Here is a 57,671-nt window from a genome sequence, read left to right as displayed (position 1 = left end):
TGCTTTTCCGGTGGTATTTGCGATTTGGTCCTGAAGGATTTCTCCGGTTTCCAGATTTTTAAACTGAATGGTATAGATCCTTCTTCCCATATTGTCGCTGGAAAAGGTCATCAGTTTGTTGTCCATAGAAACGGCCACACTTCCGACTTCGAAAAACTTTTGTCCTTCAGCCAAAATATTGACATCTAGCAAAATTTCCTCTTCATTTTCTAAGGTTTCAAACTTTCTACTGAAAACAGGATATTCTTTCCCTATTTCAAACCTCACGATGTACCAATACTTGTTGAAAAAATACGGCAAAGATTGGTCATCTTCCTTGTATCTGGACTTCATTTCGTCAAAAAGTTCCTGCTGAAAACTTTCGGTATCCTTCATCATGAAATCGCAATATGCATTTTCTTCCTCCAAATATTTGGTGACTTCGGGGTTTTCCCTTTCATTCATCCAGAAATAGTTGTCGGTGCGCCGGTCACCGTGGATTTCAAGAATTTTCTCTATTTTTTTTGCTTTTGGAGCGTTCATGGGATTATTTGATTATTCTTTTGAGATAAAATCGGGTAAAGTTAACATTTAATTAAAATAAAAAACCGTTCTTCAAATTGAAAAAACGGTTTTCAGTTTATTTTTTTGGAAGAAACTACTTGTTCATGTTTCTGACGTATTTCTCAATTGCCATCGTCATTGAGGGAGTTTCTTTTGTGGGAGCCATCACATCCACCCTTAAACCTGCGTCTTTTGCAGCCTGTTCGGTTGTTGCACCAAAAACCGCAATTTTGGTGTCATTTTGTTTAAAATCCTTGAAGTTTTCACCCAATGAACTAATTCCTTGTCGCGAAAAGAAAACCAGCATGTCGTAATCAGAGATTTTGATATCGCTCAAATCGCTGCTTACAGTTCTGTACATCGTGGCTTTAGTCCATTCAATCGGGGAAGCTTCCAATACTTTCACAATGTCTGCACTTAAAGTATCTGATGCGGGAATTACATATTTTTCATTCGGGAATTTCTTGAAAAGCGGCATCATATCGGCGAAAGTCTTTTCGCCAAACGCGATCTTTCTTTTTCTGTAGATGATGTGCTTCTGCAGATAATTTGCAATCGCTTCAGACTGGCAAAGATATCTCATGGAATCCGGCACCGCGAAACGCATTTCCTCCGCTAAACGGAAATAGTGATCTACTGCATTTTTGCTGGTCAGAATCACACCTGTAAATTGGGAAAGGTCGATTTTTTGGGTTCGAAGTTCTTTCGCATCCACTCCTTCCACATGAATAAAAGGCCTGAAATCAATCTTGATTTTTTCCTTTTTGGCCATTTCTAGATAGGGCGAAGTTTCACTTGGAGCAGGTTGAGAAACCAGTATAGATTTAATTTTCATCATCAAACTCAATTAAAAGAATAAGATTTTCCATAACACCAATACAGGTGTGATTTGGAGGGTGCAAATATACAAAATTTTATAATACCACTTTTGAGGCAATATGTCGTTTCTATGGAAGAAATAGAATATCAGCTTAAAGCCGAACAGCAATAGAAACCCGCCCACAAGCATATCGAAAGCCACTGATAATGCTATGTCATAAAAATATTTCACCACACATGCCACCATTAAAATAATAGAAAAAACAAAATAAATCTTGGAAGCCGCGAAATAGAAAACTTTCCATTTTTTGCTGTTACCGGTTCCTGCATAATAAAGGTAGCTCAGGATATTTTTACTGAAATAAATTCCAGAAACCGATAAAAAGGTGAATCCGAATTTATTCAATTCATAACCCATGATTTGGACTTCCGAAATCTTTCGAGGCACTATCGGAATAAACTGCGAAACCAAGGTTGAAAAGAGCAGTACAAATACAAAACTAATGATCACCCAACTTGGGAAATTATTGGAGGAATCAGGGAATTTCTGCAGCAAAAACTCTCTCACAGAAGATTCACGCTGCAAAGAAAGCAGCATGAAAATATAAAGAAAAATAGAGCCGACCAAAATGAAAACCACCCAGTCGTTTTGCTGTGCAATCCGGACCAATTTGTAATTTTCTGCAAAAGTAAGATTAATTTGGCGAATGTCAATTGCCTCGCTACATCGACCGGAATGACTTTTGGCGAATTACGAATACTTTTTGGCGTTTGGCATTATGTTTTCAGCAATCAGCCCAAAGCCAAAAAAGATTATCTTTGCAACTTAATTTCGCGCGTGAAGAAACTCGTCATCATTCCGACCTACAATGAAAAGGAAAATATTGAAAATATTATTTCCGCAGTGTTCGCATTGAAGGAGGATTTCCATATTTTAGTAGTGGATGATTCTTCTCCGGACGGAACCAGTGAAATCGTGAAAAAGCTTCAGCGAATTTATCCGGACGAACTTTTCCTGACGGTGCGAAAAACAAAAGACGGATTGGGAAAAGCTTATCTCCACGGTTTCAAATGGTCTTTAGAAAACGGCTACGACTATATTTTCGAAATGGATGCAGATTTCTCGCACAACCCAAAAGACCTGAGCCGACTTTTTGAAGCCTGCAAAAATGCCGACATGAGCATCGGCTCCAGATATTCCAAAGGAGTAAACGTTGTGAATTGGCCGATGGGACGGGTTTTGCTTTCCTACTGTGCATCGATTTACACCAGAACCATTTTGGGATTTCCGATACAGGATACCACTGCAGGATTCGTATGTTTTTCAAGAAAAGTCTTGGAAGAAATCGGTTTGGACAAAATCAAACTGAAAGGTTACGGTTTCCAAATCGAGATGAAATTCCGAGCCTTTAAAAAAGGGTTCAAAATCGTGGAAGTCCCGATTATTTTCACCAACCGCGAACTGGGCGAAAGCAAAATGAACGGCGGGATTATTCACGAAGCCGTTTTCGGAGTTTTAAGGCTAAAATGGAAATCGCTGATCGGAAAATTATGAAGAAGCTTCTTTTTGTTTGCATTTCTTTTTTAATGGTGAATTGTTCGCATTTGATTGACGAGCCGAAAAACCTCATTCCAAAAGACCAAATGTCCGAAATCATCGCCGAGTTTGCCATGAATGACCAACTCAGGATAATAGACCCGGAAGCCAACCTGGAAAATGCAACCCGCTATACCTTGAATAAATACCATGTCAAGGGAAACCAATTCACAGAAAGTTATAAGTTCTATATCGCGACCGGAAAACTAGAGAAAATTTTGGATAATGCCCAGAAAATAATCCTGGAGAAACATCCGGAAGCAAAATCCTATATCGACCAAAAAATCAAAGAAAACCCAAACGTACCCGCATTTGCCAGATAAAAATATGTCCCCATTTTTCAAAATCAATAAAACATCTACCGGAAAAGCCAGAGCAGGAACCATTTCCACCGACCACGGAACCATTCAAACACCGATCTTCATGCCGGTGGGAACAGTGGCCTCGGTGAAAACCGTGCACCAGCACGAGCTTAAAGAAGATATCAAAGCACAGATTATTTTAGGAAACACTTACCATCTTTATCTTCGTCCGAAAATGGAGATTATGCAGCAAGCGGGCGGACTCCACAAGTTCATGAACTGGGATTTGCCCATACTTACGGATTCCGGTGGTTATCAGGTTTTTTCCCTTTCTGCCAGTAGAAAAATGAGCGAAGAAGGTGTGAAATTCAAATCTCATATTGACGGAAGCTACCATTTTATTTCACCCGAAAAATCAATGGAAATCCAGCGGCAAATCGGGGGCGATATTTTCATGGCTTTTGATGAATGTACTCCATATCCTTGCGAATACAACCTGGCGAAAACCTCCATGGAAATGACCCATCGCTGGTTAAAAAGATGTATTGACTGGACGAATGAAAATCAGGAAATCTACGGACACCAACAGCGGCTTTTCCCAATTGTTCAGGGCTCTACCTACTCTGATTTAAGGAAAATCTCTGCAGAATTTATCTCCGAACAAAATGCTGAAGGAAACGCTATTGGCGGTCTTTCCGTGGGAGAACCCGAAGAAGAAATGTACCGGATCACCAATGAAGTTACAGATATTTTGCCAAAAGATAAACCAAGATACCTGATGGGAGTCGGAACTCCGTGGAATATTCTGGAGTCTATCGGCTTGGGAATCGATATGATGGACTGCGTGATGCCGACAAGAAACGCCAGAAACGCGATGCTTTTCACCTGGAACGGTGTGATGAACATGAAAAACGAAAAATGGAAAAACGATTTTTCACCGCTGGATGAATTCGGGACAAGCTATGTGGACCGAGAATATTCAAAGGCGTATGTTCGGCATTTATTCGTTTCAAAAGAATATTTGGCGAAACAGATTGCATCTATTCACAACCTGGCCTTTTATTTGGATTTGGTCAAAGTCGCCAGAGAACATATTTTTGCAGGTGATTTCTATGAATGGAAAGATTCCGTGGTTCCGGTTTTAAAACAAAGATTGTAAAGGGGGAAGAAGATTGCCTCACCAAAAAAATCAGTTAATTACTGAGCATACCAATTCGGCATTTCCTACCCATTGTTAATTATTATTTAGCCAATGTTCACCATCATCGACCGCTATATCATCAAAAAATACCTCGGAACCTTCGGGTTCATGCTGGGTTTGTTGACGATTATCGTTTTGGTCATCGATGTTCAGGCAAAAGCACCCCGAATTGAATCCAACGGATTTACGGTAAGTGAGTTTCTGGTGAATTTTTATCCTTATTGGATTCTCAATCTGATTATCACCTTCATGTCGATTTTGGTTTTCATCTCGGTGATTTTCTTTACCTCCAGAATTGCGAATAACACAGAAATTGTGGCCATCATCAGTTCCGGTGCGAGTTTTCACCGTTTCGCCAGACCTTACCTCATTACTTCCGGCTTCATTGCCATCATGGCATTGCTTTTAAATCATTTGGTTTTGCCTCTTGCTAACACCAAAAAAAACGCACTGGAACCCTATACTTACACTGCAGTGAGTCGCGACGAGTTCACCGGAAGTTCAGAAGTTTCCACCCAACTTTCAAAAACGGAATACATTTTCCTGAAAAGTTATAACAAAAAGGAAAAGCGCGGTTCCGGATTTCTTTATCAAAAATTCGACAAAAACCACCGCCTGATTTATCAACTCAATGCAAGTGAATTTTACTGGGACAAAACCAAAAACCAGTTCGTACTAAGCAATTATCTTGAAAAAACCATCAAAGGTGATGGTACCGAAAAATTGGGAAATGGGAATTCCATGGACAAAAGTTTCGGGCATCCTCCGGAAGAACTGTTCCCGGATGTTTTGCTGGGTCAAAATAAAACCACTCCGGAACTCCTTCAATTCATCAATCGTGAAAGAGAAAAAGGAAACGCCAATTTGAACACCTATTTGAACGAGCTCTACCAAAGAACTTCCATGCCGGTTTCGGTGATCATTCTGACTTTTCTCGGGCTTTCACTTTCGTCGCAGAAAAAACGGGGCGGATTGGGTCTGAATCTCGCGTTGGGAATTGCTTTGGCGTTTGTTTTCGTGTTTTCTTTTGAGGTGTTGAAGGTAGTTTCAGAAAACAAAACTTTGACTCCGCTTCTGGCGATGTGGTTGCCGGATATCGTTTTCGGACCTTTGGCTTTGATACTCTATTTTAAGCGTGCGAATCAGTAAAGCATCTCAATCTCTTTATGGAAAAACCTCCTTAATCCGTCATTTTCCAGTTCTACCCAAAGAAAACCTTCCTCATCCACATTTTTTATAATGCCATTTTGTCTGATTCCTTTAATTTCGAATACAGAAACTTCATCTTTCCGGAAAAGGTCTTTATTGATTTTATTCCATATTTCGGGACCCGGAGCATTTTGAAAAATTCTTTCGGAAAAAAATTCATGAAACCGCTCCACCATCTCCTTAAGTTCAAATCGAATTCCGGTTTGAGTAAGTAACGAACCTGCTTTTGGAATGTGTCTAAAATCTTCCTGCAAAACATTCAATCCAATTCCAATAATAAAATACGGGATTTCATTAATGTTTTTTTTTTCGATTAAGATGCCGGAAATCTTTTTATTTCTAATGATTAAATCATTCGGCCATTTAATTTCCACCGGAAAAGTTGACAGATTGGCAAGAAAATCACGCAAGATAATTGCGGTATAAAAATTGAGGGATGGTGTTGGAACGCGGATTCTGTTGGCCGGAACCGCAAAAGAATAAGCGATATTCCTGTTTACCGAAGATTCCCAAGAATTGCCGTATTGCCCTTTCCCATTCGTTTGTTTAAAAGTGTAAACCGCAAAAGTTTCAGAATCGCCGTAAAGTAAAAACCGGACTGATTCGTCTTGAGTTGAAGCACATTCATCCAGGTAAAAAACAGGTATCATGGAATCTGACTATTATAGATTAGAAACCGTAAATTTGAGGATAAATTAGATAAAAAAACAATAAATTTGCAGATTAGCAAAAATTTTTAATGAATAAATCGACAGAAAAACAACTCCTAATCGACAAAATCGTAGATGCCATTCAAGACACAAAAGGTGAAGACATCATGATTTTTGACCTTTCCAACATAGAAAACTCTGTTGCAGAAACCTTTATCATCTGCAGCGGAAATTCAAACACGCAGGTTTCGGCCATTGCTGGAAATATTGAAAAAAAAGTACGGAACGATCTTCACGACAGACCATGGCATGTGGAAGGAACCGAAAATGCAATGTGGGTTCTGATGGATTACGTTTCCGTGGTAGTGCATGTTTTCCAAAGGGCAACCCGTGAATATTATGAAATTGAAGAACTTTGGGGCGATGCAAAAATCACCAAAATAGAAGATTTAACAAATTGATATTTGACTGACCTGTTTTCGTCAAAATTTTTATAAAAAAGATATGAATAACAATAAAGGATTTAACTGGTTTTTTCCCATAGCGATCGCTGCTATACTGCTTTTCTTCTTTTCGAACATGAATGGCGATTCCCAACAGAACACCATTGACGAAGAAGGATTCTACAAATTAATGGCAGAAGGGAAAGTCCAGGACATACTCATCTACAAAGACACCGAAAAAGCAGACGTTTTCCTGACTAAAGAGGCAAAAGCTGAAGCTGCTGCAAAAACTACCGCACCTGCGAAAAATCCAATGTCGGCTTTTGACTTTAATCTGGGTCCAAAACCAGACTATACCTTAAGCTATGGCGACCTTCAACTTTTCCTAGAAAAGTTCGATAAGATCAAAGCAGACAATCCGCAAATCGCGACTAAAAAAGATTACGGAATGGGGAAAAACCCAATGACGGAACTTCTATTCAACGCCTTATTCTGGATTGGTTTGATGGCTTTATTCTATTTCGTTATTTTTAGAAGAATGATGAGCGGAAGCGGCGGTCCCGGCGGACAAATTTTTTCCATCGGAAAATCCAGGGCAAAGCTTTTTGACGAAAAAGAAAAAATACAGACCACTTTTAAAGATGTTGCCGGTTTGGAAGGCGCAAAAGAGGAAGTGCAGGAAGTGGTAGACTTCTTGAAAAACTCAGAAAAATACACCAAACTGGGAGGTAAAATCCCGAAAGGAGTTCTGCTAGTGGGTCCTCCGGGAACAGGGAAAACATTATTGGCAAAAGCTGTTGCAGGCGAAGCCAAAGTACCGTTCTTCTCACTTTCAGGTTCAGATTTCGTGGAAATGTTCGTGGGAGTGGGAGCTTCCAGAGTTCGCGATTTGTTTGCACAGGCAAAAGCAAAATCTCCAGCAATCATTTTTATCGATGAAATTGATGCAATAGGTAGAGCAAGAGGAAAAGGAAACTTCACCGGAGGAAATGACGAGAGAGAAAACACGCTGAACCAGCTCCTTACTGAAATGGACGGCTTCGGAACCGATACGAACGTCATCGTGATGGCGGCTACCAACCGTGCAGATATTTTGGATAAGGCATTGATGAGAGCAGGAAGATTCGACCGATCAATTTATGTGGATTTGCCGGAACTTCATGAAAGAAAACAAATCTTCGATGTGCATTTGGCAAAAATCAAGCTCGACCCCAATATCGACCGGGAATTTTTGGCAAAGCAAACTCCAGGATTTTCAGGAGCAGATATTGCAAACGTTTGCAACGAAGCGGCTTTAATCGCAGCTAGAAACGGACATGAAGCCGTGAACAAACAGGATTTCCTTGATGCGGTGGACCGAATCATCGGCGGACTGGAAAAGAAAAACAAAGCCATCAAACCTTCAGAAAAAAGAAGAGTCGCCTATCATGAAGCAGGACACGCAACCATTTCTTGGCTCGTTGAACATGCTGCTCCACTTCTGAAAGTCACTATTGTTCCTAGAGGAAGATCACTTGGCGCAGCTTGGTATCTACCGGAGGAAAGACAGCTGACCACCACCGAACAAATGAACGACGAACTGTGCGCTACTTTGGGAGGAAGGGCAGCCGAAGAAACCATTTTTGGAAACATTTCTACTGGAGCACTTTCGGATCTGGAACGTGTGACCAAACAAGCACAGGCGATGGTGACAATTTATGGTCTGAATGACAAAGTAGGAAATATCTCTTACTACGACAGCTCCGGACAATCCGAATACAGCTTTGGAAAACCGTATTCTGAGCAAACCGCAAAAATGATCGACGAAGAAATTTCGAAAATCATCGAAACTCAATATCAGAGAGCATTGCAGATTCTGCGTGACAATAAGGAAAAACTGGACGCTTTAGCAACCAAACTCCTGGAAAAAGAGGTGATTTTCCGAGAAGACTTGGAAGATGTTTTCGGGAAAAGAGCATGGGATCCGGAATTGACCGAACACCCGGTTTCCAGCACCCATAATGAAGAATCAGAAACCAAGGACGAAAATCCAGGGGCAGAAGAAGTTCAGGCACCGGAATCGGGGACTCAACTTTAATTAAAAAAATAAATGCTTGACTATTTGCATCCAAATTTTTTGGAAATGTAAATAGTCAGGTTTTTTTTGTTAATTTCACTCCGTAAACAAATATTTTCTATTTTTGTATAAACATTCGCATAAACCGCAGAAATTGAGTTTATTTAAAAAAATTGTCGGAAAAATTTTAAATCAGCCGGAAGAGGACGAAAATCAAGATGTGATTAAACTTGGGGATCAGTTGAAAAACGCTGATTTGGATTACAAGTTTGTGCAGCTTTTTACGCATTCCGGAGGATTCTTCAATTATTGCGGAGACGAAGCAGAAGCACTTCAAACCCTGAATCACATTCTGAAAATTGAAGATGTGAAATCGGTTTTCTGTTGGGACCAGGAACTGAAAAATTTTCTGGATGTGGTGAAAGTTCCCTATACTACAGAGCTCGAACTTTTCAATGACTGCGCCTTTATCACTTGTGAATACCTGATTGCCTATGACGGCAGAATCATGCTTTCACACAACAATATCCTGCATTACCATTCTTCCAGACTGCCGGAAAAAATCATCATCATGGCGAATGTTTCCCAGATTGTCACGAATCTGAACGATGCGATGGCCAAAATCAAGAGAAACGGAAACATCAAAAACCTCACCTCCATCAGCGGAAGCAATTCCAAATTGGATACGCCAAACAAGGACAATACGAAACTTTTCTTACTTTTGCTCGAAGATTAATTTCTAGCATTTTTTTTTAATTTCTCCCTTAACAAACAAAACTTTGGATCGAAATCTAATTCAACGATTATTTGGCGGACTGCTTTATGGGTTCGTGGTCATCTTTTGCACTACACCACTCGGCTCGACAATGCTGGAAAAAATCTCGCCCAACCTCATCCAGCAGCAGCAATTATATTACGGATTGATCACCTTCTTCCTGTTTGTGGGAGCTTGGGAATGCGTGAAAATGATGAAATTCGATCCCAAAAGTTGGGAAAAATATTTGGTTTTCCCACTGATTGCAATAGTTTTCTGGCGATTTTCAACCAGATTTTTCAGACACGGATTTTATTTTGACTTTAATTTTTCGGAAATCCTGGCACTTTTGCTGGTGGTGATTGCCGTAATTACTTTATTCAAATTTTCCAAAGAACTTTATTATGATAACGGAAAACTGATTTTCACCGTGATTTACACTGCGCTGCCATTTGGATTTGCTTTAGGTTTACCAAAATTTTCAGCGGCGGAAGGAACCTTTAGCTTAGAGGTTTTTTTCCTTTTCATCCTGATTTGGAGCAGCGATACGTTCGCATATTTCACCGGGAAATTTTTCGGAAAGCATAAAATGGCGCCAAAAATTTCACCCAAGAAAACCTGGGAAGGATTTGCAGGCGGAGTGATTTTGACCATTATCCTCGGATTTTTTATTGAGAAATTCCATCCGGATTTAAGAGGGAACTGGATCATTGTGGGATTTTTGGTTTCTGTTTTTGCACCGCTCGGAGATTTGGTGGAAAGTCAGCTGAAAAGAACATTCGCAGTGAAAGACTCCGGAAACATCATTCCCGGACATGGCGGAATTCTGGATCGACTGGATAGTTTTATTATCTGCGTTCCGGTTGTATATTTGTACTTTATATTAGAAAGATTAATTTAGCCATTTAAGAATCGGTCATCCGTTTTCTCCATAAAAATAAAAAACTGCTATTCGCCAAAAGCAAGTAGCCAACAGCTATCAAATGAAACTGCACAAAGAATCAAAAGGTACAATTACCGTCGCCACTTTATTATTCATCATCATCGCGGGACTTTCCATTTATTTTCTAAAATTTTGGGCCATCCTACTCCTGATACCGGTTTTGGTCATCTATGGATTGGTATTCTGGTTTTTCAGGGTTCCCGAACGGCATATTTTGGATACAGAAGAAAACATCATCGCACCGGTTGACGGAAAAGTAGTGATGATCAAAGAAGTGGACGAGGACGAGTTTTTAAAGGAAAAAGCCATCCAAATTTCGATTTTCATGTCGCCGCTGAATGTGCATATTTGCAGGTTTCCGGTCTCTGGAAAAGTCGTTTACAAAAAATACCATCCCGGAAGATATTTAGTTGCTTGGCACGAAAAATCTTCCACTGAAAATGAAAGAACCACCGTTGTCGTTGAAGGTTTCAACCATCACAAAGTCGTTTTCCGTCAAATTGCGGGTTATGTGGCCAGAAGGATCGTTTTCTACTGTAATGAAGGCGATGAGGCAAAAGCCGGACACGAATTCGGGTTCATCAAATTTGGTTCCAGAATGGATGTTTTTCTGCCATTAAATACAGAAATCACCTGCAAAATTGGAGATAAAACTACTGGCGGAATAGATGTGATTGCGAAATTGAAGTGATCAATTTTATGATTTATCGCTAATGTTTAAAGCCGGGATTTTTTAGTCTTGGCTTTTTTTGTTAATTTTAAAATCTGTCAAACCAAATCCAATAAAAATAATGCTGAAATACGGTTTTCTACTTATTGCCGCGCTGAGTTGGAGCTCCTGCAACTTTAAAGAAAAAAGCGAAGAGCTAAAGGTCCGCGAACAAAAACTTCTGGAAAAAGAAAAAGCATTCGCGATGAAAGAATCTGATTATCAAAATCTTTTGAAAATGCGCGACAGCCTTTATGCCGCAAAGGACACTATTCAAGCGATTCCGCTTCCGGACAACATTCTAGGCAAATGGTCCGGAAAAATGATCTGCGTGGATTCCAACTGCCCTGAAAACATGATTGGCGACATTAGAAATGACAATTGGGAATTCAGCGAAAATGGCCAGAAAATCTCTGCAAAAGTCACCAACAAAGCCGGAAACATCAGAATCTACACCGGCAGTTTCAATGGTTCAGAAATCCGGCTTTCCTATCAAAGTGATTCCACCGCAGCAAAAAAATCCTATGTGAACATCATCTTGAATGATTTAAAGGATACCAAAATCCGTGGAACCCGCGATGTAATTGGTGACAATAATTGTACTTCTCGTTTTTCCATTGATCTGGATAAATCTAAAAACTAGAACATGCTCAGCATTTTAAGCTTAAATTTTTCAACGCTCACGCTTCCGCTGGAAGATCCAGTTTTGAAATTTCTGGTGGTTTTAATCATCATTCTTTTTGCACCCATTTTACTGAACAAGATTAAGGTTCCACATCTTTTGGGACTGATCATTGCAGGTGCAATCGTGGGTCCAAACGGATTCAATGTACTTGCCAGAGATGCGAGCATTGTGGTGACCGGAACCACAGGATTGCTATACATTATGTTTTTGGCTGGTTTGGAAATCGACCTCAATGAGTTCAAGAAAAACAAGTGGAAAAGCATCACTTTCGGACTATACACTTTCTCCATTCCATTCATATTGGGAATTATGGGCGCTCATTTTCTGTTCAATTTCTCCTGGCTCACCGCCATTGTTTTTGCCAGTATTTTTTCCTCGCATACCCTGATTTCTTATCCGATCGTCAGTAAACTGGGCATTCAGAAAACCCTTCCGGTCAATATAACCGTGGGAGGAACTATGATTACCGATATTTTGGCGCTCCTGGTTTTGGCGATCTGTGTCGGTGTGACTCAAGGTGAGGTCAACGCTGCATTTTGGACCAAAATCTCGGTCTCGATGATTATTTTCTCAGCGGTCGTCTTATTTGGTTTCCCTATTATCGGCAGATGGTTTTTCAAAAAAATCAGTGACAGTATTTCCCAATATATTTTCGTTTTGGTGATGATCTATCTGGCTGCACTCCTCGCCGAATTGGGAGGTGTAGAACCAATTATCGGAGCGTTCTTTGCCGGACTTGCGTTAAACAGGCTTATTCCGCATACTTCTGCTTTGATGAACCGGGTTGAATTTGTGGGAAATGCGATATTTATTCCATTCTTCCTGATCAGTGTAGGAATGATCATCGATTTTTCGGTATTTCTTAAAGATATGAAAACGGTGGAAATCGCATTGTTGATGACGGTTATCGGGATTGCTTCGAAATATTTCGCGGCGGTGGCAACACAGAAAACCTTTAAACTTACAAAAGAACAAGGTGGGATAATTTTCGGATTAAGTGCTTCGCACGCGGCAGCAACATTAGCAATCGTGATGGTGGGCTATAACATTATTTTGGGCGAAACCGATTCAGGCGAACCAATCCGTTTGTTGGATGAGAGTGTTTTGAATGGTAGTATTCTCCTGATCTTGGTTTCATGCACCGTTTCCTCTTTCGTCACGCAGAAAAACGCACACCAATTGGTGAAAGCAGAAAATGAAAACACGATTACGGAAACCGATCCGGACGACGAGAATATTTTGCTCGCCGTAAATCATTTGGCTACTGTGGAACCAATGGCGGATCTTGCATTGATGATTAAATCCAAAAACAATCGCGGAAACCTTTATGTACTCAACATCATCAGTGAAGAGAAAAATGAATCCTCCAAGAAAAACGCCGAAAAGCTGCTTCATTCCGCTCAAAGCATCGGAGCTTCCGCAGACACCGAGATTAAGCCATTGATCCGGTATGATGCAGACATCATCAAAGGAATGAATAATGAGATCAAAGTGAATTCCATTTCGGATTTGGTAATCGGCGTGGATACAGAAAAAGGCTTTTCGCCCACTTTTGTCTATAACCTTTACAACGGTTATCTCAATAATCAGTCGGCAAATGTTTTGGTTTATCATTCGGCGCAACCGGTTTCCACCATCCAGAAATATGTGGTGATTTTCCCGGCGAAAGTGCATCTGGAATCCGGATTCTTCCATTCATTGCTAAAAGTCTGGAACCTTGCCCGAAATTCAGGGTCAAAAATTGAGTTTTATGGAAGTGAAGACACCATCAAAGTAATCGAAAATATCCGTAAGAAAGTGAATATCGATTCTTCGGTAATCATCTTCAACAACTGGTCAGAAATCCGCAAAATTTTTGAGAAAATGAAGGACGACGATGGTTTCATCCTGTTTATGGCGACCCGGGAAATGCAGTCTTATCTGCCCGAAATGCAACATGTGCCAAATTACCTCAACCAGCATTTCCGGAATTGGAATTATTTGCTGATATTCCCGAACCAAACCCGCGAAAGCGAATACAAAAAGCAAACACGCGCCATCGGAAATATGGATGATTTCATGGAAATCGGGAACATTGTGAGCAGAATTTTCAAATAAAAAAAAGGAATCAGCTTGAAGTTGATTCCTTTTTTTTCCGATTTTAAAACGGACTAAATCGGAACAAAAATTACCGCTAAAATTCCAGCTGCACCAATTAGGATGGAAGAAATCCAGTCGGTTTTCTTAATGGTTCGAACGTCACTTTTATTGATGTTAACTTCTTGACCGTCATTTGTTTTGCCATAAATCTTATCGTCGTCCACTTTTAGAACTTCCATTTTCACTACTTTAGGTTCATTGGTGGTAATGGTATATTTTTGGTAAAGTTCCAGAGAATTCTTCTGCATCGGTTTCAATTTATCTACTACTCTGGTTTGGCAGGAAGCCGCGAACACCAATAGCGATAAAGCAATTATAGAACGGAGTTTTTTCATTTTAAGAATAATTTTGTCAAATTTAATAAAATTAATGGTTTTGAAAGCGATTTTGAAAGCTTTTAAAAAACTTTCGAGTTCAAATCCTGGGCAATTAACCAAGCTTCGCTCCAACAAGCCTGAAAATTGAATCCACCTGTTACCGCATCAATATCTAAAACTTCGCCCGCCAAATAGAAGTTTTCCAAAATCTTTGAAGACATATTTTTAAAATTAATTTCCTTTAAATCCACGCCACCTGCAGTAACGAACTCCTCTTTGTACGTCGATTTACCCGAAACCTTCATCGAATTCGCGCAAAGATTAGTTAGAATCTGCTGAAGTTCCTTGGCTGAAATATTCGAAATGTTTTTTTCCAAATCCACTTTTGAAAGCCACAGAATCCGGTGCCAAAACCTGGAAGTGATTTCAAAAATCTTCGAACTTCCAATGGTTTTTTTAGGATGGTTTTGCCTGAATTTTTTGAAGATTTCTTCGGCTGTTTCCAGGTCAATTCCCAAGAAATTCACCACGATTTCAAACTGGTATTTCGCGGCCGCCAGTTCTCTCGCTTTCCATGCAGAAATTTTTAAAATGGCCGGTCCAGAAAGTCCCCAATGCGTAATTAACATAGGACCGGTTTCCAACATTTTAAGTTTTGGAATCGAAACTTCAGCCAGGGCAAAACTTGTCCCCATCAAATCCTTTAACGTTTCATTTTTAATGTTGAAAGTGAAAAGCGACGGCACGGCTTCCACGATTTGATGCCCTAGATTTTGGATGAGCTTCAGCGATTTCGGCGAACTTCCCGTGGCATAAACCACGTGATCCGCGAAGTAATGCTGTTCATTGGTTTTTACCAGATACTGATTTTCTAATCTGTCAATTTCTAAAACTACTGATTTAGTTTTGATTTGAAAATTTTTTCGGGAAACCTCATTTGTCAAAGTATGGATGATCGTCTGCGAGGAATTACTTTCAGGAAAAATCCGGTTGTCTTTCTCGATTTTTAAGGACACATTCCTCTGTTCAAACCACTCCATAGTATCTCCCGGCTGAAACTTGTGGAAAACGCTGAGCAGTTCCTTATTTCCTCTTGGATAGTAGCTAACCAATTCCTTTGGATCGAAACAGGCGTGCGTCACATTGCATCTTCCGCCTCCGGAAATTTTGACCTTCTGCAAAACCTCCGAATTTTGTTCTAAAATAGTGACTTCAAATAGGTTTTCATCAAGATTCGCGGCACAGAAAAATGCTGCCGCTCCACCTCCGATGATGATGACTTGCTTTTTTTTCATAGGTAAAGAGCGTTGTTAGCGCTTAAAGCGCTAACAACGCTCGCGCAAAAATACGATTTTTTCAAACCATCATTAATCCGTAATTTTGACACGGCAAATGGCACCAATTTCCGATAAATATCGGGTCGGCTTTTGGCGAGTAACTTTAGAAAAAATCTCAGAAGAAATTTTGAAGCAAGTTGCTTGTGGTCCATTCTTCTTAATCTAAAACAATAGAATGTCAGAATACCTACATAAATTCGAAGTGCGCTGGAGCGACATTGACGCCAATAAACACTTGGCAAACTCTTCATACATCGCCTACTGCGCACAAACCAGGATGGCCTTCATGAACGCCCACAAAATGGGTTTGAAAGAACTTTCAAGATGGGGAATTGGACCAGTGATTTTGCACGAGAGACTCTCCTTCTTTAAAGAGATTTATGCAGATCAAATCGTGTATGTTTCTGCAGAGATTTCCGGAATGTCTGAAGATGCGAGCATTTATCAGTTTGTCCATAAATTTTATTTGCCCGACGGAACGCACATGGCAACTGCAGAAGCAACCGGAGTTTGGATCGACATGATGCTTAGAAAATCTACTTCGCCACCGGACGATATTTTAGAAGTCATGGAGGAATTCCGTTCTGAAAACACCAAACTTCTGACCAAACAGGATTTGAAAGACCTGCCTTTCAAACCACAGGATGTAGAACCTTTTCACAAGAGAAATACTTTCACCTGGAGAAAAAATAAAGACGAAAAAACCGAAGAATAAAATTCTGACGGCTATTCAAGTCCCAAATAAATGCATCAATTCCCAAACATTTTTTACATATAAAGTAATGCTCGAAGAAAAATCCCCACAACTGACGCCGATTTCCGCTTACGGAGAATTTGGACTGATCAAGCACCTCACCGAAAACTTTAGTTTTGAAAATCCATCCACAGAAATTTCCATTGGAGACGATGCCGCGGTCATCAATCCAGAAAACCGAAAGGTAGTGGTGACGACCGATATTTTGGCGGAAGGTGTCCATTTTAATCTGGGATATGTCCCGCTGAAACATTTGGGATATAAAGCAGTCGTAGTCAACTTGAGCGATATCGCGGCAATGAATGCAGTGCCTACACAGATTCTGGTGTCGCTGGCTGTTTCAAACCGATTCCCTGTTGAAGCTTTGGAGGAAATCTATGCCGGAATTTCTTTGGCCTGTAAACATTATAAAGTTGATCTGGTGGGAGGCGACACCACGAGTTCCAATTCTGGTTTGGTGATGAGCATTACCGCAATCGGTTTGGAAGATTCCCAGAATTTGGTGGGAAGAAACGGTGCAAAACCAAATGATCTTTTGGTGGTAACCGGGGATTTGGGTGGTGCCTATCTGGGTTTGCAGATCCTGGAAAGAGAACATGCCGTGTTTCTTGCTAATCCCGATATGCAGCCGGAAATGGAAGGATATGACTATATTCTGGAGAAACAATTAAAACCTGAAGCCAGAACCGACATTAAAAATATTCTAAAAGAATTGCACATAAAGCCAACTTCTATGATCGATGTTTCCGATGGTTTATCTTCAGAAACGCTGCACCTTTCGGATCAGAGCAAAGTTGGTTTCAGGATTTATGAGGAAAAAATCCCACTGGATTCGTTAACGATAGCCACAGCCGAAGAACTCAACCTGAATCCCGTGATGTGCGCTCTGAACGGTGGCGAAGATTATGAACTGCTTTTCACCATTTCGCCAAATGATTTTGAAAAAATCAAAAACCATCCGGATTTCACCGTCATTGGTCATGCAGTTGAAATGGAACAGGGAAATTTCCTTGTGGCAAGAGGAAGCAATGAACTCATCGCACTAAATGCGCAAGGTTGGGATGCGTTTTTAAGAAGTAAAAAATCTTAAATTTTCGCACCAACAAACGCGGCAAAAATAGGCGGATGAATAAGTTCCTCCACATTTACGGTGATATCATTGCCTTCAATTTCAGGTTTTTCAAATTTGGTTTCATCAAAATATAGGAGTTCCCACTTTCCTTTTTGGTATTCCAAATAAGATAGATTCTCAATCCAGTCGCCGGAATTCAGATAATGAACCGTCCCTTTTTCATTGGTCACGATCCGATCTGCCGGTTGATGGATGTGCCCACAAACCACATAGTCGTATTTGTTTTCAATGGCTAGAGCAATTGCTTTCTCCTCAAAATCCGCAATAAACTTCACCGCATTTTTGACAGAGTTTTTGATTTTTTTCGAAAGTGAAATCTTTTTTTGGCCGATATTTTCCAATAAAAAATTAATTGCACGGTTGATTAGAATAAGCCAGTCGTAGCCGATTCCGCCAATTTTTGCGATAAATTTCGCACCGCCTTTCGTGGTATGGTCAAAAATATCGCCGTGGAAAAACCAGGTTTTCTTGCCGTCGATTTCTACCAGATATTTATCAGTGAGGAAAAGGTTTCCCATCGTCAAATCAGAATATTTCCTTAAGAATTCATCATGATTTCCGGTGATGTAGATGATCTCGGTTCCGTTCTTCATCATTTTGAAAAATTCACTGAGGACCGCCATGTGGGAGTTCGGGAAATACTTCTTAGAAAAAGCCCATCCGTCGATAATGTCGCCGTTCAGGATCAGCAGTTTTGGATTAATACTTTTCAAATACGCCACAAGCTGTGTTGCATGGCAACCATAAGTCGCCAAATGAATATCTGAAAGCACTACAATCGGGATATTACGCTTTTCCATTGAAGTTTTTTCAAAGTTAAGGTTTCAATATGAAATGAACTTAAATTGAAAATTAAATTTCGGCGCATTGACCCTCAACACTTTTTACAAAAAAAACTCCCAATCTTTTCGATTGGGAATTCTATTTCTTGCAATTCTTAGAAAATAAACGGACCGGCCCACGCACTGCTTCCGGTACTTCCGCTGCAGTTGGATCTCACGTAGAATCCTTTCCACAGGCAATACATATTCGAAATCGCAATGGAGGTGTTCGAGGTGGTAAATTCCTGCCCACCTGGAGGATCATTCACATTCTGGATCAGAGAGACCGTGTAACTTTGAGGCGACCCGTAACTGCTCCAGGAAAAACCTCTGGTTGCTCCCATTCCCACATTGCACTGTCCTGAAATCACATAACTGTTGAGGTTGAAAGGTTTCGGACAAGTTGGTACCGCGTTGTAGCTGTATTTCTTAAAAGCTGTTGGATCTCCCGCGCTGCAAAATGTGCGCACATAGAAATCATAAGTCTGGTTTTGTGGCAGGTTATTAAAATACAGATTGTTCGCGTAATTTTCACCTTTTATTCGTGTTCCTGAACCTAAGGCGAAGCCGGCAGGACCAAATTCCACTTCGTGGTAATAAAAACTTCCGCCGGAATAACCGACCTGAAGAATAATCTGGTTAGGATCATACTGATAAAACTCTGCGGAAACAGTTCCGTTACAGCTGCTTTGCTGCGTAGTTACACTCGTAAGTTTGTATGGCTCACTGTTTTCCGTACTGCTGCAAATTCCGGTGATATAGAAATCGTAAGTGGTGGAAGGAAGCAAATCCGTAATTTCCGCATAAGTATTGGAAGTGGTTATTTTTTTCCCGCTCCCTTGTGCAAATCCCGTCAATCCATATTCGATTTTGAAAGAATTAGCATTGTTTCCTGAAACATAATTTAAGGTAACGCTGCTTGGCGAGGTTTGAAAAATAACCGACGATACTTTTCCACATTTGTTTTCGGGTGTGGCAGCGGATCCTCCTTCATCTCTGGAACAGCCCATCAATGCGATAACTGAGAATAGAATGCCTAAAAAAGTTGATTTAAAATTCATATATTTTTTTATTTTTTGCGGGGGTAAAAATAAATAAAAAATCCCGACTGCAATGCAATCAGGATTAATTCTTATGAAACGCTCAAAATTATGCGTTGGGCTCTACAGATACGAAAGATCTGTTGTTTGCTTTCTTGGTGAAAATTACTTTTCCGTCAACCAATGCATGCAAAGTGTGATCTTTACCCATTCCCACGTTTTCACCTGGGTGGTGCTGAGTACCTCTTTGTCTCACGATGATATTTCCAGCAATAGCTGATTGTCCACCGAAAATCTTCACTCCTAATCTTTTAGAATGAGATTCTCTACCGTTTTTGGAACTACCAACTCCTTTCTTATGTGCCATTTTATTTTAAGGTTTTTTGGTTTAGATTATTCAGCGGTTTCGCTGTCCGATTTTTTCGTTGTTTTTTTTGCTACAGGAGCGTCTTCTGAAGCTGCTGCTTTTTTAGCTTTCGGTGCTGCTTTCTTTTCTTCTTTCTTATTATCGAAACCAGTGATTCCGGTAATTTGAATTTGAGTTAAAGATTGACGGTGACCGTTTTTCTTTTCGTAACCTTTTCTTCTTTTCTTTTTGAAGACGATTACTTTATCCGCTTTCACGTGGTCAAGGATTTCAGCATCTACAGTGATACCTTTTACAGCCGGGGCGCCGATTGTTGTAGTACCGTTCACAGTAAGAAGAACTTTGTCAAAAGAAACTTTCGCTCCTTTGTCTCCTTTCAAACGGTTTACAAACAATTTTTGGTCTTGTTCAACTTTGTATTGAAGCCCTGCTATTTCTACAATTGCAAACATTGTCTATAAATTTTGTTAGTTAATTCGAGGTGCAAAAGTACAAAATTTTTCTGAAACACAAACAGTTGGAATGAAATTTTTGACAGATCCATGCCAACTTATTTACAATTCCAAAAGAAGCCAAGTACGATTGGGAACAAATCAAATGGTGGTCAACCTCAAAGTATTGGTTTTTCCGCTTTCGTTTGCCGGCATCGCGTTCAGGTTGATCACGAAATCGCCATATTCCACATATCCGTATTGGAGCGTCAATTTATTTACCTCAACAATCGTTTCATCAGTGGATTTTTTGGAGGTGTAATAATACGCTCTTACTCCCCAAAGAAGGTTTAGCATGGTAATCACCCGCTTGTTCGAACTATAGATGATGATGTTGGAATTCGGGCGGTGTGCCGAAATTTGAAACGCCGTGTATCCCGAATAAGTCAGCGTGACGATTGCTTCCACATTGGTGGTTTTTGCAATCCGCACTGCGGCAAGACAGATCCTGTTCGTGATGAATCGCTCATCGATACAGTTGAACTCCCGTTCAATAGGAGTGTTTTCATTTTGGTAAAAATGCGTCTGCTCGATGTTTTTCACAATCTTCGCCATATTTTTCACCACATCCACGGGATATTTCCCCACAGAAGTTTCGCCGGAAAGCATCACCGCATCTGCACCATCTAGAACGGAATTCGCCACGTCATTTACCTCAGCTCTTGTAGGCGTCAAACTGTTAATCATCGTTTCCATCATTTGAGTTGCGATGATGACAGGTTTTGCAAATTTTCTGGCTTTTTCTACCAGGTTTTTCTGGATGGCGGGAACTTCCTCCATCGGAACTTCCACACCCAAATCTCCACGTGCAACCATTAAACCGTCACATTCCTGCAATATTTGCTCGATATTTTTGACGCCTTCAGGTTTTTCGATTTTAGCAATAATGGGTGTTCTGAACTTTTTCCCTTTCGGGTGTTTCGCAATGAGTTCTTTTAGATCAATGATATCTTGCGCATGCCGAACAAAAGAAAGCGCGATCCAGTCCAACTCCAAATCAAGGATGAAATTCGCATCTTCGATGTCTTTTTCCGTCAAAGCTGGAAGTGAAACATTCGTATTGGGAAGATTAACACCCTTTTTTGAACTCAGCGGTCCACCTTGAATGGTTTTTGCTTTTACGGTATCCTTTTCGTTGGTCTCGATAACTTCCAGAACCAGTTTCCCATCATCGATCAGGATTCTTTCGCCCACTTTCACATCCTGAGGGAATTGCTGATAGGTCATATAGACTCTTTTGGAATCGCCTTCGATTTTTTCATTCGTGAAGGTTAGAACATCTCCGGGATTCAGGTAGGATCCTTCCTTCACCATGCCTACTCTTAATTTGGGACCTTGCAAATCGCCGAGAATACTGGTCGAGCGACCAAGTTCTTTGTTGATTTCACGTATGGTTTCCACATTTTTACGAACCAAGTCGTAATCTGCATGGGAAAAATTTATTCTAAAAACATCTACACCTGCATTAATGAGGTCGATCATGGTCTCCTTGTCTGAAGAAGCCGGACCCAATGTGGCGATGATTTTTGTTTTTTTGAGGTATTTATTCATAATATTGAATGAGCTGATAAAACTCTTCTTCTGGGCTTAACTGAAAGCACTGGGTTTTGAACGTTAAATGTTCCGGCAGCAAAATTAATGAAAAATCGTCAAACGGCTCGGAAGTCCAGATGATATAATCCACATCCGGATATTGTTCCAGCAAATATTTGGTGTCGGTTTCTGCTGAAAACAATTCCATTGAAGTTTTTTTTTGGAAACTTCGGGAGGATTTATTTGCGATAAAATGCAGGCATATTTTGGAATCACAGTGAAATGCCTGAAACCGCGGAAATTCATAATCAAAATAATATCCTTGAAAGATTAAATCTGTAATCCGTGAAAACTGAAAAGAGTTCAGCGCATTGACATGGTAGAAAAACTCGAAATCCGGAACCTGTTTTGCAAGCCGCACCAATCCTAATGTGATTTCTTCATCTTCACATTCAATGTCAAGTAATAGCTTTGGGGATTTCAAGGATATTTTCTTTTTTATTTAAGATGTAAAAGGCACGCTGTGCTGCTTTTTCTTCGGCCTTTTTCTTAGATGTTTCTGTGGCGTTTGTGATTCTTTCCTCTTCCAGCCAAACATGGCACCTGAAGACCAGATTCTTGTTGGGTTGCACTTCCTCGCAGGTTTCGTATCTGATGATGGTTTTCTTTTTTTGGCTCCATTCCAACAGCAGACCTTTGTAGCTCACAATTTTCTTTTCAAGCTTATTGATGGAACTTGGTGTTAAAAGCCGGTCTAGAACCACACTTCTGCACATGTCGTAATCCAGGTCCAAATATACTGCACCGATCAACGCCTCAAAAAGATTTCCGGCGATGTTTTCACTAAGCGCGCATGGATGGTCATTCTGAATAAATTTGGGAAGGCCGAGTTCTTCACCCAGTTTATTGAGGTTTTTCCGGTTCACAATCTTGGATTTCATCTGGGTGAGAAATCCCTCATTTTCGTTTGGATAAATGGTGAACAGATGACTTGCGATGATTGCCCCCAAAACAGAGTCGCCCAAAAATTCGAGTCTTTCGTAATTTTTGTTTTTTTTGTTTTTCGATGAAGTTTTTAAGGAAAATGCTTCCCGGTAAAGATTGATGTTCTGAACGGCGACACCGGTTATTTTACTGATTTCGTTGCTAAGATTGTAATCTTTTTCCGATAGTGTCTTTTTTCTTTGGGTCAGGAATCTAGAAAAGTACTTCTTTAACTCCATGTAATTTGGGTCTTAAATTTTTGTAAAAAGTACGCAGGCATTATGTCCGCCAAAACCGAACGTGTTGCTCATTGCAATATTTACATCTTTCTTCACAGCGTGATTAAAGGTGAAATTCAACCTGCTGTCAATTCTTTCATCATCGGTGAAATGGTTGATGGTAGGAGGAACGATTTTGTGAAGAATCGTATTCAATGCCGCGATTGCTTCTATTACTCCCGCCGCTCCCAATAAATGCCCGGTCATGGATTTGGTGGAATTGATCTGAATGTCGAAAGCGTGTTCCCCCAATAATTTGGAAATTGCGTTGGATTCTGCAATATCACCCAATGGCGTAGAAGTACCGTGCATATTGATATGATCTACTTCATTGGCTGTTATGTTTGCATCTTCCAGACAATTCTTCATTACCAGATATGCTCCCAAACCTTCGGGGTGTGGCGCAGTCATGTGATAAGCATCTGCACTCATTCCGCCGCCTTTCAGCTCGGCATAGATCGTGGCGCCGCGTTTTACCGCATGTTCATATTCTTCCAAAATAATGCAGCCCGCTCCTTCACCAAGCACGAATCCGTCTCGGTCTTTATCAAAAGGTCTGGATGCCGTTTTCGGACTGTCGTTTCTGGTGGAAAGTGCCATCATTGCATTAAAGCCGCCCACTCCACTTGCGGTGACCGCCGCTTCGGAACCACCGCAAACAATCACGTCTGCTTTTCCGAGCTGAATCAGCATTTTGGAATCGATAATGGCGTTTGCCGATGAAGCACAGGCAGAAACGGTGGTGTAATTTGGACCATGGAAACCGTATTCAATCGAGATATGACCCGGTGTGATATCGGCGATCATTTTCGGAATGAAGAATGGGTTGAAACGCGGGATATCCGTATTTGCCCAACCCAAAACTTCGGTCTCGAAGGTTTCCAAACCACCAATTCCGGAACCCCAGATGACACCGACCCTGTTCTTGTCTACTTGGCCTTCCATAATTCTGGAATGTTGCACCGCTTCACGTGCGGCAACAAGTCCGAACTGGGTGTTTCGGTCCATTTTCTTCGCCTCTTTCTTGTCGAAATGATTTAAGGGGTCGAATCCTTTCACTTCGCAGGCAAATTTGGTTTTGAAGTTGGAGGCATCAAAAAGAGTAATCGGAGCCGCTCCGCTCTCACCTTTCACAAGGTTTTCCCAGTATTCATTCGCATTGTTTCCAATGGGCGTGATGGCGCCAAAACCGGTTACAACTACTCTTTTTAATTCCATAAATTTTTGCTTCTGTTGATAGAATATTATTTGTTCACTACTTCTTCGATGTAAGCAATAGCGTGCCCTACAGTAGTAATTTTTTCTGCTTGGTCATCTGGAATCTGGATATTGAATTCTTTTTCAAACTCCATGATTAATTCTACAGTATCCAACGAATCAGCTCCTAAATCATTAGTGAAGCTAGCTTCTGGAGTTACTTCTGTTTCCTCAACGTCGAGTTTATCAGCAATGATAGCTTTTACTCTTGATGCAATGTCTGACATAATATTTATTTTTAATTATTTGTTAATTGGTGCAAATATATAAAATTCTTTATGATTTGAACTTTTTTTGATCACAATTGGATAATTTTCCAGATGGCAAATCTACAAAATATCGCATAAAATAACCCTATTTTAAATGATGAACTAAGTTACGATTTTTTCAGATAAAATCTCACAGATGCAAAAAAATTAAGAAAAATCGTTCTTGCCTCTAGAACTAGTTCACAAAAAAAAATGACCCGAAAAATTTCGGGCCATATTTACTTCTTAGGTTTACTCTTATTGTTTCACTACTTTGAAAGATTCATTTCTTCCTCCTTCCAAGATCGTGCTCACAATATAAACTCCAGGAGCCAATCTGCTCATGTCGATTTTTCCGTCAACCAATTGAGTTGAAACCGGCATTTTTTGACCAGCTACGTTATAAACGTGTACCATCTCCACTTTTTGTTTAGAGTCGATATTCAGATATCCCTTCACTGGGTTCGGATAATAATTGAATCCTGATTTAGCGATATCGCTAACTGCTAAAGGACTGCAAACCAAATTGAAAACCAGATTGTTGGTACCTGTAGTCCAAACTCCGGAAGTACTGGTATTTGAAAAAGCATCTAATGAACCAAGGGTTCCTCCAGTTCTTGCTTCCCAAGCAACTGCATCGGTAGTTACTTCAATCCAATATTTGGTATTGGCGCTGAAATCTACAGGTGTATTGAACATTACTTTGTATTTGATAAATTCATATCCGAAGTTGGTTCCTGTCACTGTACTTTCAGTAATAGTACCGGTACGGGTGAATAATTGTGCTCCTGGCAATCCTGCATTGTCACTATAGAAAGTGAAACTAAATGTAGTTGCCGTTCCTACCACAGTTGGTTCCAAACCGTAAACCGTAACATTGCTCGCCGCAACCGGAACGTCAATTGCTAATTTTTGAGAAGTTGATCCCCCGAAGAACAATCCATTTTCCAGGTTGTTTGAAAGCACTTTGAAATCAGCACAGTTTGTTGGAGGGGTTCCGCACATCACAGCTCTGGTGTGGCTAGTGTTCGCAAAATCGCAATTACTGCTTAAGTGCGTGTAAAATCTCACTATCCTAGAGGTAGATGGAGTATAAACAACCGGTCCAGTTCCTGCTGCCAAAGTAGTAGTTCCCGCTTCATCACTGATGGTGATGAAATGTGAAGCCACAGACGATGAGAAAGTATAGGCCACTCCACCCGTCAAGCTCACTTTTGAGTATTCACCAGTCCAGCCAAGGGTGGTAACATTTTCAGTAGTTCCATTACATGCCGGAGTAAACGTGGCTGAAGGATACTGCCCATTTGGTGAGGTTAGACAGCCAGTTGCAGGAACAGTTAAAGTGTAATCTTCAACTTCACCGAACTGTATATCAAGACATGGATCGGAAGGCGCAGGATTTCCAGATCCTGTTGCGATCACCATTACTCTCATTTTGTAGGAACCAGCAGCAGTCCCTGCAGGGATTGTAATATTCCCGGTCAAAGCACCACCTGTTCCTATTCCTCCACCTAGTCCCATATCTCCATTGTTTCCTGATGTTCCTAGAGGTCCTACATTATTCGAAAGCCTTTCACTATCTTCAAAAATTTGGTTGTTGTTAAGGTCTACCCAAACAGAAACTCTCTCGAACCAACCACTTCCAACCGTCACAGACATCGGCATTGCCGTTCCCGGAGTCACATTAGTAGCCATTGCTGAAAAGTCGTTGTAACCATTTGTACCACAAGTAGTGGTATTGTTGATTGTTCCGAAAGTAACATTCGTCATCACGTCTCCATCCGTACAATCAAGCGCAGTCGGAATACAATAAGCATTTGGGGCATAAGAAGTACCACCAAGTGATGCTGCAACCTTTGATGATTTTTGCTTAAGAGGATGGATTGAATTTTTGGCCGCTGACTGGCCAAAGCCTAAAAATGGTAGCGCTACCATCATTAGAAAAGGTAATTTTGTCTTCATAAAAAATTAATTTGGTTAATAAAATATTGAACTCCCTAAAATACAAATATTTCGGATATGGCAAAATCAAATCCGCAACTTTCGTGCTGGGAAAGGTAAATATCTATATTTTTAAACTACATTTAACTTCGTATTCATCAAGGTTTCCATCATTTATTCGAATAATTACATTTTTGATAAAAAATTATTATTCATCACATAAAACGGAAATAATTGGGCAAAAATCCACAAAATTGAAATGATGAATTTATCCAAAAACAGCGTGCTGGACGGTAAATACAAGTTGAATGAAAAAAAATATGAGGAAAAATAGGCTTTTCTGAGCCTACATCAAAAACCATTCATTCACCAAAGAAGCCGCCAATCTCGCGGTCCTTTCCTGAATGTCAAAAGTGGGATTTACTTCTGCCACATCCATCGCCACCAATTTCTGGGACTTCAAGATATGTTTGTAGAAATGCATAAAAGTGGAATCGGCAAAAATCCCGTTGTAAGCCAGTGCAGAGACCCCCGGCGAAATAGCGGCATTGAGCACATCCATGCAAATGGTCAGGTAAAGCACGTCCACTTTTTCCGAAAGCAAATCGATGTGTTCATATACATAAGGAAGCCGGTCGAAAAAAAGTTCGTCTGCTAATATATATTTCATCCCGAACTGGTGCGCGGTATCAAATAGCTTCAGCGTATTGGAGTTCCTCTGAATCCCAATATGGAGCGAGTGGATTTCTTGTTCCTGAGCGATCTGCCAAAATCCGGTCCCGGAACTTCCCAAACCGTTTTCCGGTTCGCGGTTGTCAAAATGCGCATCTATATTGATGATTCCGATCTTTTTATCTGGAAATGCTTTTCGAATTCCAGAATAGTGTGCAAAGGTAACTTCGTGACCACCTCCCAAAACGATAGATTTTGCATTTTGGGCTAAAACCTCGCCCACTTTTTCAGCCAATTCGTTTTGTGATTTTTCCAGATCGCCGTCTTCACAGTAAACGTTTCCAAAATCTTTTAAAACAAATTCCGGATTCGTAACCGGAAAATTGGACATGTTTTTTCGGATGATATCCGGAGCATCTTTTGCACCTACCCTCCCTTTATTCCTTCGCACGCCTTCATCGACGGCAAATCCATGCAAAACGAAATCTTTCGGTGAGATCGCATGATAATTGCTTTCCAAAGAAACTTTCTGGAAAATCCTTTGAGCCAGGATGTCTGTTCCGTCATTGCGGCCGTTCCAAATCATAAGGGATTCAAGTTACAAGTTGCGAGTTCTAAGTTCAAGGATTTGCGAAAGTTACTAATTATTAAACATTCTTTCTTAATTATCATTTGCTTTCGCAAACGCTATCGCCGCTTCTTTCACCCACGAATGTTCTTCCTGCGCTTTCCGTTTTGTTTCCAAACGTTTTTTATTGCAGGGACCATTTCCTTTTAGTACTTCCATGAATTCGTCCCAAGGCAAATCTCCAAAATCATAGTGCCCTCGCTCCTCATTCCATTTTAATTGTTCATCTGGAATTTTCAAGCCGAGAAATTCAGCCTGCGGAACGGTCACATCTACAAATCTTTGCCTTAATGAATCATTGCTTTCCCTTTTTACCCGATAGTTCATGGATTTTTGGGAATTTGGGGAGTGGTCGTCATTGGGTCCAAACATCATCAAAGCCGGCCACCAAAAACGATTCAAAGCTTCCTGCGCCAAATCTTTCTGTTCTTTGGTTCCTCTGCAAAGCGTCATCAGAATTTCATATCCTTGTCTTTGATGGAAAGATTCCTCCTTGCAAATCCTCACCATGGCTCTGGAATAAGGACCGTAAGAATTTCCCATCAACATGACCTGATTCATGATCGCAGCTCCATCAACCAACCAACCGATCGCACCGATATCCGCCCAGGAAAGTGCGGGATAATTGAAAATGCTGGAGTATTTTGCCTTTCCGGAAAGCATATCGTTATAGGTGGAATCCCGATCTGCGGTGATTTCACCATTCCCCAATGTTTCGGTGGCGGCATAAAGATAAAGTCCATGTCCTGCTTCATCCTGGATTTTTGCCAAAAGTGCCATTTTTCTCCTCAAAGAGGGCGCTCTGGAAATCCAGTTCGCTTCCGGAAGCATTCCAACCACTTCGGAATGGGCATGCTGAGAAATCTGACGGACCAATAATTTTCGGTAATCATCGGGCATCATGTCTTTCGGCTCGACTTTGTTTTCAGCCTGTACGTATTCAATAAACTTTTCTAAATGTTCCATCTTATCGAGGGTTGTTTCTATATTTTTTAGATTTTATAGCTTCTGATCGCTTAATTCGTCTTTTGTATAAATCCCGATTTGTCCATTGCTGAACTCACCTGCCACGAAATTCACTTTTTTCTCCGGAGTTTGGATTTCGTATTCATTAAAAAAATAAACATGTCCTTCAAACGGATCGCGAACTTCAATTTTGCGGTCACTGCAATGCCAGTAGTGGTTCCAGATATTCAATCCTTCCAGCCGGTATTCTTTGTCTTCCTCGATGAGCGAGGCAAATTTCCAATTCGCCATAGGTTGCGTTGCTTTTAGTTTTATTTTCTTTAAACGTAATTTCATAATACCTTATTTAAGAAAACCAAAAATGTCAAACAGGCAAAATAGGTTTCCCGGTTAAACGTCGTAATTCAGCATCACCACATTTGTAGTCGGGTGACACTGACAGGTAAGTACATATCCTTTTGCAACCTCATCATCGGTGAGCGCAAAATTCTTCTCCATGAAAACCTCACCTTCCAGCACTTGCGCTTTGCAGGTGCAGCAAACGCCACCTTTGCAAGCAAACGGAACAGGGAGTTTTTCTTTGATCGCTTGGTCTAAGATACTGTTTTTCTTTGAATTCAAATGAAACGAGTACTCATCATCGTCTATAATAACCGTCACCATACTTTCCAGGTTCGGTATCGCTTTGAACTCGTCACTCATTTCGGCATTTTCTTCATCATCCGGAGCGGCGTAATATTCATACATAATCTGAAGTGACGGCACTTTCTTGTCGTTTTTCAGGTAATCCGAAATACCTTTGATCATTTCCGTGGGACCACAGATAAAATACGTGGCGCCCTGGATCGGAATTTCTTCAAACCTCGCAAATAAAAGCTCCAGTTTCCCGGCGGTGATTCTGCCTTCGAAAAGTTCGTCTTCAAAGTGTTTTTCGCGGGACAAGATGTAAACCACTTTCAGTCTTCCATTAAACTTTTCAGCAAGTTCATCGATTTCCTTTCTGAAAATAATTTGGTCAAAACTCTTATTGCTGAAGAAAAGATACGCCTTGCTTTTGGGTTCCAGATAAAGCGCTTCCTTCAAGTTGGAAAGCACCGGCGAAATCCCGCTTCCTGCAGCAAGTCCCACATAAGTTTTCTCGTTGGACGGATGGTAGTTCGTATAGAAATGTCCCATTGGCGCCATTACTTCAATGAAGTCTCCTGCTTTCAGCTCATTATTCAGGTAGGTAGAAACTTTTCCACCATCCAGGTGTTTTACCAGAATTTCCAGTTCAGCGTTTCCCTCCGTTGGAGCATTGACGATCGAATAGGATCTTCGTAAATCCTCATCACCAAAGACAAATCTTAAATTTAAATATTGCCCCTGTTTGAATGAAAATTCATTTTTGAGGTTTGGTGGGATTTCAAACGCAATATTGATAGAATCGTTCGTTTCTTTCCGAACTTTGATAGCTTTTAATGGATAAAAATGATGCATGTTGTTTTTGGTCAGTCAATCTTAAAATGATTGTTAACAAAGATAATATTTTTTTAGGTTACAGAAAATCCTTGTTTTCAAACAACTGCTTCAAAGCATGTTTTCGGAAATTTTGTCTTGTGAAATCTATGAAATATTTACTAAATCGGAAATTTTGACCGGATTCAACCTCAAATCCGAAATAGAATAATCTTTGTGTTAATGTTTTCAGAATTAAGAAATGATTGATAGGAACATTAAGAATTCATCTGTAAATTTGTGTGGGTTCTTATTGTTTTTTTCTAAACTAAAAAATTACCACAACATATATGAACTTAAACCAATTCACCGTAAAATCGCAGGAAGCCATTCAAAAAGCGCAGCAAATCGCAATGGAATTCGGCAACCAAAGTATTGAACCACAGCATTTGCTTGAAGGCATTTTTCAGGCAGATGACAGTATTTCGGAATTTCTGATGAAAAAATCAGAAGCAGAGGTAAATCTGATAAGAGAACGAAACCGGGAAAGCCTGGATAAACTCCCAAAAGTAGAAGGCGGCAATATTTATTTGTCGCAATCCGCCAACAAAGTGCTGCTTGACGCACCAAATATCGCCAAAAAAATGGGCGATGAATTTGTGACCATCGAACATCTTTGGTTATCTCTTTTTGAGGTGAACTCGGAAGTCTCCCAAATGCTGAAAAATATGGGAGTCACCAAAAAAGGATTGGAAACCGCCATCAAAGAACTGAGAAAAGGCTCGAAAGCAACTTCCGCAAGTTCCGAAGAAACTTACCAAAGCCTTAACAAATATGCAAAAAACTTCAACGAACTCGCTGCTGAAGGAAAACTGGATCCGGTCATCGGCCGCGATGAAGAAATCCGAAGAGTGCTGCAGATTCTTTCCAGACGAACCAAAAACAACCCGATTCTGATTGGTGAACCGGGAGTCGGCAAAACCGCAATCGCAGAGGGAATCGCACACCGAATTATTTCCGGCGACATCCCAGAAAACCTGATGGACAAAACCTTGTATTCACTCGACATGGGAGCATTGATTGCCGGAGCAAAATACAAAGGCGAATTCGAAGAACGATTAAAATCAGTGATCAACGAGGTCATCAAATCAGACGGCCAGATCATCCTTTTCATCGATGAGATCCACACATTGGTGGGTGCAGGCGGCGGCGAAGGTGCTATGGACGCGGCAAACATCTTGAAACCCGCTTTGGCAAGAGGTGAACTCCGAGCAATTGGAGCCACAACTTTAAACGAATATCAAAAATATTTCGAAAAAGACAAAGCGCTGGAAAGACGGTTCCAAAAAGTGATGGTGGAAGAACCCGATATGGAAAGTGCGATTTCTATCCTTCGTGGAATTAAAGATAAGTATGAATCTCACCACAAAGTCAGGATCAAAGATGAGGCGATTATTGCCGCCGTGGAAATGTCTCAAAGATATATTTCGGACCGATTTCTCCCAGACAAAGCCATCGACTTAATCGATGAAGCGTCTGCAAAATTGAGAATGGAAATCAACTCGAAACCTGAAGAACTGGATGTTCTGGACCGAAAACTGATGCAGATGGAGATTGAGTTGGCCGCCATTTCTAGGGAAGGAAATGACTTGAAAGTGCAGCACTTGAAAGAAGACATCGCGAAGGTTTCCGAGCAAAGGAATGAAATTAACGCAAAATGGCTTAAAGAAAAACAAAAATCCGAAGACTTAACGGCTATTAAAAAAGATATTGAAGCCTTAAAACTGGAAGCAGAAAGGGCTTCACGAGCAGGCGATTATGCAAAAGTAGCCGAAATACAGTACGGAAAAATCAAAGAAAAAGAAGCCGATCTGGAAAAACTGGAACTGGAAATGCAGAACCACCAAAATGAACTCATCAAAGAAGAGGTCACCGCGGAAAATATTTCAGAAGTCATTTCAAAATGGACCGGAATCCCAGTCACCAAACTCATCCAGAGCGAAAGAGAAAAACTCCTGCATCTGGAAGACGAACTCCACAAAAGAGTCGTGGGACAAGACGAGGCAATCACTTCGGTGGCAGATGCGATCCGAAGAAACAGGGCTGGTTTGAATGACGAAAAGAGACCGATCGGAAGCTTCCTTTTCTTGGGTACCACCGGCGTAGGAAAAACCGAGTTGGCGAAAGCGCTTGCAGAATTTTTGTTCGATGACGAGAACAACATGACCCGAATCGACATGAGCGAATACCAAGAAAGACATTCCGTTTCGCGATTGGTGGGCGCTCCTCCGGGATATATTGGCTATGAAGAAGGCGGTCAACTGACCGAAGCCGTGAGAAGAAGACCATATTCAGTGGTGCTTTTAGATGAAATTGAAAAAGCTCATCCAGATGTTTTCAACACTTTATTACAAGTTTTGGACGACGGAAGACTTACCGACAATAAAGGCAGGGTGGTGAATTTCAAAAATTCCATCATTATCATGACTTCCAACCTTGGCTCTCTCTTAATCCAGGAAAATTTTGATGAGGCCGCTCGTGATAAGGATGACAATGTTCCCGCAAACGTCATTGAAAAGACAAAAGAAGAGGTATTCGGATTGCTGAAACAGACTTTGCGTCCGGAATTCGTGAACAGGATTGACGAAACCGTTTTATTCCAGCCTTTAAACAAAAAAGAAATTGGCAAGATTGTGCATTACCAGCTGAACAGCTTTAATAAAATGCTCGAGAAGCGTGGAATCTATATGACGGCGACAGAAGATGCCATTGATTATATCACAGAGAAAGGCTATGATCCAAGTTTCGGAGCGAGACCGCTGAAGAGAGTATTGCAGCAGGAAGTTTTGAACAAACTTTCAAAAGAAATCCTGGCAGGAAAAGTGAACGATGGCGACCGCATCATCCTGGATTATTTTGACGAGAGCGGTTTGGTTTTCAGACCCACGGAATAAATAATAACTTATAATAACAAAAGCGGCCGGAAATTTCCGACCGCTTTTTTTAGTTTATTTATTGAATGTTATTTTTTCACTAATTTTTTGGTGACTACTCCATCAGGAGAAGTAATTTTCACCATGTACATTCCAGGTGCAAGTTTAGAAACATTCAGCTTGTTTACTTTGGCAGTAAGATCGTAGCCGGTCACCAATCTGCCATCTGTGGTAAATATTTCCAAAGAACCATTATTCTGGTTGGCCAGATCTACAGACAATTCAGTATTTGCAGGGTTTGGATAAATCTGAACCGCTTTCATACCACTTGCTTCATTTGTTGCCATTGTGGAAACAATATTTACAGTGTAGTCCTCCATTTCTCCAAAAGGATTGTTGGTGGCAATTGGTCCACAAGCATAAGCTTGGCTAACCGGATTTTGCGACGCCAAAACCATCACTCTCATTCTTGTTGGGCCCAAAAGCGCAGTTGTAGGAATGTTAATATTTCCATTAATCGCCTGATTCAGCCCGGTTCCGATTACGGTAAGTTCAGATTCTTCAAACACTCCATTTTGATTATAGTCTATCCATGCACCAACAGATTCATAAAGCCATCCATCTCCCGAAGGTCCCACAGTTACTGAAATTGGAACGGTAGCTCCTTTCATCAGATCGGTAGTTGGTCCACTTGTGGTATAATCTGAATATCCACCAGTAGCAGTACTGCAACCGGAATTATTGTTGATTGTGCCGATGGTCACATTGGTAATCAAATCCCCATCATTACACTGGAATGGAATTGCATTGGTACAATAGCACTGTGCAATAGGTTTTACAGTTACAATCACTTCCGATGAGGTCACTTGCGCACTACTTGGAACACAGGTTACCACAGCTCTAAACTGAGTATTTGCTGTAATTCCGGCAGTAACGGTGTAATTTGCGCCAGTTTGCGGGGTTCCCAAATCGGTCCAGGTGGTTCCTCCGTTTACAGATTGCTGCCATTGCACACTTAAACCAGACTCTATTGGAAGTCCGCTTGCAGTGAGGGTGAATGAAGCGTTTGGACATACCGCTGTAGCACTACTGGTTGCCGAAATCGATGAAGGCAAAGTTGTACATGCCGTAGTAGGAATATAGGTAATTCTGATTTCTGAAACCCGGCTTTCCAGCGCCAAAGCAGAAGCGTCTCCCGGATCGGTAGTATCTGACCTTTTAAAAGCCTGTCTATTCGCATAAGCTGTCGCATTTGACTGATTATAATATTTCGTAGCTCCCGAACCGCCCCATGCATCATAAACCATAACTACCAAATTATCTTGGTTATAATTGAAAGGAGTAGTCAAAGTGAGTTTTTTCCAACCAGGTGTATTTCCCTGATCAGTGTTTCCATCTAAACAAAGCGTAGCTCCTCCAGTGTAAGCTGCGGAATTCCAAGCACCTGCTGCCAATACTGAGCCAGGCGTGGTCTTCATGTAAACTTTGGTAGGTCTGCTTCCTGCTGTTCCCGCGTTTGTGGAATTGTATTCGATATCTGTAATTGTCCCGTACACACCGATTTCAGATTGCAGATAAACATTTGCATGGCGCTGATAACCATACCAATGAGTCAGCGGCCCATAAAATGAACCTGTTGCAGCACTCGGCGTGATGGTAACTTCAGGATCTATCGTGATCGGAAAACTACGGTAATTTGCCTTCAACCATGTTGCAGGAAGAGCCGTGGTTACTTGCATGCCGCCGTTTACAAACTTAATTTGATAGGAAATCATTAAAGCGTGCTGGTCAAGGTCTGTTTTTTCAGTTGGGGTCAATTTCTCGGCCGGAAAGTGAAGTTTCATAGCTTCATCCCTTGAAATTGCATGATCAAATACGATGGTTTTCCCAAAGTAAATGTTGCTGTTTGAATCGGATAACTGAATTGAGAAATTGGAGCTGGAAAAATCAGAAGCCATTTGTTGCCCTTCAGCGTTCATTACCTTCCAATTATCTTGAAGAGGGATGAAATGACTAAACTCCATTGCCGAATTCGCAGAAAGCGCCGCCATTTCTGGAGTCTTTGAATGGAGGATAATATTGTTCTCCATTCCGTTCTCCAAAATCACAAACTCTTCAGAGATCTTATTATAAAGATGGCTATAAGTCAGTTTCTCATTCTTAGCCGTCCCATTTGCGGCGGTTGGTTTATAAATCTGATCTCCCATCTTGATTTGCTGGTTTTTCCACCACACAAACTGATCACCGTTCGGAAGCTGCATTTTTACCCCAGAGGTTGATCCGGCGTTTTTCGGGAAAAAACTTTTGACCTCGTTGGTCAAATTGCTGAAGCCATTAGCATTTGCCTGGATATTCAGGTTAATGTCCTGCCATTTTCCGTTGGAATCTTTGTAATGATAATTCCCGCCAATCTGGGCGGTGAAAGTTCCATCGGCATTTCGGAAATGCTTTACATTTTGAGCTCTTTTCTCCACGAGCTCGGTTTGGGAGAAATTAGAATTGTCGCGGTTTGCGGTTACCACATTTAAGGTCTGATTCGCACGGACCGTTTTCGACTTTACCTGCTGCGCCGCAGTTTCCGCCGTCATTCCTATACCTAACAAGACAAGGAATGAAAAAAGTACTGATTTCTTCATAATCAAATAGATTTGGTTAATATAATTTGTAAACTGTTAAGCCAGATAAATTGTCCAAAGAGCGTAATAATGCTTGCTATCCACAAAAAAAAAGCCACAATACAAACACAGATTAGGAAGCATCTCCATTGACCCCAAAACTTCAAATTATCAAAATCATTATTGTCAAATCAACACAGACTTTCCAAATATAAACAATTTTCCGATACATTAGCCCTAAAAAACTGAACCCTTCTCAAAGAATCGCCTTATTAATTTAATTATTCAGCATTTTTTTTCAAGTTTATTGGTTATTTCTCTTTTTAAAACGAACAGTAAGGCAACCCAGTGGTGGTGTTTAGCCAATCAAATTGAATTTCAACGATTGCGCACATTGTCAATCTGACACTTACATGGATATTTAGATTTAATCTCGAAATATGTTTAAAAAAATTTTGTAGTCTCAAAAAAATGTCCAATCTTTGCTTCGTTCAAAGGCTTTCTATAGCCAAAGAATAAATTTTTTTTCATCATTTGTGTTTTTAGAATCTACCGAATTTATTCGGTAGGTTTTTTTTTACAAATGTGCTTCAAAATACTTTCCGTACTTTTGCACGTCGAAATTCAATCACCTTTCATTAATAATTATTCATGATCTCAGTTCAAGGTTTAGGTCTTCATCACTCCGGAAATTATCTTTTCCAAAATGTTAACTTCACCATTAAAAAAGATGATAAAATCGGTTTAGTCGGGAAAAACGGAGCCGGAAAATCCACTCTTCTGAAAATGCTTTCGGGCGAAATCAATTTCTTCGAAGGAAGCATTGTTCCAGAAGGAAATATCACCATTGGCTTTTTGAAACAGGATCTAGATTTCGTGAAAGGAAGAACGGTTTGGAACGAGACTTTGCAGGCATTTGAACAAATCAATGCAATGAAGCACGAGCTGGACGAAGTCAACCACCAGTTGGCAACCAGAACCGACTACGAAAGCAGTGCCTACGAGAATCTGATCCACCGAATGACAGAATTAAACGATCTGTTGATGCACCATGACGCCTATAATTTGGAAGGCGATGTGGAAAAGGTGCTTTTAGGCTTAGGTTTTAAGGCAGATGATTTCCACAAAATTACCGACGAATTCTCGGGTGGTTGGAGAATGCGGATTGAACTGGCCAAACTTCTTTTGCAGAAAAACGATTTGATGCTGCTGGATGAACCTACAAACCACCTGGATATGGAATCCATCATCTGGCTCGAAGACTTCCTGAAAGATTATCCCGGCTCCATCGTTTTGGTGAGCCACGACAAGCAGTTCATGACCTCCGTTTGCAACAGAACTTTCGACATCAACAATAAAAAAATCGACGATTACAAAGCCAACTATTCCAAATATCTTGAATTAAGCAAAGAAAGAAAAGAAAAACTCACTCAGGCGAAGAAAAATCAGGATGTAGAAATCAAGCAGATGGAAGACAACATCAACCGGTTCCGTGCGTCTGCGACAAAAGCGTCTTTTGCTCAATCCCTAATTAAAAAACTGGAAAAAATCGAAAGAATTGAAATTGATAACGATGATGTCTCCAAATTCAATATCCGTTTCGTGCAGTCCATCGTTCCGGGAAAAGTCATTTTCGAGGCGAAAAACCTTGGGAAAGCCTACGGAAACAAACAGGTTTTCGATAAGGTGGATTTCTTTGTGGAACGTGGAGCCAGAATCGCTTTGCTTGGACAAAACGGTCAGGGAAAAACCACTTTAGCCAAAATTCTAGCGGGCGAAATCAAAGATTATTCCGGCGAATGGAATCTCGGGCACAACGTGAACATCGGGTATTTCGCCCAAAATCAGGAAGAAGTACTCTCACCGAACAAAACCGTTTTGGAAGAAGCCGAAGATGCAGCCACCGAGGAAACCAGACCCAGAGTCCGCGACTTGTTGGGAAGCTTCCTTTTTCAAGGCGATGATGTTTCCAAAAAAACCCGGGTGCTTTCCGGGGGTGAAAGAAACCGACTGGCTTTGTGTAAACTTTTGTTGCGTCCTTTCAACACGCTGATTATGGACGAACCCACCAACCACTTGGATATTCAGTCGAAAGAAATCATCAAACTGGCTCTGCAAAAATTTGAAGGGACCTTAATCGTGATTTCCCACGACCGGGAATTTTTGCAGGGATTATGCGACAAAATTTTCGAGTTCCGGGATGGAAGGATGAAGGAATTTTTAGGTGACATCAACGAATACCTTGAATTCAGACAAAAAGAAAGCATCCGTGAAATCTCGGCAGAGAAATCAAAACTTTCTGAAATGAGGAATGAAGTTCCTTCAGTTGAAGAGAAACCGATCATAAGAGAGGAGATCAAATCCAGCCCAAACCAATTCCAGAGCAAAGAACAAAAAAACATTCAAAACAAGATCAAAAAAGTGGAAGAAAAGATTTCAAATTTGGAATCTGAAATCGAAAATTTGGAGGAAAGTTTTACCAAAGAAAATCCATCTGAAGAAACTTTGGAAAAATACAATTCCAAAAAAGAGGAGTTGGATCTTGCTTTACAGGAATGGGAATACCTGGGAAGCCAGTTAGAAGGTTAGTTCAAATTCCAAAACGATAGTAAACCGAAATCTTTAGTTTTAAATGTTTCGGTTTTTTATTTATCATTCCATCCCCCATCTTCCCAGTTTTTCCCTACCTTTACCTTTCTAAAATTTTCAACATGAATCACAGTCCCGTTGAAGGATTTTCAAAACTGAGCAAGCAAAGAAAAATCGACTGGCTCATCAAGGAATATCTGAATGAAGACCGAAGCTACGAACAGATTTTACAACAATATTGGAATGAAGATGCAACCCTTCAGAAACTGCATGAAGAATTCTCAGAGAATACGATTTCCAATTTTTACATGCCGTATGGAATCGCCCCGAATTTTCTGATTGATGGGAAACTCTTCGCTTTGCCAATGGCGGTGGAAGAAAGCTCCGTGGTAGCAGCAGCTTCCAAGTCCGCAAAATTTTGGTTGACGAGAGGTGGCTTTAAAACAACCATCATCAATACCAAAAAATTGGGACACACCCATTTTATTTTTAAAGTTGAACCCCACAAACTGCTGCATTTTTTCAATTTTAAATTGAAACAAAAGCTTTTTGAAGCTACCGAAGACATTACCAAAAACATGAGAAATCGTGGCGGCGGAATTCTCAACATCCGTTTGCTCGACAAAACCGCGGATATGGCGGACTACTATCAACTTAAGGCGAGTTTCGACACGGTGGATTCCATGGGCGCAAATTTCATCAACTCTTGTCTGGAACAGTTCGGAAAAACCTTAAAAGAAGAGGTTGAAAAAGAAGCGGATTTCACCCAGGAAGAAAAGGATTCGCTACAAATCGTGATGAACATCCTCTCAAATTACACGCCAGACTGCATTGTGCGGGCCGAAGTTTCCTGCAAAATTGACGAACTGAATGACGACAGCGGAATTTCCAACGAGGAGTTTGCCACCAAATTCAAGCGGGCCGTGACGATTGCCGAAATTGAACCGTTTCGTGCAACCACGCACAACAAGGGAATTATGAACGGAGTGGATGCCGTGGTCATCGCCACAGGCAATGATTTCCGTGCCACGGAAGCGTGTGCACATGCGTATGCCGCAAAAGACGGAAGATATTCCAGTTTGACCCATTGCACGATTGACAACGGAATTTTCAGATTCTGGATTGATTTGCCGATCTCTGTGGGAGTTGTAGGCGGATTGACCAATCTCCATCCACTGGTGAAATTCTCTTTAGCTTTGCTCGGTAAACCTTCCGCACAGGAATTGATGAGTATTTTGGCGGTTTCGGGATTGGCGCAGAATTTTGCGGCACTCCGTTCACTGACTACAACCGGAATTCAGAAAGGGCACATGAAAATGCACTTGCTGAATATTTTGAACCAACTTGGCGCGACAGAGGAAGAAAAACAATATTTCGTGAATTATTTCAAGGACAAAACAGTGACGCACCACGAGGTGATTCATGAGTTTAACAAATTGCGGGGGAAATAAACTTTAAACACCAAATTTATATTCATGTTCGGAATTATCCTCGCCATTGCCATCTTTGGGTTCGGAATTTTTCTAAAAACCACCAAGAATCCCGGATTCGCCAGTTCAAAAAAATTTGCCTGGATGCTAATCATCCTGGGAGTCGTAAGTATTTTGGGGAAACTTGTTATCATGTATTCAAAAGGTGAAATTTGAATCCTCCCTTTCGGCAGAAAGGTGTGAATTACGAAATAAGATATATTCAGGTTTATTTTAAAATCAAAATTTAAAGAAAAAATGAAAAACCTTACACTCATCTTCGGCGCTGTTTACGGATTGATTTCCGTGGTATTGGGAGCTTTCGGAGCGCATGCTTTAAAGAAAATCATCTCGGTCGAAAAACTGCAGAGTTTCGAAACCGGAGTACGCTACCAAATGTACGCGGCTTTATTTTTGTTAATGGTTGGCTACATTTTAAAATTTGAAACGTCTTCAGAAAAATGGATTGCTATTTTAATGATTGCGGGCACATTCCTTTTTTCGGTGAGCATCTATTTCCTGAGCATGAGCGAAGCATGGAATATGAACCTGAAATTTCTGGGACCCATTACGCCGATCGGCGGTTTGCTGATGATTATTTCCTGGGGAATGCTGATTTTCTATTTTGCAAAAACCAAATTCTAATTTCACCCTTCGTACTTTCCATGTTTTTCATCTTCGGCATCAACAGAAAACCCATCGGCAAAGAATCCCGCAAAATCTACAGAAACGGTTCTGAGGTGAATGCGATTATTACAATTTACCGAACGTATTTCGAGTTGTTTTTCATTCCGCTGATTCCTTTGGGAAAAAAATACAGCATCTTTATTCCCCATTCCGACGAGTATTTCGAACAGAATTACTTTTCTAAAATGCCGGAAGATTTATTGGAAATCTGTAGGGATGTTGGAAGGAAATATTAATCATGAATAAAGCAAGGATCGCTCTTTTTCTCGGAATTCTGTGCATTTCCATTTTTCCTGTAATGGTGCGGATGAACCTTACTTCCGGGCTGATTTCCGCATTTTACCGAATGGCGATTGCAACGGCAATCGTTCTGCCGGTTGCATTTTTTGGTGGAAAGATTAAAATAAAAGACAAAAGGGAACTCGTCGGTTTGATGATTTGCGGAATTTTGTTCGCATCCGACATTGCCGTATGGAATGTTTCCATCCAGAATTCTTCCGCAACACAGGCAACTTTGCTCACCAACCTTTCGCCGATTTGGGTGGGTGTGATTTCTCTTGCCTTATTGAAATTCCGCCCGAAAACTTCGTTTTGGTTGGGTACAATCTTCGCATTGGTTGGGATGGTCATTTTCGTAGGCGCTGAAACGGTTCTTCGACTTAATTTTGATTTCGCCTTCTTTTTGGGGATTCTGTCCGGAATTTTTTATGCCCTCTATATCTTGGTCAGCAAAAGCACCTTGCAGAAAATGGATGTGATTACATTTTTGTCGATAAGCATGGCGTTCAGTACGGTTTTTCTATTTCTTATTTGTCTTGTTTTCGGGGAAAAGTTTTTTGGCTTTACCCAAAAGGCGTGGGTATCATTATTGATTCAAGGAATTGTATGCCAATTGATTGCGTGGCTGCTCATCTCTTATGCCACGAAAAGGATGCGTGCGACCCGGGTTTCACTGGTTTTGTTGAGCCAGGTAGTCTTTGCGGCACTTTTGGCGGTGGTTTTTGTGGATGAGAAAATTGTTGCCCGCCAAATTATTGGCGGAATTGTTATCCTGTCGGGAATTGCGATGACTTTTTATGAAAAGAGAAGGGAGGTTGCGGAATAGTTCCAGTCTAAAGTGATTTGGAGTTCTTCAAGGACTAGGGAACGATTCACGAAAAAACTTCCATCTTCCCGCTTCCATCTTCCCACTTTTTCGTAAATTTGTCAATCTTAAAAAAATCTAACAAAAATATTATGAATCTTCACGAGTATCAGTCAAAAGAGATTTTAGCAAAGTATGGCGTTAATATTCAGCGCGGTTTCGTTGCAAACAACGTGGATGAAGCAGTGGACGCTGCCAACAAATTAAAAGAGATGACCGGAAACGAAGGCTGGGTCGTGAAAGCCCAAGTTCATGCAGGTGGTCGCGGAAAAGGGGGCGGTGTGAAGTTTTCACCAAACATGGACAAGCTGAAAGAGAATGCGCAAAACATCATCGGAATGCAGTTGGTAACTCCACAAACTTCTGCCGAAGGTAAAAAAGTAAACTCGGTGCTGGTTGCTGAAGATGTATATTATCCGGGAGAAACAGAAACTAAAGAGTTTTACGTTTCCATCCTTTTGGATAGAGCAAAAGGCAAAAACATGATCGTTTATTCTACTGAAGGGGGAATGGACATCGAACATGTTGCAGAAGTGACGCCGCATTTGATTCATAATGAAGTAATTGATCCTGCCGTGGGTCTTCAAGGTTTCCAGGCGAGAAAAATCGCTTTCAACCTGGGTTTGAGCGGAGACGCTTTCAAGGATTTTACGAAATTCATCACCAGTCTTTATAATGCGTACGTTGGAATTGATGCTTCACTATTTGAAATCAATCCGGTATTGAAAACTTCTGACAATAAAATTATCGCGGTTGACGCAAAAGTTACTTTGGACGACAACGCATTGTTCCGCCACAAAGATTTGGCTGCGCTGAGAGATACCAGAGAAGAGGATCCAACTGACGTGGAAGCGGGTGAAGCAGGTCTGAACTTCGTGAAACTGGACGGTGACGTTGCCTGTATGGTAAACGGTGCAGGTTTGGCGATGGCGACAATGGACATCATCAAACTTTCAGGCGGTAATCCTGCAAACTTCCTAGATGTGGGTGGAACTGCGGATGCGGAAAGAGTTCAGAAAGCGTTCGGAATTATTCTGAAAGATCCGAATGTGAAAGCGATCCTGATCAATATTTTCGGCGGAATCGTTCGTTGCGACAGAGTGGCACAAGGTGTTGTGGATGCTTATAAAGCAATGGGTTCACTTCCGGTTCCGTTGATCGTTCGTCTTCAGGGAACAAATGCGGTGGAAGCAAAACAATTGATCGATAATTCCGGTTTGCCGGTACATTCCGCGATTACTTTGGAAGAAGCGGCCAATAAAGTGAAAGAAGTTCTGGGTCACTAGAATTTACTCATCAATGAAAACAGATCCGTTCAAGCAGTTGAGCGGATTTTTTGTTTTAAGAAATGGATAATTCTTGCGAATTTAAAAAGTTTATAGCCAAATTATTGCGATCTAATAAAAAATCAGTATTTTTATCGGCTCTCACAAATGAAAAAACATGAAATTTATTTTAGTTTTGATATTCACCATGTTAATCACCTGCGGAAAGACGCATAAGGAAGATTTGGGCACAACTTCGGTGGAACTAAACGCTGATCCGAAGACTGAAGTCAACCGGAAAGAAAACACCATTTCTGAAAGCAAAATAACCAATGTTGAAACAATGACCGAACCCAAAAAGGAAAGTGATTCCGCACCGGAAAATAGGTCCACAAATAAACCAGAACCGGTCATTATCAAAGAAATTCAGTTCGAAGACATGAACCATTTTCCGTTTACTTTAATTCAGGAGAAATTTTTAATTATCAGCGATCAAAAGAAAATGGACGAAATCTACGCGATCATCCATAAAAAAAATGAAGGTGGAAGAATGGCACCAATTCCAACAATTTCAGACGGTGAATCCTACCTTATCTTTAAACCGGAACTTAAGAACACGAATGATATCGAAATCTTAAAGATTTATCTCAGCCATGGAGTTTTGAATGTGGACTTGAAGCCTTTTAATGATCCTCAAATAAGCACCACTTCAAGAGTCTCACCAAATGTCATGGTGAAGCTTCACTCCAGAGTAAGTTCAAAGAAAATAAACATCAACTATAAATAACAATTTAAACAAGTAATTATGAAAACAAAAATTACGCTTTTATCTTGCCTGCTCATGGCAATTTGGGGGTTTGGACAAAACTATTGGACAAAATCTTCCTCGGTCCCTACGAAGGACCTGAATGTGAGAATGACAAAACCTAATGCATTTTCAATTTATGATTTGGATCTGAATAAGATCAAGGCTGTCTTGGCTCAATCTCCTATGAGATTTTCCAACACTCCGGGAAAACTGGTTACTTTTCCAAATGCTGAAGGGAAATTCAGCCAATATCTGGTGCACGAAGCACCTGTGATGGCTCCAGAACTTCAGGCAAAATATCCGGAAATCCGCTCCTATATTGGGATTCAAAAGGACAATCCGGCAAACTCGGTTCGTTTCAGCGTGACTCCAGAAGCCGGAGTAAGCGCCATGTATTTTGACGGCATGAAAGTGAGCTATCTGGACAGCTACACCAAAGACAACTCGAAATACATCTTCTACGAAAGAAAAGATCTTCCGGTAAACGATAGAATTTTTGAATGCAATGTGGAACATTTGATTGATGAGAACGCCACAGAACCGCCTATGAGTAGCGCACCTCTTATTTCTGATGGCAAGATGAGAACCTATCGACTTGCTTTGGCAGCAACCGGGGAATACACGATTTATCATGGGGGAACAGTTGCAAAAGCACTTACCGCAATGAACGTGGCAATGACTAGAGTAAACGGCGTTTATGAAAAAATACTTTCCGTTACGATGGTCATGGTTCCAAACACCGACTTGCTGATCTACACGGATCCAAACACCGATCCATATACCAACAACAATGGAAGCACCATGCTTGGACAAAATATCTCGACTTGCAACAGTGTGATCGGGTCCGCAAATTACGATATTGGTCACGTATTCTCTACCGGAGGTGGTGGCGTTGCGTATCTGGCGTGCATCTGCGGTTCCAGCAAAGCAGGTGGAGTTACCGGATTGACCGCTCCGATCAATGACGTTTTCTACATTGATTATGTGGCACACGAAATGGGTCACCAATTTGGAGCAAACCACACTTTCAATGCAACTACGGGAAGCTGCGGAGGAGGAAACAGAAACCTTGCGACCGCTTTTGAAGTGGGTGGAGGTACCACCATCATGGCTTATGCGGGAATTTGCACCGCAACCAACAATGTGCAAAACAATAGTGACGCGTATTTTCATTCCGCAAGTGTGAACGAAATCAATAATGTGATCACAAGAGCATCCGACTGTTCGGTAAAAACACCAAACAACAATGGCGTTCCAACAGCAGATGCTGGTGCAAATTATACTATTCCTAAAGGGACAGCATTTGTTTTAACAGGAGCGGGAACTGATCCGGATGGTGATCCAATCACCTATTTATGGGAACAATTAGATAACCAGTCCAGCACCCAACCACCAGTTTCTACCGCAACCGGAGGACCAAATTACAGATCTTTCTTTGCCACTTCTTCCCCATCAAGATATTTCCCAAACATGACCTCCATCATGAATAATGATTTGGTGCCAAAATGGGAAGTAACTCCAAGCGTTGCGAGAACATTGAACTTTTCATTATTGGTTAGCGACAACAAAGCTACCGGAAACCAATCTGCAAGAAGCACCATGAAAGTAACCGTAACCAATGACGGACCTTTCAAAGTGACTTCGCAAACGACCAATACGCAGGTTGATGCAGCTGCACCATACACCGTAACTTGGGATGTTGCCGGAACAAATGCCGGAACCATCAACACCACCACGGTTACCATTTACCTGACCAAGGACGGAGGAGCAACATTCAATCCGGTTGCGACAAGTGTTCCAAATACGGGTACCGCAACATTTATGCTGCCAAATGAAGACGTGAATTCCGCAAGATTAATGGTAAAAGCAGATAATAATATCTATTTCGCTGTGAATTCTTCCAATTTCTCTATTAAGAAGTTTTTGGCAGTAGGTGACGTAAATGTGAAGAATATCGCGATTTATCCAAACCCTGCAGCAAATGAGGTCAATGTAATGTTGAAAAACAAATCTGAAACTGCTTCTTACAGCATTTATGACCGATCAGGAAGAATTGTTGCTAAAGGAAATATTTCTGCTGAAGGAAAAATCAACGTTTCGAATTTGGCTAATGGAAACTACATCTTAAGCATCGAAACGAAAAACGGTGAGAAATTTACAGATAAACTGATGATTAAGAAATAATTATCAATCCTAAAATTAAGAAAGGATGTCCAAATTTGGGCATCCTTTTTTAGTGCAACATGCTAACGATTTTGATTGGGATTGACCATTTGAATTTCCTCCTGATCCAACCGTTGTTTTATTCTTAATAAAGCCTCGCTCCGCATCACCGCGATATTAAGTCCTTGCTTGATCCAAAATTGTGCTTCTATGGTAAAAATCCCGAAGGATTGCTTCAGCAAAATAACCTGCGCAAGATTCAGCCGGTCCACAGCATCCAGCTTCCGCACTTCATCCAGAATCACTACTTTGGCTTTCTCCAAATCTTGCGTGTTTGGGATTTCAATATCAATGAATATTTTTCTATTCCCAGAAGCAGAAAAATTAATGAAGGGCGAGCTGAAAATCAACTGATTGGGCAGGTAAACTTTCTTTCCATCATCAGCAATAATTTTTGTGGTCAGGAATCCGATTTCTTCTACCGTTCCGGTCACATTGCTGATTTGCACCACATCTCCTGGTTTAAAGGATTTATCAATTCCCACCAAAACTCCCGAAAACATAGATGAAACCAAATCTTTCAACGCCACTCCGGCAATAATTCCCGCAACTCCCAAACTTCCGAGCAGCTTCATGAAAAAACCGCTGAGTCCCATGATTTCCAAAGAGACAAAAGTTCCGAAAAGGATAATTAAAAACCGAAAGAACCCCACCAAATTGGTAACGGTCTCCGCTTTATGGCTTTCTGGGAAAAGGCGACGGAAGAGCTTCACCGTCGATCTACTTAGGAACGAGCTCGCCAAAAGAAAAAAACTGAAGACCAGGATCCCAACAATCAATTTTGGGGTAAACTGCGCAAAAGTGAGGTACCACCTTTCCAAAACTGAAGAAACAACGCTAAAGTAATTCATGGTTCAAAAATACCAAAAAAATAGAATTGTTGAATGACAAAATACCATCCGGATTGCTGCCGGAACATTTTCAAAGCAAGAAGGAAGTTGTGCGGATTTTTGACCCGGCCATTCTAACCCGCCTTTTTTGCTCACCAGTTTCGCAATACCAACTTTTCCCTATCTTTGCAATCCACAAGAAAAACGGCTTGTTGATTCCCGAGTTTTTGGGGGTAGGAAAGTCCGGACACCATAGAGCAGCAAAGCGGATAACATCCGTCGGTCGTGAGATCAGGACCAGTGCAACAGAAAGAATGTATATTCAGTTATAGTGAAATCAGGTAAACTCTTTGCGGTGCAATGTTAAGTATATCATCAGTTAAGGGCGGCTCGTCCGTTGATGAGGGGTAAACAGCTCAAGTTTTGCGGCAACGCAGAACGCAGATAAATAACAGGCGCTTCGCTTCGGCGGAGAACAGAATCCGGCTTACAGTTTTTCTTGTGGGTTTTTTTAGGAAATTTCCAAATCCACTTTTTCTTTTTTCATTGCCTTATTAATGCGCACAAATCCGGACTGCATTAAAATGAAACTTTTAAGAACATTTCGAAAGTAGAATACAGATTTGTTTCGCAAAGCACGAGATTAAAAGGAAACGATCCCAAGGCGAAATAAAAAAGTGCATCCAGAATCAAAAAAACTCAGTGAAAACAGCGGCACTCTCCAAATATTCATATGCAAAATATAAAACATCAACCGGAAAAAATTTGCTGATTGCCGGCAAATCGTCAAAAAATTATTCCCCCAGCAACTGATGCTTCGCAGCCTGCAAGGCAGCACGGTCTTTATCGGACAAAACCGGATATTTTAGATCCATCCTATTCAAAGAGTCGATGATGATCTGGATAACCGCAACTCTGGTAAACCATTTGTCGTCTGCTGGAATCACAAACCAGGGCGCATGTTTTCTGGAAGTTTCGTTGATGGCTTCCTCATAGCAAGCCATGTACTTGTCCCAAAGCGCACGTTCAGGGAGGTCACCCAGCGAGAACTTCCAATTTTTTTCCTGCTCATCAATTCTTTCAATTAATCTTTTTTTCTGTTCTTTCTTGGAAACGTTCAGGAACAATTTCACGATGGCTGTTCCATTTTCAGCGAGATGTTTCTCAAAATTTCTGATACTTTCGTAGCGGTTTTCCCAGAACTTGGCATCGAATTCCCCCACGTTTTTCCATACTTTTTCATTCAGATTATATTCTGGATGCACTTTGCAGACCAAGACACTTTCATAATGACTTCTATTGAAAATACCGATTTTTCCTTTTGCCGGGACTGCCAAATATTGACGCCACAAAAAATCATGGGAATATTCTTTCGTGCTTGGAGTCTTGAAACTGGTCACCTCGCAACCTTGTGGATTCACCCCACTGAAAACATGCTCTATCAGCGAATCTTTGCCTGCCGCATCCATCGCTTGGATGACGATTAACAAAGATTTGCTGCCATCCGCATACAGTTTTTCCTGCAGTTCGCGGAGCTTCACCCTCTCCTCTTCAAGCATTCGCATTCCGTCTTCCTTGGTGAGCTTTCCTTTATATTCAGTCTCTACATTTTTGATCGAAAATTGATCATTAATGATAAAATTGTCGCTAAAATCTAAATCCATAATTTAATTTTTACTAAAAATAAAAAAATCACTCCAATAAAGAAGTGATTTCAAAGTTTTATTTTAATGCATACTACTGCATTATTTTGCGATCTCCTTTTTTGCAGTACTTTTAACTTCTTTTTTTACTTTCGTGGCCTCTTTTGCGGTAACAGCCGATACTGCTTGCTTAGGCGCTAATTGAATTTTTTGAGCAACAGCCACGTCAGCTGCGGCAGATTTCATTTCTGCGGCCTGAGTAGTTTCAGCAGGTTCCACAACACCGGTGATATTGACAACTGTTCGGCTGTTTTCCGGATCGTTTGAATAAACTTCAATCGATTTGGTGAAATGTCCGGTGAGTGTAGTGTTGTAATGCACTTTGATTTGGCCGGTTTTTCCCGGCATGATTGGATCCTGGCTCCATTCCGGCACAGTGCATCCACAAGACGGCTGTACTTTTGAAATAATCAACGGCTTGTCTCCGGTGTTTTTTACCACGAAATTTCTATTGCCATCGGCACCGTTTTTCACAGTTCCATAATCCACAGTGGTTTTTTCGAATGAAATAGTTTGTGCTGACGCAAATGCGAAAGATGCAGTTAAAAATAAAGCTGCGAAAATATTTTTCATATTCCTAATTTGTTTTTTGGGTTTGTTTATTAAATATTGAAAGACAAAGTTAAAAATTATTTTATTAATCCATCGAAAAAATTTTATTTACCCTATTTTTGCACATTATTTTAATGTTTAATTAAGATTTTATGCAGATTTCAGATAAATATAGCCCACAAGAAACCGAACAGAAATGGTACAGCTACTGGCTCGAAAATAATTATTTTCATTCCGAACCCAACGAAAAGCCGCCATATACCATCGTCATTCCGCCACCGAATGTGACCGGAATTCTGCACATGGGACACATGCTGAACAACACGATTCAGGATGTCTTGGTTCGAAGAGCCAGAATGCAGGGATTCAATGCTTGCTGGGTTCCGGGAACGGATCACGCCTCGATTGCAACCGAAGCAAAAGTAGTGGCAAAATTGAAAGAAGAGGGAATCAACAAATCAGATATTAGCAGAGAAGAATTTCTGAAGCATGCATGGGAATGGACCGATAAATACGGCGGAACCATTCTGGAACAGCTGAAAAAACTCGGCGCATCCTGCGATTGGGAAAGGACCCGATTCACGATGGAGCCCAAACTTTCACAACAGGTTATCAAATCTTTTGTGGATCTTTACAACAAAGGCTTGATTTACCGAGGCTATCGAATGGTCAACTGGGATCCGGAAGCGAAAACCAATATTTCTGACGAAGAAGTCATCTTCAAAGAACAAAACGGGAAGCTTTACTATTTAAAATATAAAATCGAGGGTTCGGAAGATTATTTGTCTGTAGCAACCACCCGCCCCGAAACGATTTTTGGAGATACTGCAGTCTGCATCAATCCAAATGACGAAAGATACGCCCATTTAAAGGGTAAAAAAGTAATCGTCCCTATCGCAAATCGCGTAATTCCGGTAATTGAAGATGATTATGTGGATATTGAATTCGGAACCGGCGCATTGAAGATTACTCCCGCACACGACACGAACGATTACGAAATCGGGCAACGCCACAATCTACAAATGATTGATTCTTTGGATGATGACGGAAACCTAAACCAGCACGGACTTCATTATAACGGAAAAAACCGTTTCGAGGTTCGGAAGTTGATTGTCAAAGAATTAGAAGAAAAAGGTCTTCTCCTAAAAGCTGAAGATTATGTGAATAAAGTAGGAACTTCCGAAAGAACCGGAGCGGTTATCGAACCGAAAATTTCGCAGCAGTGGTTTTTGAAAATGTCGGAAATCGCAAAACCTGCACTGGATGTGGTGATGAACGATGAAGTGAAGTTCCATCCTGAAAAGTTCAAAAACACCTACCGACACTGGATGGAAAATATCCGCGACTGGAATATTTCGCGCCAGCTTTGGTGGGGACAGCAAATCCCTGCATACTATTATGGCGAAGGAGAAAATGATTTCGTGGTTGCAGAAAATATCGAAGAAGCAGTGACTTTAGCGAAAGAAAAAACTTCGAACTTCGAACTTCAAACTTCTGACCTGAAACAAGATGAAGATGCTTTGGACACTTGGTTTTCCTCCTGGTTATGGCCGATTTCGGTTTTCGATGGGATGCTTGACCCGGAAAACAAGGACATCAACTATTATTATCCCACTTCCGATTTGGTAACAGGACCTGATATTATTTTCTTTTGGGTCGCAAGAATGATCATGGCCGGATTGGAATACCGCAAAGAAGTTCCGTTCAAAAACGTGTATTTCACAGGAATCGTTCGCGATAAGCAAAGACGGAAAATGTCTAAATCACTCGGAAATTCGCCGGATCCAATTGAACTGATGGAAAAATACGGTGCAGACGGAGTTCGTGTGGGAATCTTATTGAGTTCCGCCGCCGGAAACGATTTGCTTTTCGATGAAGATTTAATGTTGCAGGGAAGAAACTTCGCAACCAAAATTTGGAATGCCTACAAATTGATTCAAGGGTGGAAAAAGGATCAAACATTGAAACCAAATCATTCGGACGCTCAAGCAATCGAATGGTTCGGAAATCAGTTGGACAAAACCATTCTGGAAATTGCCGACCAGTTTGAGAAATTCAGAATTTCCGATGCATTGCACTTGGTTTACAAACTGATCTGGGACGATTTCTGCTCGTGGTATCTGGAAGCCATCAAACCAAATTTCGGCGAACCGATTTCCAAGGAAGTCTACGACAAAACCATTTCCTATTTTGAGGAGCTGATGAAATTACTGCATCCGTTCATGCCGTTTTTATCGGAGGAATTGTGGCAGAATATTACACAAAGAACTCCGGAAAACGCTTTGGTGATTTCACAACAGAGAAAAGCAGATTCTTTTAATAATGATTTAGTCAGAGATTTTGAAACCTCGAAAGAAATCATTTCCGGTGTGCGAAATTACCGTCAGTCAAAAGGAATTTCGCCAAGAGAAAATGTTGATGTCTTCACGAATTCCAATTCCTTTGCCAATGAAGATTTGGTGAAAAAATTGGCGAACATTTCTGAAATCCATTTCGGACAGAAAACGGAGAAACCGAGTTTCACTTTCCTGGTCGGAGCAACTGAAGTTTCCATCCCATTAAGTGAAAACATAGACTTGGCCGAAGAAAAAGATAAAACTGAAAAAGAACTGCAGCATTTAAAAGGGTTTTTAATTTCCGTAGAAAAGAAACTCTCCAACGAAAAATTCATGGCGGGAGCTCCGCAAAATGTGGTAGATACCGAATTGAAAAAGCAAAAAGACGCCCAGGAAAAAATCGCTTTATTGGAAGAAAAACTGAAAACACTTTAAAATTTCATGGAACTTCCAAGGTCTTCCAAAGTCCTTCATTAGTGTATTCCCTTTGTCCTTAATATCACTGTATATGAAACACCTCGAAAATATCGCCAAACTCTTCCACAAAAATTTTGTGGAAAGTCCGTTGATCGAAACATTTGAAGTTGGAAAAATAGTACTTCCGACAGGTCAACTGGTTGCTTCAGATCCGCTGACCACCGGCGAAATGCCCGCGTTTGAAACCACTTTCCCAATCGGTGAATTTTCGGCATTTGTACATAAAGAAAAAGACAGCAATTGCATTGCCTATGCGGAAATTGTTTTTTCTGACACAGAAATTTCGGAATGGAAATTGGCTACCCGATCAGGAGAAAATCCAGAAGAATTAAAGGATGGCGAGATTTTCGGATATCCCGTGGAAAGCGGAATGGGGTGCTTCATGGATCTAGAAACTCAGGCGGGACTGAACCATTTGGAAAAAGATTTGTTCCAAAAAAAAGGCGATGATTTCATGGGAATTTATGAGGAATTTTTTCATCCGTATTTTTTTGATGACAACGGCGCGATTGACCAGTTCGCCATCCTGAAACCTCAAGAGGAAAAACCCGGAAACATCATGGCCTTTGAAACGGGTTATGGCGAAGGTTTTTATGCAACTTATATTGGCTTTGACCAAAATAATGCGCCGGTGAAAATTGTTTCTGAATTTATTGAAATGGAAATTGAGCAATAGAAATTCCTATTTTCCACATACCGAAATTTTCTTTTTACCGAAGGTAAATCCCTAATTTTGAAAAATGAATATCCGCTCCCTCACGAGTGGATTTTCCTTAAAAATGAAAGATTTAGTCCTAAAAACCGCAGATGGTTTCCCGCTTTCTGTCAAACTTTTCGAACCCGCAAATCCCAACGGAAAGCTCTTGCTCGTCAACTCTGCGACCGGGGTCAAACAGCAAATCTATTTTTCCTTCGCCAAATATTTTGCCGAAAATGGTTTTACGGTTTTAACCTATGATTATCGTGGAATCAACGAGTCAAAACCTGAAAAATTGAGAGGATTCAAAGCTTCGATGAGGATTTGGGGAACTGAGGATTTTAGAACTTTGACCAATTATATTCAGGAAAACTATCCTGATTACCGAAAATTTTGCCTTGGTCATTCGGTGGGCGCGTTGATTCTGGGGATGAATAAAGACTCCCGCATTTTTGAGAAATTTATATTTGTGGGAACTCAAGATGCCTACATCGGAAATCTCCCTTGGAAAGTGGCGGTTAAAGCGATTTTTGGTTTCGGGATTGCGCTTCCGCTCACCAGCAATCTGTTCGGATATTTTCCGGCACACACTTTTGCTTTGGGGGAATCTTTGCCGAAAGGAGCAGCTTATGACTGGAAAACCCTGATCTTAAACAAGAAATCCACCCGCAGACTTTTTGAGAAAATCGAGGAGGATTTTTCTAAAACTTTAACCCAGGAAGCCTTTATCATTCATGCAGAAGATGATCCATGGGTAACGCTGAAAGGCATGGAAAGCCTTATGAACAGAGGTTATCCCAACCTGAAGAAAACCTATCGCGAAGTCAAAGTTTCTGAATCGCCGAAAGGAGAGATCGGGCACATCAATTTTTTTCGAAGTTTTAACAAGAAACTGTGGAAAATCGTGTTGGATGAACTTTCATGAGATCAAAATCTTTGACAAATTTTTATTTCCGTAATTTTACCTCCTATTTATCAATTTAATTCAAAGACTTGAAAGCACAGATTTGCCGTCTTTCATCTCTGCGCCTCCATCTTTTAGCTATTTAAAAATGAAAATTTATACCAAAACCGGCGACAAAGGAGAAACCGCACTTTACGGAGGAACCCGCGTTTCCAAAGCCTCCGCAAGAGTGGAATCCTACGGAAATATCGACGAGCTGAACTCCTTTATCGGAGTTGCCAAATCTGAAATTACCGATGAAAAAGTAATCCATCAGCTCAAAAAAATTCAATTCGACTTGTTCACGGTCGGGTCTGAATCCGCTACGCCAACAGATAAACTCACCTTAGCCAACGGAAAATCCAGATTGACCTTAATGATTTCCGAAAAAGAAATCGAAGAAATGGAAAATTGGATTGACGAATGGGAAAAACATCTGGAACCCCTTCAATATTTCATTCTTCCGGGAGGCGGAAAACCGGCGACGCTGCTCCACGTTTGCAGAACTGTTTGCAGAAGGGCGGAGCGCAGCTTGGTCTTTTTGAACGAATCTGAAGAAGTTCGTCCGGAGCTGATCAAATATTTGAACAGGTTATCAGACTATTTGTTCGTTTTGGCAAGATATGTGTCAAAATTAAATGGCGACACCGAAGAATTCTGGAACCCGAACAACAGATAAACTTCCCGGGTAAAAGTGAAGACTTGTTCCAATGCTGTAACCTCCAAACCATCCATAAAAAATCTGTGCAATCTGTGAGCAATAAAAAAGCCCTACTTTTCATCAACGGAGTTCCTCCAATAAACCTCCCGGAATTTGACGATTATGAGTTGATTGCATGTTCTGACGGGGCTTTCCATTATTTAAAGCAAAAAAATTTTCCGGTCGGAAAACTTGACTTTATTTCCGGGGATTTTGATTCCCATACCGGAAACGATGATGAAATCTATGAAGAAAAATTCATCTACACTCCCGATCAGGAGAAAACAGATTTTGAAAAATCCTTAGAAATCATCAGGGAAAAAGGCTTGAAGAAAGTTCATATTTACGGAGGAAGCGGTGGTGAAATGGACCATTTTTTGGGAAACCTCACCGTGGCCTTTCACTTTAAAGATGATCTGGAAATCACTTTTTTTGATGAATATTCCACCTACTTTTTTTCACCGAAAAAATTAGTTTTAGAAAATGTGAAGGGAAAAATGATTTCGCTTTATCCTTTTCCGATTGCTGAAAGTGTGGTGACCAAAGGCTTGAATTGGCCTTTAAACAAAGAAAAATTAGAAATCACTTCCAGAATTGGGACCAGAAATTTCGCGGTGGAAGATCAGGTTTCGATTGAATTTCAGGAAGGTGACCTGGTGGTTTTTGTGGAAAAATAACCCCTCCTTTTTGGGAGGCAGGTCCGAATTCAAAAACCATAAATTAATCTGCCAATCCCAACTTTTTTCACCAAATTTGCATTTTATTTAAACCTCGATTTGACCCCATGAAAATTAAATATTCAGAACTCATTGACCAGACCCTTTACTTCCCGACAGAGGAATTCGATGTGGCGGAAAATCAGCTTCTTTTTCACGGAATTCCCTTGATGGACGTCATAGAAAAATTTGGCACTCCTCTGAAATTTAATTACCTGCCGAAAATTTCAACCAACATTCAGCGTGCGAAAGCCTGGTTTAAAGAAGCGTTCGAAATCAACGATTACAAGAAAGATTACCGGTATTGCTATTGCACCAAATCCAGCCATTTCGCCTTCGTTTTGGAGGAAGCGCTGAAAAACGATATTTCCATCGAAACTTCTTCGGCTTATGATATGGATATCGTGAAATCGCTTTATGAAAAGGGAAAATTCGACAAAAATGTGGAGGTGATCTGCAACGGTTTTAAGACCGATGATTATTTGGCGAAAATCGCAGATCTGATCAACAGTGGTTTTGAAAACATCACGCCCATTCTGGACAACTACCGCGAACTCGACAAACTCACCGAAAGCATCGATGTGAACTTCGATATCGGCATCAGAATCGCATCGGAAGAGGAACCAAAATTTGAATTCTATACTTCCCGTTTGGGAATTGGCTATAAGGACATTATCCCCTATTACAGCCAAAAAATCGCGGAAAATCCGAATGCGCGATTGAAAATGCTCCATTTTTTCATCAATACCGGAATTAAGGATACAGCGTACTACTGGAACGAACTCTATAAATGTCTCCGGGTGTATGCGCGGTTGAAAAAAATCGCACCGGAAGTAGATTCACTCAATATTGGTGGTGGTTTCCCAATCAAAACTTCTCTAAATTTTGACTACGATTACCAGTATATGGTCAATGAAATCGTGTCCCAAATCAAAAAATTCTGTGAAGAAGAAGGTGTGGAAGAACCCAATATCTACACCGAATTCGGGAGTTTCACCGTGGGCGAAAGCGGTGGCCATCTCTACAAAATTCTTTCCCAAAAACGCCAAAACGACCGGGAAAAATGGAATATGATAGACTCTTCTTTCATGACGACTTTGCCCGACACGTGGGCAATTTCACGACATTTCATCATGCTCCCTTTAAATCGATGGGAAGACACTTATGAGCGGGTTTTCCTGGGCGGATTGACCTGTGATTCCGACGATTATTACAATTCCGAACAACATACCAACGCCATTTATCTCCCCGTTTTCAGTGACACCAAACCTTTGTACATCGGGTTTTTCCACACCGGAGCGTATCAGGAAACCATCGGCGGATATGGCGGAGTTCACCACTGTTTGATGCCGCAACCGAAACACATCCTCATCGACAAAGACGAAGAGGGGAATTTTGTTTACACCCTTTTCCGCGAGGAACAAAAACCGGAGGATGTTTTGAAACTGTTGGGTTATTGATGTTTCGCAGCATGGAACATCGCGAAAAAACCTCATCTGAGACCTGTCAACTTGGTGATCAACCAGCAGGTGGTAAAACCAATACTTTAAGATTGACCACGACTTAAAAAAATAGATCAAAATAAATTCAGCCCTCCTATTTGGTGGGCTTTTTTAATTTTCAACCCATTCCATGCATTAAAATAACACGTTGGTGCGGTCCTATCCTCCATTTTTGGGGTTCCAGACCCCAAAATCGCGGTTCTACACCCCATTTTTGCGGTTCTAGACCCCAAAATCGCGGTTCTAGACCCCATTTTTGCGGTTCCAAACCTCAAATTCGCGGTTCCCAACCGCGATTTTGGGGTTCAGAACCTCGTCTTCGGGCATAAAAACCTCAAATTCGAATTCATGTCATTAATTATTACAAAAAAATCCGTCCAGAAAACTCTGAACGGATTATAAATTGATGAGGTTCCTGTCTTTTGAAACCAGCTTCTTACATCATTCCCGGCATTCCGCCTCCCATCGGCATTGCGGGTTCGTCTTTCTTGATTTCGGTAATGACACATTCCGTAGTCAACAACATTCCTGCAACGGATGCGGCGTTTTCCAGGGCAACACGAACTACTTTTGTTGGGTCAATAATTCCCGCCTCGAACATGTTTACATATTCGTCGTTTTTCGCATTATACCCGAAATCCGCATTTCCGTCTGCCACTTTTGCCACGATCACAGAACCTTCTCCACCTGCATTTTCCACGATTTGTCTTAATGGCTCCTCAATTGCTCTTTTCACGATTTTGATTCCGGTAGATTCGTCTTGGTTGGCTCCATCTAGGTTCAGTGCAGAAATACTTCTCACCAAAGCTACTCCACCACCGGCAACGATTCCTTCTTCCACAGCGGCTCTGGTAGCGTGAAGCGCATCGTCAACACGGTCTTTTTTCTCCTTCATTTCCACTTCCGAAGCGGCACCTACGTAAAGAACTGCTACTCCACCTGCTAATTTTGCCAATCTTTCCTGAAGTTTTTCTCTGTCGTAATCGGAAGTTGTGGTTTCCATTTGCGCTTTGATCTGGCTCACACGGCCTTTGATTTGCGCCTCGTCACCTCCACCGTTTACGATGGTTGTATTGTCTTTGTCTATGGTTACTTTTTCAGCAGTTCCCAGCATTTCCAAAGTAGCATTTTCCATGGTGAAACCTCTTTCCTCAGAGATCACCTGTCCGCCGGTAAGGATTGCGATGTCTTCCAACATTGCTTTTCTTCGGTCTCCGAATCCCGGAGCT

General features: G+C 41.0%; 54 protein-coding genes and 1 other RNA gene (2 of these 55 cut by a window edge). 30 read left to right on the top strand and 25 right to left on the bottom strand.

Annotated elements, in window-relative coordinates; all coding sequences use genetic code 11:
• The 3 genes from ACM44_RS02475 to ACM44_RS02465 all read right to left on the bottom strand — a co-directional run.
• Window positions 1-522, bottom strand: partial view of a S9 family peptidase gene (locus tag ACM44_RS02475; protein ID WP_048498523.1) — the start only. Its footprint begins 1,521 nt before the window's first position; only the first 522 of its 2,043 coding nucleotides appear in the window; its start codon is at window positions 520-522; the stop codon falls past the left edge of the window.
• A gap of 115 nt (window positions 523-637) precedes the next feature.
• Window positions 638-1,378 (bottom strand): uroporphyrinogen-III synthase, encoded by a 741-nt coding sequence (locus ACM44_RS02470; protein ID WP_048498522.1) that lies wholly within the window; start codon window positions 1,376-1,378, stop codon window positions 638-640.
• A gap of 12 nt (window positions 1,379-1,390) precedes the next feature.
• Window positions 1,391-2,032, bottom strand: coding sequence for a DUF4271 domain-containing protein (locus tag ACM44_RS02465; protein ID WP_221247303.1), 642 nt, complete (start codon window positions 2,030-2,032; stop codon window positions 1,391-1,393).
• A gap of 168 nt (window positions 2,033-2,200) precedes the next feature.
• Here ACM44_RS02465 and ACM44_RS02460 point away from each other — a divergent pair, with 168 nt between their 5' ends.
• The 4 genes from ACM44_RS02460 (at window position 2,201) to ACM44_RS02445 (ending at window position 5,611) form a co-directional block, all read left to right on the top strand.
• Entirely contained in the window at window positions 2,201-2,917 is a 717-nt protein-coding gene (locus tag ACM44_RS02460) for a polyprenol monophosphomannose synthase (RefSeq protein ID WP_048498579.1), read from the top strand.
• Window positions 2,914-3,282 (top strand): DUF4296 domain-containing protein, encoded by a 369-nt coding sequence (locus tag ACM44_RS02455; protein ID WP_048498578.1) that lies wholly within the window; start codon window positions 2,914-2,916, stop codon window positions 3,280-3,282. The genes ACM44_RS02460 and ACM44_RS02455 overlap by 4 nt, the downstream gene beginning before the upstream one ends.
• A gap of 4 nt (window positions 3,283-3,286) precedes the next feature.
• On the top strand, window positions 3,287-4,420 hold the full coding sequence (gene tgt / locus ACM44_RS02450) for a tRNA guanosine(34) transglycosylase Tgt (RefSeq protein WP_048498520.1): 1,134 nt from the start codon (window positions 3,287-3,289) through the stop codon (window positions 4,418-4,420).
• Window positions 4,421-4,513: 93 nt separating this feature from the next.
• The gene (locus ACM44_RS02445) at window positions 4,514-5,611 is read left to right on the top strand and encodes an LptF/LptG family permease (RefSeq protein WP_048498519.1); all 1,098 of its coding nucleotides are present in this window, start codon (window positions 4,514-4,516) and stop codon (window positions 5,609-5,611) included.
• Here the strand turns inward: ACM44_RS02445 and ACM44_RS02440 are convergent.
• The gene (locus tag ACM44_RS02440) at window positions 5,605-6,321 is read right to left on the bottom strand and encodes a biotin--[acetyl-CoA-carboxylase] ligase (RefSeq protein WP_048498518.1); all 717 of its coding nucleotides are present in this window, start codon (window positions 6,319-6,321) and stop codon (window positions 5,605-5,607) included. The genes ACM44_RS02445 and ACM44_RS02440 overlap by 7 nt on opposite strands.
• 89 nt (window positions 6,322-6,410) lie before the next feature.
• Here ACM44_RS02440 and rsfS point away from each other — a divergent pair, with 89 nt between their 5' ends.
• The 7 genes from rsfS to ACM44_RS02405 all read left to right on the top strand — a co-directional run bounded on the left by rsfS (window position 6,411) and on the right by ACM44_RS02405 (window position 14,008).
• Window positions 6,411-6,782, top strand: coding sequence for a ribosome silencing factor (gene rsfS / locus ACM44_RS02435; protein WP_048498517.1), 372 nt, complete (start codon window positions 6,411-6,413; stop codon window positions 6,780-6,782).
• 43 nt (window positions 6,783-6,825) lie between these two features.
• Complete coding sequence (gene ftsH / locus ACM44_RS02430) at window positions 6,826-8,841, top strand: ATP-dependent zinc metalloprotease FtsH (protein WP_048498516.1); 2,016 nt, start codon at window positions 6,826-6,828, stop codon at window positions 8,839-8,841.
• Between the two features lie 133 nt (window positions 8,842-8,974).
• Window positions 8,975-9,556, top strand: a complete 582-nt coding sequence (locus ACM44_RS02425; RefSeq protein ID WP_048498577.1) for an LUD domain-containing protein — start codon at window positions 8,975-8,977, stop codon at window positions 9,554-9,556.
• 43 nt (window positions 9,557-9,599) lie between these two features.
• Complete coding sequence (locus ACM44_RS02420; RefSeq protein WP_048498515.1) at window positions 9,600-10,475, top strand: phosphatidate cytidylyltransferase; 876 nt, start codon at window positions 9,600-9,602, stop codon at window positions 10,473-10,475.
• A gap of 82 nt (window positions 10,476-10,557) precedes the next feature.
• Window positions 10,558-11,208 (top strand): phosphatidylserine decarboxylase family protein, encoded by a 651-nt coding sequence (locus ACM44_RS02415; protein ID WP_048498514.1) that lies wholly within the window; start codon window positions 10,558-10,560, stop codon window positions 11,206-11,208.
• Window positions 11,209-11,308: 100 nt separating this feature from the next.
• A complete protein-coding gene (locus ACM44_RS02410; RefSeq protein WP_048498513.1) occupies window positions 11,309-11,869 on the top strand; it encodes a hypothetical protein in 561 nt (186 codons plus the stop codon).
• 3 nt (window positions 11,870-11,872) lie between these two features.
• Window positions 11,873-14,008: a cation:proton antiporter gene (locus ACM44_RS02405; protein WP_048498512.1), complete on the top strand. Its 2,136-nt coding sequence runs from the start codon at window positions 11,873-11,875 to the stop codon at window positions 14,006-14,008.
• A 53-nt stretch (window positions 14,009-14,061) separates the two neighbouring features.
• Here ACM44_RS02405 and ACM44_RS02400 read toward each other — a convergent pair whose 3' ends face one another.
• On the bottom strand, window positions 14,062-14,385 hold the full coding sequence (locus ACM44_RS02400) for a bacteriophage spanin2 family protein (RefSeq protein WP_152669285.1): 324 nt from the start codon (window positions 14,383-14,385) through the stop codon (window positions 14,062-14,064).
• A gap of 62 nt (window positions 14,386-14,447) precedes the next feature.
• Window positions 14,448-15,662: an aminoacetone oxidase family FAD-binding enzyme gene (locus ACM44_RS02395; protein ID WP_048498510.1), complete on the bottom strand. Its 1,215-nt coding sequence runs from the start codon at window positions 15,660-15,662 to the stop codon at window positions 14,448-14,450.
• A 217-nt stretch (window positions 15,663-15,879) separates the two neighbouring features.
• Here ACM44_RS02395 and ACM44_RS02385 point away from each other — a divergent pair, with 217 nt between their 5' ends.
• On the top strand, window positions 15,880-16,419 hold the full coding sequence (locus ACM44_RS02385) for an acyl-CoA thioesterase (RefSeq protein ID WP_048498508.1): 540 nt from the start codon (window positions 15,880-15,882) through the stop codon (window positions 16,417-16,419).
• A 67-nt stretch (window positions 16,420-16,486) separates the two neighbouring features.
• Window positions 16,487-17,548 carry a thiamine-phosphate kinase gene (thiL, locus tag ACM44_RS02380; RefSeq protein WP_048498507.1) on the top strand — a complete coding sequence of 354 codons (1,062 nt, stop codon included), beginning with the start codon at window positions 16,487-16,489 and terminating at the stop codon, window positions 17,546-17,548.
• Here the strand turns inward: thiL and ACM44_RS02375 are convergent.
• From ACM44_RS02375 to ACM44_RS02310, 14 genes are all read right to left on the bottom strand, one after another.
• Window positions 17,545-18,390, bottom strand: a complete 846-nt coding sequence (locus ACM44_RS02375) for a UDP-2,3-diacylglucosamine diphosphatase (RefSeq protein WP_048498506.1) — start codon at window positions 18,388-18,390, stop codon at window positions 17,545-17,547. The genes thiL and ACM44_RS02375 overlap by 4 nt on opposite strands.
• Before the next feature lie 137 nt (window positions 18,391-18,527).
• Window positions 18,528-19,472 (bottom strand): fibronectin type III domain-containing protein, encoded by a 945-nt coding sequence (locus ACM44_RS02370; protein WP_048498505.1) that lies wholly within the window; start codon window positions 19,470-19,472, stop codon window positions 18,528-18,530.
• Between the two features lie 88 nt (window positions 19,473-19,560).
• The gene (gene rpmA / locus ACM44_RS02365; RefSeq protein ID WP_048498504.1) at window positions 19,561-19,818 is read right to left on the bottom strand and encodes a 50S ribosomal protein L27; all 258 of its coding nucleotides are present in this window, start codon (window positions 19,816-19,818) and stop codon (window positions 19,561-19,563) included.
• A 26-nt stretch (window positions 19,819-19,844) separates the two neighbouring features.
• Window positions 19,845-20,270 (bottom strand): 50S ribosomal protein L21, encoded by a 426-nt coding sequence (gene rplU / locus ACM44_RS02360; protein WP_048498503.1) that lies wholly within the window; start codon window positions 20,268-20,270, stop codon window positions 19,845-19,847.
• 141 nt (window positions 20,271-20,411) lie between these two features.
• Entirely contained in the window at window positions 20,412-21,860 is a 1,449-nt protein-coding gene (gene pyk, locus ACM44_RS02355) for a pyruvate kinase (protein WP_048498502.1), read from the bottom strand.
• Window positions 21,853-22,326, bottom strand: coding sequence for an IPExxxVDY family protein (locus ACM44_RS02350; protein WP_083993626.1), 474 nt, complete (start codon window positions 22,324-22,326; stop codon window positions 21,853-21,855). Before ACM44_RS02350 ends, pyk begins: the two co-directional genes overlap by 8 nt.
• On the bottom strand, window positions 22,301-23,065 hold the full coding sequence (gene rnc, locus ACM44_RS02345) for a ribonuclease III (RefSeq protein ID WP_048498500.1): 765 nt from the start codon (window positions 23,063-23,065) through the stop codon (window positions 22,301-22,303). The genes ACM44_RS02350 and rnc overlap by 26 nt, the downstream gene beginning before the upstream one ends.
• Window positions 23,066-23,077: 12 nt before the next feature.
• Window positions 23,078-24,322, bottom strand: coding sequence for a beta-ketoacyl-ACP synthase II (fabF, locus tag ACM44_RS02340; RefSeq protein WP_048498499.1), 1,245 nt, complete (start codon window positions 24,320-24,322; stop codon window positions 23,078-23,080).
• A gap of 26 nt (window positions 24,323-24,348) precedes the next feature.
• The gene (locus ACM44_RS02335) at window positions 24,349-24,588 is read right to left on the bottom strand and encodes an acyl carrier protein (protein WP_002976354.1); all 240 of its coding nucleotides are present in this window, start codon (window positions 24,586-24,588) and stop codon (window positions 24,349-24,351) included.
• A gap of 279 nt (window positions 24,589-24,867) precedes the next feature.
• Window positions 24,868-26,571: a GEVED domain-containing protein gene (locus tag ACM44_RS02330; RefSeq protein ID WP_083993625.1), complete on the bottom strand. Its 1,704-nt coding sequence runs from the start codon at window positions 26,569-26,571 to the stop codon at window positions 24,868-24,870.
• Window positions 26,572-26,896: 325 nt separating this feature from the next.
• Window positions 26,897-27,808: a formimidoylglutamase gene (gene hutG, locus ACM44_RS02325; protein WP_048498497.1), complete on the bottom strand. Its 912-nt coding sequence runs from the start codon at window positions 27,806-27,808 to the stop codon at window positions 26,897-26,899.
• Window positions 27,809-27,883: 75 nt separating this feature from the next.
• Window positions 27,884-28,816: a 1,2-phenylacetyl-CoA epoxidase subunit PaaA gene (paaA, locus tag ACM44_RS02320; protein WP_048498496.1), complete on the bottom strand. Its 933-nt coding sequence runs from the start codon at window positions 28,814-28,816 to the stop codon at window positions 27,884-27,886.
• Between the two features lie 33 nt (window positions 28,817-28,849).
• On the bottom strand, window positions 28,850-29,152 hold the full coding sequence (locus tag ACM44_RS02315; RefSeq protein WP_241477129.1) for a hypothetical protein: 303 nt from the start codon (window positions 29,150-29,152) through the stop codon (window positions 28,850-28,852).
• Between the two features lie 54 nt (window positions 29,153-29,206).
• On the bottom strand, window positions 29,207-30,295 hold the full coding sequence (locus ACM44_RS02310) for an FAD-binding oxidoreductase (RefSeq protein ID WP_048498495.1): 1,089 nt from the start codon (window positions 30,293-30,295) through the stop codon (window positions 29,207-29,209).
• A 308-nt stretch (window positions 30,296-30,603) separates the two neighbouring features.
• Here ACM44_RS02310 and clpB point away from each other — a divergent pair, with 308 nt between their 5' ends.
• A complete protein-coding gene (gene clpB, locus ACM44_RS02305; RefSeq protein WP_048498494.1) occupies window positions 30,604-33,207 on the top strand; it encodes an ATP-dependent chaperone ClpB in 2,604 nt (867 codons plus the stop codon).
• Window positions 33,208-33,275: 68 nt separating this feature from the next.
• Here clpB and ACM44_RS02300 read toward each other — a convergent pair whose 3' ends face one another.
• Window positions 33,276-35,822 carry a T9SS type A sorting domain-containing protein gene (locus ACM44_RS02300; RefSeq protein WP_083993624.1) on the bottom strand — a complete coding sequence of 849 codons (2,547 nt, stop codon included), beginning with the start codon at window positions 35,820-35,822 and terminating at the stop codon, window positions 33,276-33,278.
• 630 nt (window positions 35,823-36,452) lie between these two features.
• Between ACM44_RS02300 and abc-f the strand changes: the two genes are divergently transcribed.
• The 9 genes from abc-f to ACM44_RS02260 all read left to right on the top strand — a co-directional run bounded on the left by abc-f (window position 36,453) and on the right by ACM44_RS02260 (window position 45,947).
• A complete protein-coding gene (gene abc-f, locus ACM44_RS02295; protein ID WP_048498492.1) occupies window positions 36,453-38,390 on the top strand; it encodes a ribosomal protection-like ABC-F family protein in 1,938 nt (645 codons plus the stop codon).
• Window positions 38,391-38,503: 113 nt separating this feature from the next.
• The gene (locus ACM44_RS02290; RefSeq protein ID WP_407637842.1) at window positions 38,504-39,841 is read left to right on the top strand and encodes a hydroxymethylglutaryl-CoA reductase, degradative; all 1,338 of its coding nucleotides are present in this window, start codon (window positions 38,504-38,506) and stop codon (window positions 39,839-39,841) included.
• Between the two features lie 24 nt (window positions 39,842-39,865).
• Complete coding sequence (locus ACM44_RS15455; RefSeq protein ID WP_168712016.1) at window positions 39,866-40,036, top strand: hypothetical protein; 171 nt, start codon at window positions 39,866-39,868, stop codon at window positions 40,034-40,036.
• An 81-nt stretch (window positions 40,037-40,117) separates the two neighbouring features.
• Window positions 40,118-40,504 (top strand): DUF423 domain-containing protein, encoded by a 387-nt coding sequence (locus ACM44_RS02285; RefSeq protein WP_048498490.1) that lies wholly within the window; start codon window positions 40,118-40,120, stop codon window positions 40,502-40,504.
• Between the two features lie 20 nt (window positions 40,505-40,524).
• A complete protein-coding gene (locus ACM44_RS02280) occupies window positions 40,525-40,782 on the top strand; it encodes a zinc ribbon domain-containing protein (protein WP_048498489.1) in 258 nt (85 codons plus the stop codon).
• Entirely contained in the window at window positions 40,782-41,651 is an 870-nt protein-coding gene (locus ACM44_RS02275) for a DMT family transporter (protein WP_048498488.1), read from the top strand. The genes ACM44_RS02280 and ACM44_RS02275 overlap by 1 nt, the downstream gene beginning before the upstream one ends.
• Window positions 41,652-41,782: 131 nt before the next feature.
• Window positions 41,783-42,976, top strand: coding sequence for an ADP-forming succinate--CoA ligase subunit beta (gene sucC, locus ACM44_RS02270; protein ID WP_048498487.1), 1,194 nt, complete (start codon window positions 41,783-41,785; stop codon window positions 42,974-42,976).
• Window positions 42,977-43,133: 157 nt separating this feature from the next.
• Entirely contained in the window at window positions 43,134-43,742 is a 609-nt protein-coding gene (locus tag ACM44_RS02265; RefSeq protein ID WP_048498486.1) for a hypothetical protein, read from the top strand.
• 18 nt (window positions 43,743-43,760) lie between these two features.
• Window positions 43,761-45,947 (top strand): reprolysin-like metallopeptidase, encoded by a 2,187-nt coding sequence (locus ACM44_RS02260; protein ID WP_152669284.1) that lies wholly within the window; start codon window positions 43,761-43,763, stop codon window positions 45,945-45,947.
• 62 nt (window positions 45,948-46,009) lie between these two features.
• Here the strand turns inward: ACM44_RS02260 and ACM44_RS02255 are convergent, their stop codons facing one another.
• A complete protein-coding gene (locus ACM44_RS02255; RefSeq protein WP_048498484.1) occupies window positions 46,010-46,837 on the bottom strand; it encodes a mechanosensitive ion channel family protein in 828 nt (275 codons plus the stop codon).
• 175 nt (window positions 46,838-47,012) lie between these two features.
• Between ACM44_RS02255 and rnpB the strand changes: the two genes are divergently transcribed.
• An RNA gene (rnpB, locus tag ACM44_RS14835) (RNase P RNA component class A) lies at window positions 47,013-47,322 on the top strand.
• A gap of 288 nt (window positions 47,323-47,610) precedes the next feature.
• Here rnpB and ACM44_RS02250 read toward each other — a convergent pair.
• Both ACM44_RS02250 and ACM44_RS02245 read right to left on the bottom strand, forming a co-directional pair.
• Window positions 47,611-48,480 carry a polyphosphate kinase 2 family protein gene (locus tag ACM44_RS02250; RefSeq protein ID WP_048498483.1) on the bottom strand — a complete coding sequence of 290 codons (870 nt, stop codon included), beginning with the start codon at window positions 48,478-48,480 and terminating at the stop codon, window positions 47,611-47,613.
• A gap of 81 nt (window positions 48,481-48,561) precedes the next feature.
• Window positions 48,562-49,092 (bottom strand): DUF1573 domain-containing protein, encoded by a 531-nt coding sequence (locus ACM44_RS02245; protein ID WP_048498482.1) that lies wholly within the window; start codon window positions 49,090-49,092, stop codon window positions 48,562-48,564.
• A 131-nt stretch (window positions 49,093-49,223) separates the two neighbouring features.
• On the opposite strand from ACM44_RS02245, the gene ACM44_RS02240 reads away from it, so the two are divergent.
• The 6 genes from ACM44_RS02240 to ACM44_RS02215 all read left to right on the top strand — a co-directional run bounded on the left by ACM44_RS02240 (window position 49,224) and on the right by ACM44_RS02215 (window position 56,400).
• Window positions 49,224-51,842: a valine--tRNA ligase gene (locus ACM44_RS02240; protein ID WP_048498481.1), complete on the top strand. Its 2,619-nt coding sequence runs from the start codon at window positions 49,224-49,226 to the stop codon at window positions 51,840-51,842.
• A 73-nt stretch (window positions 51,843-51,915) separates the two neighbouring features.
• Window positions 51,916-52,560: a DUF4241 domain-containing protein gene (locus ACM44_RS02235; protein ID WP_048498480.1), complete on the top strand. Its 645-nt coding sequence runs from the start codon at window positions 51,916-51,918 to the stop codon at window positions 52,558-52,560.
• Window positions 52,561-52,663: 103 nt separating this feature from the next.
• Window positions 52,664-53,506 carry an alpha/beta hydrolase family protein gene (locus tag ACM44_RS02230; RefSeq protein WP_048498575.1) on the top strand — a complete coding sequence of 281 codons (843 nt, stop codon included), beginning with the start codon at window positions 52,664-52,666 and terminating at the stop codon, window positions 53,504-53,506.
• A 127-nt stretch (window positions 53,507-53,633) separates the two neighbouring features.
• Window positions 53,634-54,203, top strand: coding sequence for a cob(I)yrinic acid a,c-diamide adenosyltransferase (locus ACM44_RS02225; RefSeq protein ID WP_048498479.1), 570 nt, complete (start codon window positions 53,634-53,636; stop codon window positions 54,201-54,203).
• Between the two features lie 74 nt (window positions 54,204-54,277).
• Window positions 54,278-54,901, top strand: a complete 624-nt coding sequence (locus ACM44_RS02220; RefSeq protein ID WP_048498478.1) for a thiamine diphosphokinase — start codon at window positions 54,278-54,280, stop codon at window positions 54,899-54,901.
• A 107-nt stretch (window positions 54,902-55,008) separates the two neighbouring features.
• Complete coding sequence (locus tag ACM44_RS02215; protein ID WP_048498477.1) at window positions 55,009-56,400, top strand: type III PLP-dependent enzyme domain-containing protein; 1,392 nt, start codon at window positions 55,009-55,011, stop codon at window positions 56,398-56,400.
• Window positions 56,401-56,878: 478 nt separating this feature from the next.
• Here ACM44_RS02215 and groL read toward each other — a convergent pair whose 3' ends face one another.
• Window positions 56,879-57,671, bottom strand: the 3' end of a protein-coding gene (gene groL / locus ACM44_RS02205; protein ID WP_048498475.1) for a chaperonin GroEL. 830 nt of this gene lie beyond the right edge of the window; only the last 793 of its 1,623 coding nucleotides appear in the window; the start codon falls outside the window, past its right edge; it ends in the stop codon at window positions 56,879-56,881.

This window comes from Chryseobacterium koreense CCUG 49689 (genome assembly GCF_001045435.1).
Taxonomy (GTDB): domain Bacteria; phylum Bacteroidota; class Bacteroidia; order Flavobacteriales; family Weeksellaceae; genus Kaistella; species Kaistella koreensis.
Note: the sequence above shows the minus strand (reverse complement) of the source record. Positions and strands in the feature narration are given on the sequence as shown.

What these genes read in the sequence shown, in the direction of transcription:
- ACM44_RS02470 (WP_048498522.1), bottom strand. Translation starts at nt 1,378, where the DNA reads ATGAAAATTAAATCTATACTGGTTTCTCAACCTGCTCCAAGTGAAACT.
- ACM44_RS02455 (WP_048498578.1), top strand. Translation starts at nt 2,914, where the DNA reads ATGAAGAAGCTTCTTTTTGTTTGCATTTCTTTTTTAATGGTGAATTGT.
- tgt (WP_048498520.1), top strand. Translation starts at nt 3,287, where the DNA reads ATGTCCCCATTTTTCAAAATCAATAAAACATCTACCGGAAAAGCCAGA.
- ACM44_RS02445 (WP_048498519.1), top strand. Translation starts at nt 4,514, where the DNA reads ATGTTCACCATCATCGACCGCTATATCATCAAAAAATACCTCGGAACC.
- ACM44_RS02440 (WP_048498518.1), bottom strand. Translation starts at nt 6,321, where the DNA reads ATGATACCTGTTTTTTACCTGGATGAATGTGCTTCAACTCAAGACGAA.
- rsfS (WP_048498517.1), top strand. Translation starts at nt 6,411, where the DNA reads ATGAATAAATCGACAGAAAAACAACTCCTAATCGACAAAATCGTAGAT.
- ftsH (WP_048498516.1), top strand. Translation starts at nt 6,826, where the DNA reads ATGAATAACAATAAAGGATTTAACTGGTTTTTTCCCATAGCGATCGCT.
- ACM44_RS02415 (WP_048498514.1), top strand. Translation starts at nt 10,558, where the DNA reads ATGAAACTGCACAAAGAATCAAAAGGTACAATTACCGTCGCCACTTTA.
- ACM44_RS02410 (WP_048498513.1), top strand. Translation starts at nt 11,309, where the DNA reads ATGCTGAAATACGGTTTTCTACTTATTGCCGCGCTGAGTTGGAGCTCC.
- ACM44_RS02405 (WP_048498512.1), top strand. Translation starts at nt 11,873, where the DNA reads ATGCTCAGCATTTTAAGCTTAAATTTTTCAACGCTCACGCTTCCGCTG.
- ACM44_RS02400 (WP_152669285.1), bottom strand. Translation starts at nt 14,385, where the DNA reads ATGAAAAAACTCCGTTCTATAATTGCTTTATCGCTATTGGTGTTCGCG.
- ACM44_RS02395 (WP_048498510.1), bottom strand. Translation starts at nt 15,662, where the DNA reads ATGAAAAAAAAGCAAGTCATCATCATCGGAGGTGGAGCGGCAGCATTT.
- ACM44_RS02385 (WP_048498508.1), top strand. Translation starts at nt 15,880, where the DNA reads ATGTCAGAATACCTACATAAATTCGAAGTGCGCTGGAGCGACATTGAC.
- thiL (WP_048498507.1), top strand. Translation starts at nt 16,487, where the DNA reads ATGCTCGAAGAAAAATCCCCACAACTGACGCCGATTTCCGCTTACGGA.
- ACM44_RS02375 (WP_048498506.1), bottom strand. Translation starts at nt 18,390, where the DNA reads ATGGAAAAGCGTAATATCCCGATTGTAGTGCTTTCAGATATTCATTTG.
- ACM44_RS02370 (WP_048498505.1), bottom strand. Translation starts at nt 19,472, where the DNA reads ATGAATTTTAAATCAACTTTTTTAGGCATTCTATTCTCAGTTATCGCA.
- rpmA (WP_048498504.1), bottom strand. Translation starts at nt 19,818, where the DNA reads ATGGCACATAAGAAAGGAGTTGGTAGTTCCAAAAACGGTAGAGAATCT.
- rplU (WP_048498503.1), bottom strand. Translation starts at nt 20,270, where the DNA reads ATGTTTGCAATTGTAGAAATAGCAGGGCTTCAATACAAAGTTGAACAA.
- pyk (WP_048498502.1), bottom strand. Translation starts at nt 21,860, where the DNA reads ATGAATAAATACCTCAAAAAAACAAAAATCATCGCCACATTGGGTCCG.
- rnc (WP_048498500.1), bottom strand. Translation starts at nt 23,065, where the DNA reads ATGGAGTTAAAGAAGTACTTTTCTAGATTCCTGACCCAAAGAAAAAAG.
- fabF (WP_048498499.1), bottom strand. Translation starts at nt 24,322, where the DNA reads ATGGAATTAAAAAGAGTAGTTGTAACCGGTTTTGGCGCCATCACGCCC.
- ACM44_RS02335 (WP_002976354.1), bottom strand. Translation starts at nt 24,588, where the DNA reads ATGTCAGACATTGCATCAAGAGTAAAAGCTATCATTGCTGATAAACTC.
- ACM44_RS02330 (WP_083993625.1), bottom strand. Translation starts at nt 26,571, where the DNA reads ATGAAGACAAAATTACCTTTTCTAATGATGGTAGCGCTACCATTTTTA.
- hutG (WP_048498497.1), bottom strand. Translation starts at nt 27,808, where the DNA reads ATGATTTGGAACGGCCGCAATGACGGAACAGACATCCTGGCTCAAAGG.
- paaA (WP_048498496.1), bottom strand. Translation starts at nt 28,816, where the DNA reads ATGGAACATTTAGAAAAGTTTATTGAATACGTACAGGCTGAAAACAAA.
- ACM44_RS02315 (WP_241477129.1), bottom strand. Translation starts at nt 29,152, where the DNA reads ATGAAATTACGTTTAAAGAAAATAAAACTAAAAGCAACGCAACCTATG.
- ACM44_RS02310 (WP_048498495.1), bottom strand. Translation starts at nt 30,295, where the DNA reads ATGCATCATTTTTATCCATTAAAAGCTATCAAAGTTCGGAAAGAAACG.
- clpB (WP_048498494.1), top strand. Translation starts at nt 30,604, where the DNA reads ATGAACTTAAACCAATTCACCGTAAAATCGCAGGAAGCCATTCAAAAA.
- ACM44_RS02300 (WP_083993624.1), bottom strand. Translation starts at nt 35,822, where the DNA reads ATGAAGAAATCAGTACTTTTTTCATTCCTTGTCTTGTTAGGTATAGGA.
- abc-f (WP_048498492.1), top strand. Translation starts at nt 36,453, where the DNA reads ATGATCTCAGTTCAAGGTTTAGGTCTTCATCACTCCGGAAATTATCTT.
- ACM44_RS15455 (WP_168712016.1), top strand. Translation starts at nt 39,866, where the DNA reads ATGTTCGGAATTATCCTCGCCATTGCCATCTTTGGGTTCGGAATTTTT.
- ACM44_RS02285 (WP_048498490.1), top strand. Translation starts at nt 40,118, where the DNA reads ATGAAAAACCTTACACTCATCTTCGGCGCTGTTTACGGATTGATTTCC.
- ACM44_RS02280 (WP_048498489.1), top strand. Translation starts at nt 40,525, where the DNA reads ATGTTTTTCATCTTCGGCATCAACAGAAAACCCATCGGCAAAGAATCC.
- sucC (WP_048498487.1), top strand. Translation starts at nt 41,783, where the DNA reads ATGAATCTTCACGAGTATCAGTCAAAAGAGATTTTAGCAAAGTATGGC.
- ACM44_RS02265 (WP_048498486.1), top strand. Translation starts at nt 43,134, where the DNA reads ATGAAATTTATTTTAGTTTTGATATTCACCATGTTAATCACCTGCGGA.
- ACM44_RS02260 (WP_152669284.1), top strand. Translation starts at nt 43,761, where the DNA reads ATGAAAACAAAAATTACGCTTTTATCTTGCCTGCTCATGGCAATTTGG.
- ACM44_RS02255 (WP_048498484.1), bottom strand. Translation starts at nt 46,837, where the DNA reads ATGAATTACTTTAGCGTTGTTTCTTCAGTTTTGGAAAGGTGGTACCTC.
- ACM44_RS02250 (WP_048498483.1), bottom strand. Translation starts at nt 48,480, where the DNA reads ATGGATTTAGATTTTAGCGACAATTTTATCATTAATGATCAATTTTCG.
- ACM44_RS02245 (WP_048498482.1), bottom strand. Translation starts at nt 49,092, where the DNA reads ATGAAAAATATTTTCGCAGCTTTATTTTTAACTGCATCTTTCGCATTT.
- ACM44_RS02240 (WP_048498481.1), top strand. Translation starts at nt 49,224, where the DNA reads ATGCAGATTTCAGATAAATATAGCCCACAAGAAACCGAACAGAAATGG.
- ACM44_RS02235 (WP_048498480.1), top strand. Translation starts at nt 51,916, where the DNA reads ATGAAACACCTCGAAAATATCGCCAAACTCTTCCACAAAAATTTTGTG.
- ACM44_RS02230 (WP_048498575.1), top strand. Translation starts at nt 52,664, where the DNA reads ATGAAAGATTTAGTCCTAAAAACCGCAGATGGTTTCCCGCTTTCTGTC.
- ACM44_RS02225 (WP_048498479.1), top strand. Translation starts at nt 53,634, where the DNA reads ATGAAAATTTATACCAAAACCGGCGACAAAGGAGAAACCGCACTTTAC.
- ACM44_RS02215 (WP_048498477.1), top strand. Translation starts at nt 55,009, where the DNA reads ATGAAAATTAAATATTCAGAACTCATTGACCAGACCCTTTACTTCCCG.